The 57,671-nt window shown below is 69.4% G+C and carries 47 protein-coding genes and 6 pseudogenes (1 of these 53 only partly in view); 24 read left to right on the top strand and 29 right to left on the bottom strand.

Annotation, left to right across the window (positions count from 1 at the left end):
- The first annotated feature begins 296 nt into the window (after positions 1–296).
- The gene (locus tag OH735_RS35100) at positions 297–473 is read left to right on the top strand and encodes a DUF6126 family protein (RefSeq protein WP_406385663.1); all 177 of its coding nucleotides are present in this window, start codon (positions 297–299) and stop codon (positions 471–473) included.
- A 293-nt stretch (positions 474–766) separates the two neighbouring features.
- Here the strand turns inward: OH735_RS35100 and OH735_RS35095 are convergent, their stop codons facing one another.
- The 7 genes from OH735_RS35095 to OH735_RS35065 form a co-directional block, all read right to left on the bottom strand.
- Positions 767–988 carry an alkylphosphonate utilization protein gene (locus OH735_RS35095; protein WP_406385662.1) on the bottom strand — a complete coding sequence of 74 codons (222 nt, stop codon included), beginning with the start codon at positions 986–988 and terminating at the stop codon, positions 767–769.
- Between the two features lie 40 nt (positions 989–1,028).
- Complete coding sequence (locus tag OH735_RS35090; protein ID WP_406385661.1) at positions 1,029–1,436, bottom strand: anti-sigma factor antagonist; 408 nt, start codon at positions 1,434–1,436, stop codon at positions 1,029–1,031.
- Between the two features lie 18 nt (positions 1,437–1,454).
- Entirely contained in the window at positions 1,455–1,886 is a 432-nt protein-coding gene (locus OH735_RS35085) for an ATP-binding protein (RefSeq protein ID WP_406385660.1), read from the bottom strand.
- Complete coding sequence (locus OH735_RS35080) at positions 1,883–2,296, bottom strand: pyridoxamine 5'-phosphate oxidase family protein (protein ID WP_406385659.1); 414 nt, start codon at positions 2,294–2,296, stop codon at positions 1,883–1,885. The genes OH735_RS35085 and OH735_RS35080 overlap by 4 nt, the downstream gene beginning before the upstream one ends.
- On the bottom strand, positions 2,293–4,020 hold the full coding sequence (locus OH735_RS35075) for a SulP family inorganic anion transporter (protein WP_406385658.1): 1,728 nt from the start codon (positions 4,018–4,020) through the stop codon (positions 2,293–2,295). The genes OH735_RS35080 and OH735_RS35075 overlap by 4 nt, the downstream gene beginning before the upstream one ends.
- Positions 4,017–4,358, bottom strand: a complete 342-nt coding sequence (locus OH735_RS35070; RefSeq protein ID WP_406386869.1) for an ArsR/SmtB family transcription factor — start codon at positions 4,356–4,358, stop codon at positions 4,017–4,019. Before OH735_RS35070 ends, OH735_RS35075 begins: the two co-directional genes overlap by 4 nt.
- 431 nt (positions 4,359–4,789) lie before the next feature.
- Positions 4,790–5,524, bottom strand: coding sequence for a carbonic anhydrase (locus OH735_RS35065; RefSeq protein ID WP_406385657.1), 735 nt, complete (start codon positions 5,522–5,524; stop codon positions 4,790–4,792).
- 231 nt (positions 5,525–5,755) lie between these two features.
- Here OH735_RS35065 and OH735_RS35060 point away from each other — a divergent pair.
- A pseudogene (locus OH735_RS35060) lies at positions 5,756–6,518 on the top strand (IS5 family transposase); the annotation flags it as partial.
- Here OH735_RS35060 and OH735_RS35055 read toward each other — a convergent pair.
- The 3 genes from OH735_RS35055 to OH735_RS35045 all read right to left on the bottom strand — a co-directional run bounded on the left by OH735_RS35055 (position 6,407) and on the right by OH735_RS35045 (position 9,921).
- Positions 6,407–6,742, bottom strand: coding sequence for a hypothetical protein (locus OH735_RS35055; RefSeq protein ID WP_406386984.1), 336 nt, complete (start codon positions 6,740–6,742; stop codon positions 6,407–6,409). The pseudogene OH735_RS35060 and the gene OH735_RS35055 overlap by 112 nt on opposite strands.
- Positions 6,743–6,847: 105 nt before the next feature.
- Positions 6,848–7,708, bottom strand: coding sequence for an alkaline phosphatase family protein (locus tag OH735_RS35050; RefSeq protein WP_406385656.1), 861 nt, complete (start codon positions 7,706–7,708; stop codon positions 6,848–6,850).
- 44 nt (positions 7,709–7,752) lie between these two features.
- Positions 7,753–9,921 (bottom strand): alpha-galactosidase, encoded by a 2,169-nt coding sequence (locus OH735_RS35045; RefSeq protein WP_406386868.1) that lies wholly within the window; start codon positions 9,919–9,921, stop codon positions 7,753–7,755.
- Between the two features lie 105 nt (positions 9,922–10,026).
- On the opposite strand from OH735_RS35045, the gene OH735_RS35040 reads away from it, so the two are divergent.
- The 9 genes and pseudogenes from OH735_RS35040 to OH735_RS35000 all read left to right on the top strand — a co-directional run bounded on the left by OH735_RS35040 (position 10,027) and on the right by OH735_RS35000 (position 23,273).
- Positions 10,027–11,184 (top strand): ROK family protein, encoded by a 1,158-nt coding sequence (locus OH735_RS35040; protein ID WP_406385655.1) that lies wholly within the window; start codon positions 10,027–10,029, stop codon positions 11,182–11,184.
- 138 nt (positions 11,185–11,322) lie between these two features.
- Positions 11,323–12,600, top strand: a complete 1,278-nt coding sequence (locus OH735_RS35035) for an ABC transporter substrate-binding protein (RefSeq protein ID WP_406385654.1) — start codon at positions 11,323–11,325, stop codon at positions 12,598–12,600.
- The gene (locus OH735_RS35030) at positions 12,597–13,586 is read left to right on the top strand and encodes a carbohydrate ABC transporter permease (protein WP_406385653.1); all 990 of its coding nucleotides are present in this window, start codon (positions 12,597–12,599) and stop codon (positions 13,584–13,586) included. The genes OH735_RS35035 and OH735_RS35030 overlap by 4 nt, the downstream gene beginning before the upstream one ends.
- 5 nt (positions 13,587–13,591) lie before the next feature.
- Positions 13,592–14,437, top strand: a complete 846-nt coding sequence (locus OH735_RS35025) for a carbohydrate ABC transporter permease (RefSeq protein WP_406385652.1) — start codon at positions 13,592–13,594, stop codon at positions 14,435–14,437.
- Between the two features lie 83 nt (positions 14,438–14,520).
- Positions 14,521–16,491: a glycoside hydrolase family 5 protein gene (locus OH735_RS35020; RefSeq protein WP_406385651.1), complete on the top strand. Its 1,971-nt coding sequence runs from the start codon at positions 14,521–14,523 to the stop codon at positions 16,489–16,491.
- 84 nt (positions 16,492–16,575) lie between these two features.
- Positions 16,576–18,330, top strand: coding sequence for a glycoside hydrolase family 35 protein (locus OH735_RS35015; RefSeq protein WP_406385650.1), 1,755 nt, complete (start codon positions 16,576–16,578; stop codon positions 18,328–18,330).
- A 77-nt stretch (positions 18,331–18,407) separates the two neighbouring features.
- Positions 18,408–18,964 (top strand): annotated as a pseudogene (locus OH735_RS35010) (alpha-amylase family glycosyl hydrolase); the annotation flags it as partial.
- Positions 18,965–19,128: 164 nt separating this feature from the next.
- Positions 19,129–22,170, top strand: a complete 3,042-nt coding sequence (locus tag OH735_RS35005) for an alpha-mannosidase (RefSeq protein ID WP_406385649.1) — start codon at positions 19,129–19,131, stop codon at positions 22,168–22,170.
- Between the two features lie 431 nt (positions 22,171–22,601).
- Positions 22,602–23,273 (top strand): HAD family hydrolase, encoded by a 672-nt coding sequence (locus tag OH735_RS35000; protein WP_406385648.1) that lies wholly within the window; start codon positions 22,602–22,604, stop codon positions 23,271–23,273.
- Between the two features lie 349 nt (positions 23,274–23,622).
- Here the strand turns inward: OH735_RS35000 and OH735_RS34995 are convergent.
- Positions 23,623–24,087: pseudogene (locus OH735_RS34995) on the bottom strand (hypothetical protein); the annotation flags it as partial.
- Positions 24,088–24,225: 138 nt separating this feature from the next.
- Here OH735_RS34995 and OH735_RS34990 point away from each other — a divergent pair.
- Positions 24,226–25,068, top strand: coding sequence for an IS5 family transposase (locus OH735_RS34990; protein ID WP_406385647.1), 843 nt, complete (start codon positions 24,226–24,228; stop codon positions 25,066–25,068).
- A 604-nt stretch (positions 25,069–25,672) separates the two neighbouring features.
- Complete coding sequence (locus tag OH735_RS34985; RefSeq protein WP_406385646.1) at positions 25,673–27,808, top strand: SpoIIE family protein phosphatase; 2,136 nt, start codon at positions 25,673–25,675, stop codon at positions 27,806–27,808.
- A gap of 121 nt (positions 27,809–27,929) precedes the next feature.
- On the opposite strand, the pseudogene OH735_RS34980 reads toward OH735_RS34985, so the two are convergent.
- From OH735_RS34980 to uxaC, 5 genes and pseudogenes are all read right to left on the bottom strand, one after another.
- Positions 27,930–28,199, bottom strand: a pseudogene (locus OH735_RS34980) (transposase); the annotation flags it as partial.
- Between the two features lie 331 nt (positions 28,200–28,530).
- Positions 28,531–28,758, bottom strand: a pseudogene (locus tag OH735_RS34975) (NAD(P)-binding domain-containing protein); the annotation flags it as partial.
- A 43-nt stretch (positions 28,759–28,801) separates the two neighbouring features.
- Positions 28,802–30,358, bottom strand: coding sequence for a gluconokinase (locus tag OH735_RS34970; protein ID WP_406385645.1), 1,557 nt, complete (start codon positions 30,356–30,358; stop codon positions 28,802–28,804).
- A complete protein-coding gene (locus OH735_RS34965) occupies positions 30,355–31,758 on the bottom strand; it encodes a mannitol dehydrogenase family protein (protein WP_406385644.1) in 1,404 nt (467 codons plus the stop codon). Before OH735_RS34965 ends, OH735_RS34970 begins: the two co-directional genes overlap by 4 nt.
- Positions 31,755–33,176: a glucuronate isomerase gene (gene uxaC / locus OH735_RS34960; RefSeq protein ID WP_406385643.1), complete on the bottom strand. Its 1,422-nt coding sequence runs from the start codon at positions 33,174–33,176 to the stop codon at positions 31,755–31,757. The genes OH735_RS34965 and uxaC overlap by 4 nt, the downstream gene beginning before the upstream one ends.
- A gap of 99 nt (positions 33,177–33,275) precedes the next feature.
- Between uxaC and OH735_RS34955 the strand changes: the two genes are divergently transcribed.
- Positions 33,276–34,580 (top strand): lactate racemase domain-containing protein, encoded by a 1,305-nt coding sequence (locus tag OH735_RS34955; protein WP_406385642.1) that lies wholly within the window; start codon positions 33,276–33,278, stop codon positions 34,578–34,580.
- A gap of 87 nt (positions 34,581–34,667) precedes the next feature.
- On the opposite strand, the gene OH735_RS34950 is transcribed toward OH735_RS34955, so the two are convergent.
- Positions 34,668–35,732: a LacI family DNA-binding transcriptional regulator gene (locus OH735_RS34950; RefSeq protein ID WP_406385641.1), complete on the bottom strand. Its 1,065-nt coding sequence runs from the start codon at positions 35,730–35,732 to the stop codon at positions 34,668–34,670.
- A gap of 436 nt (positions 35,733–36,168) precedes the next feature.
- Here OH735_RS34950 and larE point away from each other — a divergent pair, with 436 nt between their 5' ends.
- Both larE and larB read left to right on the top strand, forming a co-directional pair.
- Positions 36,169–37,320 carry an ATP-dependent sacrificial sulfur transferase LarE gene (gene larE, locus OH735_RS34945; protein ID WP_406386867.1) on the top strand — a complete coding sequence of 384 codons (1,152 nt, stop codon included), beginning with the start codon at positions 36,169–36,171 and terminating at the stop codon, positions 37,318–37,320.
- The gene (larB, locus tag OH735_RS34940; protein WP_406385640.1) at positions 37,313–37,993 is read left to right on the top strand and encodes a nickel pincer cofactor biosynthesis protein LarB; all 681 of its coding nucleotides are present in this window, start codon (positions 37,313–37,315) and stop codon (positions 37,991–37,993) included. Before larE ends, larB begins: the two co-directional genes overlap by 8 nt.
- A 21-nt stretch (positions 37,994–38,014) precedes the next feature.
- Here the strand turns inward: larB and larC are convergent, their stop codons facing one another.
- Complete coding sequence (gene larC, locus OH735_RS34935; RefSeq protein WP_406385639.1) at positions 38,015–39,250, bottom strand: nickel pincer cofactor biosynthesis protein LarC; 1,236 nt, start codon at positions 39,248–39,250, stop codon at positions 38,015–38,017.
- 448 nt (positions 39,251–39,698) lie between these two features.
- Here larC and OH735_RS34930 point away from each other — a divergent pair, with 448 nt between their 5' ends.
- Positions 39,699–40,820 carry an IS630 family transposase gene (locus OH735_RS34930; RefSeq protein WP_406385638.1) on the top strand — a complete coding sequence of 374 codons (1,122 nt, stop codon included), beginning with the start codon at positions 39,699–39,701 and terminating at the stop codon, positions 40,818–40,820.
- Between the two features lie 285 nt (positions 40,821–41,105).
- Here the strand turns inward: OH735_RS34930 and OH735_RS34925 are convergent, their stop codons facing one another.
- Both OH735_RS34925 and OH735_RS34920 read right to left on the bottom strand, forming a co-directional pair.
- Complete coding sequence (locus tag OH735_RS34925) at positions 41,106–42,170, bottom strand: hypothetical protein (protein ID WP_406385637.1); 1,065 nt, start codon at positions 42,168–42,170, stop codon at positions 41,106–41,108.
- Between the two features lie 145 nt (positions 42,171–42,315).
- Positions 42,316–42,662: pseudogene (locus OH735_RS34920) on the bottom strand (transposase); the annotation flags it as partial.
- Positions 42,663–42,774: 112 nt separating this feature from the next.
- On the opposite strand from OH735_RS34920, the gene OH735_RS34915 reads away from it, so the two are divergent.
- Together OH735_RS34915 and OH735_RS34910 are read left to right on the top strand one after the other, a co-directional pair.
- Complete coding sequence (locus tag OH735_RS34915; protein ID WP_406381513.1) at positions 42,775–43,629, top strand: IS5 family transposase; 855 nt, start codon at positions 42,775–42,777, stop codon at positions 43,627–43,629.
- A complete protein-coding gene (locus OH735_RS34910; RefSeq protein WP_266910966.1) occupies positions 43,626–44,030 on the top strand; it encodes a hypothetical protein in 405 nt (134 codons plus the stop codon). The genes OH735_RS34915 and OH735_RS34910 overlap by 4 nt, the downstream gene beginning before the upstream one ends.
- On the opposite strand, the gene OH735_RS34905 is transcribed toward OH735_RS34910, so the two are convergent.
- Together OH735_RS34905 and OH735_RS34900 are read right to left on the bottom strand one after the other, a co-directional pair.
- The gene (locus OH735_RS34905) at positions 43,948–44,619 is read right to left on the bottom strand and encodes an IS5 family transposase (protein ID WP_406386866.1); all 672 of its coding nucleotides are present in this window, start codon (positions 44,617–44,619) and stop codon (positions 43,948–43,950) included. The genes OH735_RS34910 and OH735_RS34905 overlap by 83 nt on opposite strands.
- 16 nt (positions 44,620–44,635) lie before the next feature.
- Entirely contained in the window at positions 44,636–45,490 is an 855-nt protein-coding gene (locus tag OH735_RS34900; protein WP_406385636.1) for a class I SAM-dependent methyltransferase, read from the bottom strand.
- Between the two features lie 63 nt (positions 45,491–45,553).
- Between OH735_RS34900 and OH735_RS34895 the strand changes: the two genes are divergently transcribed.
- Positions 45,554–46,198 (top strand): TetR/AcrR family transcriptional regulator, encoded by a 645-nt coding sequence (locus OH735_RS34895; RefSeq protein WP_406385635.1) that lies wholly within the window; start codon positions 45,554–45,556, stop codon positions 46,196–46,198.
- A gap of 748 nt (positions 46,199–46,946) precedes the next feature.
- Here OH735_RS34895 and OH735_RS34890 read toward each other — a convergent pair.
- Genes OH735_RS34890 through OH735_RS34865 form a run of 6 tightly spaced genes read right to left on the bottom strand, consistent with a single transcriptional unit; the run spans position 46,947 to position 53,764 of the window.
- Positions 46,947–48,710, bottom strand: a complete 1,764-nt coding sequence (locus OH735_RS34890) for a CocE/NonD family hydrolase (RefSeq protein ID WP_406385634.1) — start codon at positions 48,708–48,710, stop codon at positions 46,947–46,949.
- Positions 48,707–49,702, bottom strand: coding sequence for an MBL fold metallo-hydrolase (locus OH735_RS34885; protein WP_406385633.1), 996 nt, complete (start codon positions 49,700–49,702; stop codon positions 48,707–48,709). Before OH735_RS34885 ends, OH735_RS34890 begins: the two co-directional genes overlap by 4 nt.
- Positions 49,703–49,739: 37 nt before the next feature.
- Positions 49,740–50,663 carry an alpha/beta hydrolase gene (locus OH735_RS34880; RefSeq protein WP_406385632.1) on the bottom strand — a complete coding sequence of 308 codons (924 nt, stop codon included), beginning with the start codon at positions 50,661–50,663 and terminating at the stop codon, positions 49,740–49,742.
- A gap of 4 nt (positions 50,664–50,667) precedes the next feature.
- A complete protein-coding gene (locus OH735_RS34875; protein ID WP_406385631.1) occupies positions 50,668–51,774 on the bottom strand; it encodes an FAD-dependent oxidoreductase in 1,107 nt (368 codons plus the stop codon).
- Positions 51,775–51,785: 11 nt separating this feature from the next.
- A complete protein-coding gene (locus OH735_RS34870; protein ID WP_406385630.1) occupies positions 51,786–52,739 on the bottom strand; it encodes a phosphotriesterase in 954 nt (317 codons plus the stop codon).
- 50 nt (positions 52,740–52,789) lie between these two features.
- Entirely contained in the window at positions 52,790–53,764 is a 975-nt protein-coding gene (locus OH735_RS34865) for a phosphotriesterase (protein WP_406385629.1), read from the bottom strand.
- 243 nt (positions 53,765–54,007) lie between these two features.
- Here OH735_RS34865 and OH735_RS34860 point away from each other — a divergent pair, with 243 nt between their 5' ends.
- The 4 genes from OH735_RS34860 to OH735_RS34845 are packed head-to-tail and all read left to right on the top strand — an operon-like array spanning position 54,008 to position 57,438.
- Entirely contained in the window at positions 54,008–55,180 is a 1,173-nt protein-coding gene (locus tag OH735_RS34860) for a cytochrome P450 (RefSeq protein WP_406385628.1), read from the top strand.
- The gene (locus tag OH735_RS34855; RefSeq protein ID WP_406385627.1) at positions 55,177–55,365 is read left to right on the top strand and encodes a ferredoxin; all 189 of its coding nucleotides are present in this window, start codon (positions 55,177–55,179) and stop codon (positions 55,363–55,365) included. Before OH735_RS34860 ends, OH735_RS34855 begins: the two co-directional genes overlap by 4 nt.
- Entirely contained in the window at positions 55,362–56,507 is a 1,146-nt protein-coding gene (locus OH735_RS34850; RefSeq protein ID WP_406385626.1) for an NAD(P)/FAD-dependent oxidoreductase, read from the top strand. Before OH735_RS34855 ends, OH735_RS34850 begins: the two co-directional genes overlap by 4 nt.
- A 10-nt stretch (positions 56,508–56,517) precedes the next feature.
- Positions 56,518–57,438, top strand: coding sequence for a LysR family transcriptional regulator (locus OH735_RS34845; protein ID WP_406385625.1), 921 nt, complete (start codon positions 56,518–56,520; stop codon positions 57,436–57,438).
- A 12-nt stretch (positions 57,439–57,450) separates the two neighbouring features.
- Here the strand turns inward: OH735_RS34845 and OH735_RS34840 are convergent, their stop codons facing one another.
- Positions 57,451–57,671, bottom strand: the final stretch of a protein-coding gene (locus OH735_RS34840) for a TetR/AcrR family transcriptional regulator (RefSeq protein WP_406385624.1). The gene runs 388 nt beyond the window's last position; only the last 221 of its 609 coding nucleotides appear in the window; the start codon falls outside the window, past its right edge; it ends in the stop codon at positions 57,451–57,453.

Genomic DNA, 57,671 nt, shown 5'->3' with positions numbered 1-57,671 from the left:
TACGACGGTAACGTCAGCGTCGAGCCCGCTCCACGGGGACAGGGGAAGACGGTCCTGGACCGCTTCCAGCTCCACCACCCCGGTGCCGGGCATCGAGGCGGCGGCCGGAGTGCGTTTCGGGATGACCTGCCCGTATATGAGTGACGGACCAGTCACGCGCGCTGCGGATGCGGCTGAGGTCAGCACGCTCGCCGCCCGGAACGGGGTCGCTGCGCGCGTGCGTCCGCACCTGCACGCCGCTGCCCGGACGGCACGAGCACGCTACCGCGTATCGGACACAGAACGGGAGACGGGCCATGAGTGACGGCGCCCGAGACCAGAACCAGCCTGCCCCTGAGGGCGGCGGAGCCGGCAACGAGTCCTGGAAGGAGAAAGGCGTGGCCCTGCGTGCCTTCTTCTACATCTTCGGCACTCACCTGTTCGCGGGATTCGTCTGGCTGCTGTTCTACGTGGGCGAGCACGCCCACAAGTGACCACGGCCGGACTGGCCTGAAACGGCAAAACGCCACCACGGATGGACCCAGGAGTCCGCTGGGGCCGAACTGTCCGCTGAACGCCCACGCGGTCAAAGTCGCAGCGGCCGGCCGGGGTGGTGGGGGCCGCAGCCGCACCGTGCGGGCGGTGGACAATGCGCGCCGGGCGGACGAGCCTGGCCGCTGGACGCGGCTTTCGCGTTGCCACGCGCATCGAGGCGGCGGGAAACGCCGCACGCGCCGTCCCCGTTCTGAAGCGCGGGGCGCAGCGCGTGCGACGTGTGAGTCCTGGGTCAGGCCTTCTTCAGGAACTCGGTCTTCAGGACGAGGCCCTTGACCTTCTTGGTGTTGCACTCGATCTCGCCGGCCCGGCTGGTGAGGCGGATGTTCTTGACCAGGGTGCCGCGCTTGAGGGTCTCGGAGGTGCCCTTCACCTTCAGGTCCTTGATCAGGGTGACGGAGTCGCCGTCCTCCAGAACGGTTCCGTTGCTGTCCTTCACGATCACGTCGCTCATGGTTCTTCCTTGCTCGGGTCGTTGCTGTGCATTGCTCGTATCAGGCTTGGTCGGCGCCGGTGTGCGGGCCGGGCCACTCGTCGGTGCACCATTCCCGCTTGTCCCCGGCCGGGGCTTGGTGGGCGGCGAGGGCGGTGGGCAGGTCGCAGTGGACGGGGACCTGCGGGTGGGTGCCGTCGGGGACGAGGGAGCCGTCGGCGGGGATCGCGGCGAGTTCCAGGCGCCGCCCGTCGCCGTGGAGTTGGCGGGCGGCCTGGGCCACGGCGAGCCGGCCGCCGGTGGACCAGCCACGCAGCTCGGTCAGGTCGAGGATGACAGGTCCGGTGCCGCGTGCCCGGACCCAGCCGATGGCGCCGGTGAACCGGTGGACGGCGTCCGGACCGAGGTATCCAGCAAGGGAGAGGACGCCGAGGTTGGGGTGGGTGGCGTAGCGCCACTGGATGGTCATGGTCGCTGCCTCATTCTTCTACAGGGGGAGGGTGACCCAGATGCTCTTGCCCTGGCCGTCCGCGTCCCCGCGTACGACCGCGGTGCCCCCTAGCTGGAGGGTGAGCTCGGTAACGGTGGCCAGACCGGTATTTCCGGTGCCCGTGCTGGTGCCTGTGGTGTGAAGGGCGGGCTGGTAGGGGTGGCGGTCGTGGACGGCGAACACGAACGTGTCCGGCCCCCCTGCGAAGATGACCGTCACGTTCGGGGAGAGCGCGGCGGCGTGACGCACGCTGTTGGTCACCAGCTCTGCCAGGATCAGCAGCGCGGGATCCACGTTCGGATGGCGGCGGCTGATCCCCCACTCCGTCAGTATCTGCTCCGCCGTCTCACGTACGATCCGCACGGCCGAGCCCATTGTGGGCAGGGTCAGCACATGCCGGTACGGCAAGGTTTCGAGCTGCGTACTCACATGGTCTCCGGGGAGAGGAAGCGGAAGCCGTTGACTGCCTGCGGACGGATCCGTACGAGGGTGTCGTGGGGGCCGTGGGTCCAGCCCGGCAGCGTACGGCGGTAGTGGGCTGCCTCGTCCGTGTCGGTGACGACTTCGGCCGGTCCGGTCACGGTGACGGTCCAGCCGGTGCCGCCGGGCCCCTTGATCTCGTCCGCCTGGTAGGTCAGTGCGACCCGGTCGGCCAGGGCGGCCTCCTGGGTCGGGGTGCGGACGATCAGGTGTCCGTACTGCAGGACGTGCACGGCCGGGCGGACCACGGCGCTCCCGCGCTGGAAGTGGACCAGGCGTCCTTGGCCGGTGCTTTCCAGCAGCCACAGGGCCTCCGCGGCGGACACCTCGGCCATGCGACGGGTGGTGGGGGCAGTCATCGGGAAGCCTGTTCGGTGGCAGGGGTGATCCGGCTGGGGGCGGGCAGCAGTCCGGTCTTCTGCAGGTGGGCACGGGCCCCGGCGATGGCCTGCGGAGTGGAGGCGTACTCGCGCCCCTCCCGCTGCAACAGGCCCAAAGCGCCGACGGAATCGAGGGCCCGGCGCTGGCCGGGGCGGATGCCGGAGGTCATCACGGCGATGCCGCGCCGGTTCAGCTTCTCCACGGCGTCCTTCAGCACGAGGGCGCCGGTGGCGTCCATGGTCGTGATCCGCGACATCCGCAGAATCACCACGCGCACGTCGGCGACCTCGGAGAGTTCGAGGAGGAAGCGGTGGGCGCCGGCGAAGAACAGCGGACCGTCGATCCGGTACGCGACGATGTGCTCGGCCAGCAGCGCATGTTCCTCCTCGCTGTGCTCGCCGGGCAGATCGGGCCGGAAGTCCACCGGGTCGATCCGGGCCTGGCGGGCCACCGCCCGAAGCGCCAGCGCCCCGGCCACCACCAGGCCGATGACGACTGCGTAGATGAGGTCGAGTGCCAGGGTGGCAGCTGCGGTCAGGACGAGAACGAGCGCGTCGGAGCGGGTCGCGCGGGCCATTGCCCGCAGCGAGCCGACCTCGACCATGCGGATCGCGGTCGCGATCAGCACACCCGCCAGCGCGGCCAGCGGGATCCTGGAGACCAGCGGGGCTGCGGCGAAGACGATGACGGCGAGGACGGCGGCGTGGGTGAGCGCGGCCAGCCGGGAGCCCGCGCCGGTACGGACGTTTACCGCGGTACGGGCTATGGCGGCCGTCGCCGGGACACCGCCGAACAGAGGGGCGGCCAGATTCGCGATGCCCTGCCCGAACAGTTCCTTGTCCGGGTCGTGCTTCTGCCCGACCGTCATGCCGTCCGCGACGGTGGCCGACAGCAGCGACTCCAGCGCCGCGAGCGCGGCGACCGCGACCGCAGGGGTGATCAGCGAACCGAGCGACGACAGATCCAGGAAGCCGAGCGAAGGGGCAGGCAGCCCGGAGGGCAGATCCCCGATCGGGGTGGCCCCGTCGAGGCGGAAGAGCTGAGCGGCCACCGTGGCGGCGATCACCGCGACGATGGAGAACGGGATGGTCGGGCGCCAGCGTGCGCCCAGCAGCATCACGGCCGTGACACCGGCCGCAAGAGCGACGGCGGTCCAGTTCGGCGTCTTCGCGAACTCCTCGAACGCGCGCCAGGTCACCACCAGGACCTTGTCGCCCTCCGGCTTGGCCACGCCGAGCGCGCCCGGGACCTGCTGCAACCCGATGACGCAGGCGATGCCCAGAGTGAATCCCTCCACCACCGGGGCCGGGATATACCGCATGTACCGGCCGGCCTTGAACAGGGCGAGCACGACCAGCAGGACACCGGCCATCAGGCCGACCGTCAGCACTCCGCCGGGCCCGTACTGGGCGACGATCGGTACCAGCACCACCGTCATCGCCCCCGTGGGGCCGGAGACCTGGAGATTCGAGCCACCGAACAGCGCCGCCAAAGCGCCCGCCACCACAGCGGTCGCCAATCCGGCTTCTGCACCGAGCCCCGAGGAGACACCGAACCCGAGAGCGAGCGGCAGTGCCACGATGGCGACGGTTAGGCCGGCGAGCAGGTCGCGGCGCGGATTTCGGGCCATGACCGCGTAGTCGGCGCGGGCAGGCAACAGGGAGCGCACCCGCTCCCAGGACCGGGCCAGCAACGCACTCACTCTGCCGCTACCTCTGATTCCCGCAACTCGGCCAGGAGTTCGTTCTGTCCGCTCAGCATCTCCGTGAGGATCCTCCGCGCCGCCCGCATCAGGTCCGCGACGTCGCCGCCGGCCAGTTCGTACACCACCGTCGAGCCCTCCCGGGCAGCGGTCACGATTCCCGAGCGGCGCAACACCGCCAGCTGCTGCGACAGCGCAGACGGCTCCACATCGATCGCAGTCAGCAGGTCGCGTACCGGCATCGGTCCGCCCTGCAGCAGTTCCAGTACCCGTATGCGCACCGGGTGCCCAAGCATCCGGAAAAACTCGGCCTTGGCCTGATACAGCGGAACCGGCACGGTCTCGAACACTCCCATCACCCAGATACCTGGGACATCGCCGGCACTGTGCCTGCGGCTGCCTACCGGCATAGCCTCTACAGCATGTATTGAATTGCAAAATTATGCAATTCATTGATCCGGTGCTCGACCTTCGTCCCCGTCCGTGGACCATGGGCACGTTCTCCGGCTGTGTCGCGTCGGGCGCCGAACGGACCCGGACGTCGTTACGGTTTCCGCCGGTCAGCGACACGACGAGCGGGATGCCCCGGCCGTCGACGAGGACGTGGTGATTGCTGCCCGGCCGTGCGCGGTCGACCGGGCAGCGGCCCGCTTCTGGGCCCCGACGAGCGGCCCTGACATGCCGGCTTCAGTTGTTGCGCGGCCCTTCGGCGAGGTGGTGCCGCTCGTCCTCGCTGGGGCGGTAACGCGCGTGCGTATCTTTCGGCGGGTCAGGAAGGCGCGCCGGCCAGGACTTCCACCTTGCCTGTGTCGAGGTAGTAGTAGGCGCCGACCACGGCAAGGGCGCCCTTTCCCACGAGTGGGGCCAGGTCCTGGTTGGAGCGCAGGTCGGCGGCGGTCAGCTCGACCTGTGCGCGGGCCATGGTCTCGACCGGGTCGGCACCGCCTTCGCGGACTGCCTGCTCATACGCAGGCCGCAGGGCCTTGGCGATCGCCTCCAGGTTGCCGGGCAACGGCTTGCCGTCACGGATGGACTTGTACGCTGCCTCGACGGCGCCGCAGCGCTGATGCCCGAGGACCACGATGAGCGGAGTGCCACTCGTCATGGGCCCGTACTCCACGGACCCCGTGACCACCGGACCGACCGCCTCCCCGCCTGTACGCATCACGTAGAGGTCACCCAGTCCGGTGTCGAAGAGGAGTTCCGGCGGCACCCGGGAGTCGATGCACGAGAGGACCGCTCCAAAAGGTTGCTGCTTCTGAGCCACGAACTCGCGCCGGCTCGGATCGCGGTCGGGATGTCGAAGGTCTCCGCTCACCCAGCGCTTGTTGCCATCCATCAGTCTCGCGAGCGCCTCGGCGGGTGTGGCCGCCCGTGCTTCCGGCGAAGTGCTGGTCGCCATCGGGGTGGCGCTCGTCGATGAGCACCCCGCCAGTGCGGCCGAGGCGACCACGAGTCCGCCGACGAGCAGAGTTCTGCGATCCGGACGTCCCGCTCTGTCCATTTCGGTGGTTCCCCTCAGTCCGCTGAGATGCGTCCGTACGTCTTGGCCAAGGCGATTGTTCAGCGCGGTGCGGGATCGCGACCACAGGCGCAAGCGGGCGCGGGCCGCTTTGCCACCGACGGCCCACAGAACCGGCTCGGGCGGCGGCACGAGCAGCACCACAGCACTGACCGGGCGATCGCGTGGTCTTAAGAAGTCATCTCATTTGGTGGGGTCGGTGGGCTGTCGGTCATGGAGGGGATCGTTGAGCGGCTGGTGCCGGATGAGTTGTGGGAGTTGTTTCAGCGGGTGGTGCCAAAGGCTCCTTCGCGGCCTCAGGGTGGTGGACGACGCCGACGTGGTGACCGTGAGGTGCTGGCCGCGATCGTGTTCGTGGCCACGTCAGGCTGCACGTGGCAGCAGGTGCCCACTGCTTCGTTCGGTCCGTCGGGGGCAACGGCTCATCGATGCTTCGCCGAGTGGTCGAAGGCCAGGGTGTGGGCCAAACTCCACCGCCTGGTCCTCGACGAACTCGGCGCCCGCGGCGAGTTGGACTGGTCCCGCTGCGCGATCGACTCGGTGAACATGCGGGCCCTGAAAAAGGGGACCTGACAGGTCCGAATCCTGTCGACCGGGGCAAGTACAGGTCGGAGATCCACTTGATCACCGAGCGGACCGGTCTGCCACTCTCCGTCGCAATCTCGGGGCGAACCTGCACGACAGCCAGGCCCTGATCCCCCTCGCGCAGGGGATACCGCCGATCCGCTCCCGCCGCGGACGCCGACGACGCAAGCCGGACAAGCTCCACGCCGACAACGGCTACGGCTACTCCCACCTGCGCCGATTGTTACGCCAACTCGGCATCCAGCACCGCATAAAAAGCGGGCGGTTCCACCACGGCCGCTATCGCGCGTGTCTCGTTCTCTCTGTGCTGAGGATGCCGAGTTGGGCGGCGAAGGCGCGGATGATGTCTTTCACTTCGTCCGCAGTGAGTTGGCCGGTGAGCCGGCGACTCGAGAGGCTCTCGACAAGTGCGTTGAGTACCAGTGCTGTCGGTTTGGGGTTCTGTGCGCTCGTCAACCGTTCAAGGTCGCTCGCGGTGTCCCGCTCCCACAAGCGTGTCACGGTGGTCAGCGCCTGTCGCAGGTCTTCCTCGAATACAGCGATGGCGCGGACCTCATTCCAGACGACAGAGTTGTCGCGAACCTCCTGGTCTTCGCTGACGTCGACAAACAGCACGTCGAGGATGTCGTCGACGGTTTCCGAGTCGGGGCGTTGGGTGGGGGCGTCCCTGTGGCCGGCTGCCGTGCCTGGGGTCGCCGGCTGGCGGTTTCCCTGCCGGCGTCAGGCGGTCTGCGGTGTGAGGGAGGGGAAGGGCTGTCCGTCGAGCGTCCAGTGTGGGTCGGGCGTGATACCCAGGGCGGCGTAGACGTGGGCGGCGACATCGGCGTGGCGGAGGCTCTCCGGTGTGGTGGAGGGGGTGATGCCGGGGCTGTTCGCGGCGATCCAGGCGGTGCGCTCCAGTGTGCTGCGCCCGCCGTGGCCGCCTTCGTCACGGTGGCCGTGGTCGGTCACCGCGATGATGGTCCACTCCTCGGACCGGGCGTCGGGACGTTCGCGTACCGCGGTGAGGAGCTGTCCGAGTCGTCGGTCGGCGGTCTCGATCGCGCGCTGGTACTCGGGGCCGCAGCCGAGGTAGTGGGCGGTCTCGTCGACGGCGCCGAGGTAGACGAAGGAGGCGTCCAGGTCTTCGCCGGAGCTGAGAACCCTTACGGCTTCGTCGGTCACGCTCTGGTCGCATTCCTCCCAGGCCTGCGGGGTGTCCTCGCGCGGGGCGATGTAGGCGAGCCTGCTCGGGGCCGCGAAGACCGGGCCGCCCTGCCGGGCCAGGAAAAGGGGTTCCCAACCGCCGACCGCGAAGGTCCGCATCCCGTGCTCGGCGGCCAGACGGGTGGTGAAGTCGGGGAAAACCCCGAGCCGGTTTCCGATGAAGTTGTTGCCCCAGACTCCGTGCTTGGCCACGCCGACACCGGTGACGATCGTGGTCCAGCAGGGGCCCGACATGGTCGGTGTGTCGTCGTCGATGTGGACGGGCGCGAGGAAGCCTGCGTTCGCGAGTTCGTCGAGGTTGGGGGTGTCCAGCAGGGGCAACTGGTCGAGGCGGACGCCGTCGATGCCGACGACCAGGACGCGGGGTGTGCGCATGCTCTCGGTTCCTTTGTGAGTCGGGTGCAGAGGGGTGACGGGGGTCAGACGGTCCGGCGTAGCCGGATCAGGCGGCTGGCGTAGTCGCCGGTGGGCAGCCGCAGGTCGATGCCCCGCCGGGTCAGAACGGCGCCGCTGTGGGTGCTGCCCTCGTCGATGTCGAGGTAGTGCGCCGCGGGGTCCAGGGCCGGCAGTGCGAGCCCGCGGGGCTGGTGGCCGAAGCGGGTTGCGGGGCGCCAGGCAAGGACGGCGTGCTCGGTGTCGTCCTGGGACGCGTAGTGCACGGCTGTCACTCCGTCGAGGCCGTGGAGGCGGTGCTGGCGGCCGTGCTGGACCAGGGGGCGGATCTGCTTGTACTGGGCAACGAGTGCGGTGGCCTCGTCGAGCTCCTCCTCGGACCAGGCGGTGAGGTCCCCGCCGAGGCCGAGTGCTCCGGCCATGGCGACGTGGAAGCGGAACCGGAGAGAGGTGGTGCGGCCGGTGGCGACGTTGGGGCTGTCGGTCACCCAGGCGGCCATGGCCTGGGCGGGGAAGAGCTGGCTGAAGCCGTGCTGGATGCCGATCCGGTCGACGGGATCGGTGTTGTCGGAGGTCCAGGCCTGGTCGGTGCGGGCGAGGATGCCGAGGTCGATCCGACCACCGCCGCCCGCGCAGGCCTCGATGCGAAGGCCGGGGTGGTCGGCGCGGAGGCGGTCCATGATCCGGTAGACGGCGCGGGTGTGGTCGATCCACAGCCGGTCGGGATCCGGGTGGCCGGCCCATCCGGCTTCGGTGACGACCCGGTTGGCATCCCATTTGAACCAGTCGACGTCGTAGTCGCGCACCAACTGGTCCAGGGTCCGGTGGGCCCAGTCCTCGACGTCGGGGCGGGCGAAGTTCAGCATGAGCTGGTTGCGCAGTTCGGTGGCGTCCCGAGTCGGCGCGTGGACGACCCATTCGGGATGGGCGCGGTAGAGGTCACTGTCGGGATTGACCATCTCCGGCTCGACCCACAGTCCGAACTCCATGCCCAGGCGGTGCACTTCGTCGGCCAGGGGGCGCAGTCCGTCGGGGAACGCCCCGGGCCGGGGGGTCCAGTCGCCAAGGCCCGCATGGTCGCTGGTACGGGCGCCGAACCAGCCGTCGTCGAGGACGAAGAGTTCGGCGCCCAGACGTGCGGCCAGCCCGGCCAGGCGCAGTTGGCCGGGCCCGTCCACGTCGAAGCCGGTGGCTTCCCACGAGTTGTAGAGGACGGGCCTGTCGCGTTCGGTGGCGGGCAGGACGGTGGTGCGGATGTGGTGGTGCCAGGCCCGGCTGGCGGCACCGAAGCCGCCGGGGGTGTAGAGGCCGGCGAAGACGGGTGTGTGCAGGCTCTGGCCGGGCCGGACGGTCCAGCTGAGTCCTTCGTGGCCGAAGCCGCCGGTCCAGGTGGTCCGGCCGACCGGGTCGCGGTGCACGGTGATGCGCCAGCTTCCGCTCCAGGCCAGGGCAGTGCTCCAGACCTCGCCGTGTTCCTCGCCGGCGGTGCCGTCGTCGAGGGCGAGCCAGGGGCTGGCGTGGTGGCTGGTGACGCCGCGTCGGCTGGTGAGCACGGTCTCGGCGACCGGGAGGCGGTCGCGGTTCAGCTGGAACTCGCTGTTCCAGCCGCCCACGAGGTGGCTGAGCCGGTAATCGGGAAGCGCCGGCAGCGCCCAGGAAGCCGAGTCCAGCCGGTCGACGGTGATGGGGTCCGAGTCGTCGGCTCCGGTGTGGGTGAGTTCCACCCAGCGCTCGACGACGTCGCTGCCGGGGCGGACGCGGTAGCACAGCTCTGCGGCCAACGGGTAGCGCCGGTCGGCCAGTTGCAGGCGGAGTTCTCCGTCCCGGACCGTGTGGCCGGTGAAGGTCCACTGGGCGCCGCGGGTGCCGTCGGCGAACCGTACCTGGAGGCCGGCCGGTCCGAACCGGGCACCGGTCTGCGGGGCCAGTTCGTCCGGGGCGGCATCCGCCTCGAAGCTGCTCGCGGCAGGCGAGTTGGCCACGAGCAGCTCACCGAGGGCTTCGGTGTCGAGCTTCTCCCCCCAGTACAGATGCCGGGGGCTGCCGTCTGCGCCGATGCGCACGGCGTAGACGCTGTTCCGGGTCCGCAGGACCGCCAGCCCGCAGGCGGGGTCGAAGGAAGCGGATGAGGGTGTGGGAGGCACAGGAGGTCCCGAGGGGTGTCGAGCGTCGGTGAGGACCGGGCCGGCGGCCATGGTGAACGACAGCGAATGCGCCCGGAGTTGGGCCAGAGCGTAGGACTGACCGAACAAGAAAATCAATACTGGACGAAGTTATTTATTTACCGGTAGGTTGCCGCCGTGTTTCCAAACCACTCTCGGCCACTGGTCACCGCACCGGCCGAAACCGCCATCCTCGCCCTGCTGTTGGCCGAGAGTCCGCTCAGCCGGGTGGAGCTGGCCCGCCGCACGGGTCTGTCCTCGACCGCTGTGACCAAGGCCGCGCGACCGCTCATCGACGACGGATATCTGCACGAACTCCCCCCGGAGCGCACCGCTCCGGGGGCCGGACGCCCCGTGAACCCGCTGGCTGTCACCCCCGACCGGGAATTCGTCGTCGGTGTGAAGATCAGCGCCGACACCCTCTTCGGCGCGGTCTGCGACCTGCGGGCCCACATGCGGACCACTGCCAGCCGGCCGTTGGGCGACCGCGACCCGGCCGCCGTGTGCGAGCTACTGGCCGACCTCGTCGCCGAACTCCTCGACGTGAAACCCGAGTACCGGGCCCGCACCCGGCACCTGGGCATCGCGGTCTCGGGCGACGTGGACCGCCCCTGCGGGCGGGTCCGCTACTCTGTGCTCCCCAGTTGGCGCGATGTGCCGCTGGCCGATAACCTCGCCGCGGCGACCGGCCTGACCGTCACCGTGGAGAACGACGTCAAGGCCATCACCGCCGCCGAGCACTGGTTCGGCGAGGGCATCGGAACCGAGTACTTCGCACTGGTCACCATCGGCGCGGGGATCGGTTCCGGGATCGTCATCAACGGTGAACTGGTCGCCGGCGCATACGGGGTCGCCGGCGAGATGGGGCACATCAGCATCGACCCGGCCGGGCCACCATGCCACTGCGGCCAGGTCGGTTGCGTCGAGGCCATCGCCTCCAGCGATGCCCTCCTCGCCGCCGTCCGCCGCGCCACCGAGCGTCCGGACCTGGACTTCGACGGCGCGGTACAGCTCGCCCGTGGTGGAGACCCCGCCGCGCAGGGCGCTTTCGCGAGGGCGGGCCACGCCATCGGCGTCGGCATCGCCACACTGGTGAACCTCGTAGGTCCCGAGCGCGTCGTCGTCACGGGCGAGGGGCTCGACACCTTCGACCTGTACGGAACGCACATCAGGGACGCCTACGCAGCGCACTGTTTCAAAGCAGCGGCGAAATGCCCGCTGACCCTGCGTCCGCTCCCCTGGGAGGAGTGGGCCCGCGGCGCCGCCGTCATCGGCATCCAGGCCCTCTTCCCCTGAGCGAACGTCACCATCCTGTTCGCCGGCCAAGTTTCCGGCACAGCCGAATGTCCATCACCGTCTGCCAACTGTGAATGCCGGACACCGGCTGCACCGGACAACAGCACGTACGCCCAACCCTCAACTGAAGGATGCCAAGTGAGCGCACAGAGAGCCAAGCTTAGCCGCAGGGGATTCCTCGGCGGATCCCTTCTGTTCGTCGCAGGAGCAGCGGTCGCCTGCAGCAGCGACCCGACCGGCAGCGGCTCGTCCGGGGCGAAGACCACCCTGAACGTCTGGTCCCACGCCTACGGCGAGGCCGGCACCCAGCAGGCCCTCACCCGTTATGCCAAGGCGTTCACCAAGGCCAACCCGGACATCGCGGTCAAGGTCACCTGGACCCCTGGCGACTACTCCGCCAAGCTCAACGCGACCCTGCTCACCGACTCCGCCCCGGACGTCTTCGAGATAGGCGACTTCAGCGAGAGCTTCGCCCGGCAGGGCCAGATAGCCCAGCTGGACGACATCTACGGCAGCGCCAAGTCCGACTTCAACCCGGGCGCCCGCGAGATGGTGACCGTCGACGGCAAGCTCTACGGCGTCAAGACGCTCGACGACGTCATGATGCTCTACTTCCGCAAGAGCGTGCTGTCCAAGGCCGGCATCACCCCGCCCGCCACCTTCGACGCGCTCGTCGACGCGGCCAAGGCCCTGAGCTCCAAGAAGACCAAGGGGCTGTTCGTCGGCCAGAACGGTCTGGGCGACAGCGCCATCCTGTCCGTGTTCTCCAACGGCGGCGACCTCGTTACCCACGACGGCAAGGCGGCCTTCGGCTCCGCCCAGGCCGCCGAGGCCGTGGCCGGGCTCAAGCGCCTCCACGACGACAAGTCCCTGCTGCTCGGTTTCACCACCGACTGGTGGGACCCCTCGGCGCTCACCCAGAACGTCGTCCCGATGCAGTGGGGCGGCCTCTGGTCGATGCCCGCCATCAAGACCGCGCTCGGCGACGACTTCGGCGTCCTGCCCTGGCCCGCCTTCAAGTCCGGCGGCAAGCCCGCGGTCCGCGTCGGCGGCTGGAGCACCTGCGTCAACGCCAAGGGCAAGCACGTGGAAGCGGCCAAGAAGTTCGTCCAGTGGCTCTGGGTCCAGCAGACCGACCTCCAGACGGACTGGTCGCAGAGCTACGGCCTCCACATCCCGCCGCGCAAGTCCGTCGCCGCCACCGCCAGCAAGCTCACCCAGGGCCCCGCCAAGGAGGCCGTCGAGCTGGCCGCCAAGTACGGCAGGAACAACCCCAGCACCTGGAACAAGACCGTGAGCGACCTCTTCGCCGCGGCTGCGGCGAAGATCGTCAACGGGCAGGGCGATGCGGAAAAGCTCCTGGCCGACGCGGCCAAGCGGGCCCAGAGTGACATCGACAAGCAGCGCGCATCATGACGTCCGCGCCTCCATCCACGCTTGACCACGAGCGTGTCGGGTGCCCCGCGGCTGAGCCGCGGGGCACCGCCCCCCTCCGCCGTTCCCGCACAAACTGGCGTGCCTGGGGAGCGTTCGCGCTGCTCGCCGGACCCCTGCTGATCGGCCTGGGCCTCTTCAAGTACGTCGCCATCGGCTGGAGCTTCCTGCTCAGCCTCAGTGAGGCTCGCGGCACCATCTCCCTGGGGCACTGGGTCGGCCTGGACAACTACCAGACGCTGCTCTCCGATGCGGTGTTCCGCAAGTCGCTCGGCCAGATCCTGCTGTTCACGGTGTTCATCGTGCCGCTGACGTTCGCCGCCTCACTGGGACTGGCGCTGCTGGTGCACCGGATCCGGCGCGGCCGGGCCGTGCTGCGCACCGCCTTCCTGATCCCGGCCGCCGTCTCCTACGTCGCAGCCTCCCTGCTGTGGAAGATGAGCCTGTTCAACGGGTTGCCGAGCGGTATCGCCAACACCCTCGGCGGCTGGTTCGGCATGGACGCCCAACCATGGCTGCAGACCACCTCGCCGCCGCTGTACTGGGTCGTCCTCGTCACCCTCCGCCTCTGGCTCCAGGTCGGCTTCTACATGGTGCTCTTCCTGGCCGGGCTCCAGGGCATCCCCAAGGAGATGTACGAGGCCGCCGCCCTCGACGGCGCCACCGGCCTGCGCCTGCTGCGCAGAATCACCCTGCCGATGCTTCGCAACACCTCGGTGGCCGTCCTGATGCTGCAGTTCATCGCCGCCTTCCAGGCCTTCGACGAGTTCTACAACCTGTTCAACAGCGGGCAGTCCGGCGGCTCGGGGGCCCCGGTCCGAACCCCGCTGGGCTATCTCTACGACACCGCGATGGGTTCCCAGAACTACGGCCTCGGGTCGGCCGGAGCCTTCGTGCTCACCGCCCTCATCGTCTGCGTGACCCTGATCCAGGGCCGGATCACCGGCTTCGGAAAGGGTGAGGAGTGAGCAACATGACAACCGCCCGACACCTGCCGCAGGTGCTGCGCCGGTCCGCGCGCGGCGTGCTGGCCGGCCTGCTGACGGCAGTGTTCCTGGCGCCCTTCTATCTGATGCTGCGTAATGCTCTGATGGACACACAGGGCCTGACGTCACCGCACTGGACCTGGTGGCCGTCGACGATGCACTGGGACAACTTCACCTCGCTCTTCAGCGACCCCACGCTGCACATGGGCCAGGCCCTCGGCAACTCGTTGCTGATCGCCGTGATCACCGCCCCGGTGTCGACGCTCCTCGCCTCGGCCGCCGGGTACGCCCTCGCGCGGATCCCGGTACCCGGACGGGGCGTCCTGCTCGCCCTGGTGGTGGCCACGCTGATGATCCCCGGCTCGGTGACGTTCGTCCCCACCTTCGTCGTCGTGGGCTCCATGGGCGGGGTCAACACCCTGTGGGGAATCATCGCGCCCGGGCTCTTCAACCCCTTCGCCGTTCTGCTCTTTCGTAACTTCTACCTCCAGTTCCCCAGCGAGATCGAGGAGGCCGGACGCCTGGACGGGCTGGGCTGGCTCGGCCTCTACCGCCGGATCGCGTTGCCGTCGTCCGGAGCAATGCTCGCCTCGCTCGGCGCGCTCGCCTTCATCGACAGCTGGAACGCCTTCCTGTGGCCACTGGTCATCGGGCAGGACCCGTCCTCGTGGACGGCCCAGATCGCCCTGTCGACCTTCCTCACCTCACAGACCGTCAACCTGCCCGGACTGTTCGCCGGAGCCGTCGTGACCATCGCACCACTGGTGGCCATGTTCCTGGTCGCCCAGCGCTACATCGTCGAAGGCATCGCCACCAGCGGACTCAAGGGCTGAGCCGCACCTGACTCCGGACCACCGGTCCGGGCCGCACCACCTGAAGATCCCCCCCACCACCCCCACCCTTGAAGGGGACCATCATGAGATCCGACAGGTCGGCTCCCGCCGTCAGAAAATTCTTCTCCCGAATCCTGCCTGCCACGGCAGCCGCGGTTACCCTCGTCCTCGCGGGAACCTCCGGTTCCGTCGCAGCGTCCCCCAGCGCCGCCACCGCTACCGCCACCGCCGCCACTGCGATGACCGGACCGCAGTTGGCAGCCTCCTGGACGGGACCGCTGAGTACCCGCGGGCGATACATCGTCGACGCCAACGGCAACCGCTTCAAGCTGAAGGCCGGCAACTGGGCGGGCGCCCAGGGCACCTGGGAGGGCAGCGGAGATGTCAACGATCCCGCGAACCACCAGGCGGACCAGATGTCGCACAACATCCCGCTGGGCCTGGACCGCGCGCCGATGACGCAGATCATGGCCGACTTCCACGAGCTCGGGCTGAACAGCATCCGCCTGCCGTTCGCCAACGCGATGATGCGCGACACCACGGTCGTACCGGACTCCGCGGTCGCGGCCAACCCGCAGCTGAAGGGCAAGACCCCGCTGCAGGTGTTCGACGCGGTGGTGGCGGCCCTGACCGCCGACGGGTTCGCGGTCATCCTCAACAACCACACCACCACCTACCGCTTCTGCTGCGGCCTGGACGGCAACGAGCGCTGGAACAGCGGCCAGTCCGCCGAGCAGTGGCAGGAGGACTGGCTCTTCCTGGTGAACCGCTACAAGGCGAACAAGCGTGTCGTCGGCGCCGACCTGCGCAACGAGATTCGCCGCGACATCTGGGACGACCCCAACTGGGGCTGGGGTGACGACCACGACACCTACGCGGCCTTCGAACTGGCGGGCACCCGCATCCTGGGAGCCGACCCCGACATGCTGGTCATCATGGAGGGCATCAACTGGTACGGCATCCCGCTGGACGGGCTCAACTACGGCAGGCCGATGCTGACGCCGGTCCGTGAACTCTCCAACACCCTGATCGCCTCGGGGAAGCTGGTCTACGCCGCGCACTTCTACGGCTACACCGGCCCGAACTACACGGGTGCCGGCAGCGGACCGGGGCACACCAACGACTGGCCGTACGAGGACTTCCCGCTCGACAAGCTGAAGCAACTGGTGCACGACGAGGCCCTGTTCGTCACCCAGTCCGGCCAGCATTTCACTGCCCCCGTCTGGATCAGCGAGTTCGGTGCCGGCGGCCGAGGATCGGACGACACCAAGGAGAAGACCTGGTTCGGCAACTTCACCGACATCCTGGTCGAGAACGACACCGACTTCGCCATCTGGCCGCTGATCGGATGGACCGGCGCCAACGGCGCGCCGCAGGACAGCTGGGCCCTGATCTCCTACGACGCGGCCGGTAAACGGCAGAGCCTCAGCGACCCCGGTGACTGGCGGTCCGCCGACTGGAACAAGCTGGTCAACGCCTCTGGCGTCTCCGGTCCGGTCGCACAGGTCAACCACTGGAACATGCTCAACCTCGACTTCCGGGACCACAACGTCTCCTCCCGCATGCTCGCCCAGGGCGACTGGAGCCCCGGCTACCGCAAGGGCAACTGCCCCGACAGCCAGCGCCTGATCGGCCTCGGCCGCAGCGACAAGCGCGGCCTGTGCACCGACGCGAACCAGCCCGCCAAGGGAGCCGGTGCCTGGGTGGCCGTCCATGACGAGCGCTACGTCACCCACGGTGACTGGGCCTCGGGCTACAACAAACTCCAGTGCCCCGACAACACCTTCGCCGTCGGTTACAGCGTCAACGGCAAATCGATGGCCGGCCTGCTCTGCGCGCCGTCCGCCGCGCCGCTGCCGCTGAACGGCCGTAACGTCTGGTTCGACCACGGCGACAACCGCCCCGCCACGGGCGGCTCGGTCGAAAGCGACTGGGCCCCCGGCTACTACAAGGGTCAGTGCACCGACAACGAGTACATCGCCGGCGTCGCGTTCACCTGGAAGTGGAACAACGGCGGTGTCCCCGACGCGCTGCTCTGCCTTCCGCTGAGCTGACCCACCCTTATCAGTTCCATCAGTTCCATCAGTTCCATCAGTTCCATCAGTTCCATCAGTTCCATCATCGAGGAGACCACGGCCATGCCACGACTCGAGGTTGCCGCAGACGGCTTCCGTCTCGACGACCGACCGCTGCGGATCATCTCCGGCGGGCTGCACTACTTCCGGATCCATCCGGAACAGTGGGCCGACCGGCTTCGCAAGGCGCGCCTGATGGGACTGAACACGATCGAGACCTACGTCCCATGGAACCTTCATTCGCCCCATCCGGGTGAGTTCCGGCTGGACGCAGGTCTCGATCTTCCCCGGTTCCTCGACCTGGCCGCCGCCGAAGACCTGCATGTGCTGCTCCGCCCCGGACCGTACATCTGCGCCGAGTGGGAGGGCGGCGGCCTGCCCTCCTGGCTGCTCGCCGACGAGGACATCGAACTGCGCAGCCGCGACCCGCGCTATCTGAAGGCGGTGGACGGCTACCTCGGCGCCCTGCTGCCGCCCGTCCTTCCCTACCTCTCCACGCGCGGCGGCCCGATCATCGCCGTCCAGCTGGAGAACGAATACGGCGCGTACGGCGACGACTCCGGCTACCTGGAGGATCTGGCGGAGCTGCTGCACCGGCACGGAATCGGCGTGCCGCTGTTCACGTGCGACCAGCCCTCCGATCTGAGAGGCGGCGGCCTCGACAGCGTCCTGCGCACCGTCAATCTCGGCAGCCGGGTGGACGCCGGGCTCGCCGAACTGCGCGCGCATCAGCCGTCCGGGCCGCTGATGTGCAGCGAGTTCTGGATCGGCTGGTTCGACCGCTGGGGCGGCACCCATGTCACCCGCAGCACGGCCGACGCCGCGGCGGACCTCGACCGGCTGCTCGCGGCCGGTGCCTCGGTCAACATCTACATGTTCCACGGCGGCACCAACTTCGGTTTCACCAACGGCGCCAACGACAAGGGCACGTACCGCGCCACCGTCACGTCGTACGACTACGACGCGCCTCTGGACGAGGCCGGCGACCCCGCCCCCAAATACGCCGCCTTCCGCGAGGTCATCGCCCGGTACGCGCCCGTCCCCGAGGAACCGGTACCCGCCCCCGCACCCAAGCTCGCCCCGGCCGTCGCCGAACTCACCGCATGCGCAAGCCTCCTGGACCAGCGCGAACGCCTCGGCAGCGCGGTGCACGCCGACCGCCCGCAGGTCATGGAACAGCTCGGCCAGTCCTTCGGATTCATCCTGTACGAGACGGAGCTCTCGACGGCCGGGCCGACCGTCCTGCGCATCGCCGAGGTGCACGATCGCGCCCAGGTCTTCGTCGACGGCCAGCCGGTCGGCGTCCTGGAACGCGAGAACCATGAGCACACCCTCACCTTCCACACCCCCCGGTGCGGAGCGCAGTTGGCCGTGCTGGTGGAGAACCAGGGCAGGGTCAACTACGGGCAGGGCATGCACGACCGCAAGGGACTGCTCGGCGAGGTCACCCTCAACGCACCGGCCCCGGACGGCTGGTACAGCCGGCCGCTGCCTCTCGACGATCTGTGCAGACTGTCCTTCACCGCGTTCGAGCCCTCCTCGCCCCCGGTCGGCCCCACGTTCCACCGTGGACACCTGGACATCGAGCAGCCGGCCGACGGCTTCATCGCCCTGGACGGCTGGACCAAGGGCCACGTCTGGATCAACGGCTTCGCACTCGGCCGCTACTGGTCCCGAGGACCGCAGACCACTCTCTACGTCCCCGCACCGATCCTGAACGCCGGCCGGAACGAGATCACGGTCCTCGAACTGCACGGCTCCACCACCCGCACGGTGGAACTGCGGGGCACTCCCGATCTGGGCCCCATCGAGGACTGATGTCCGCGACACCGGACAGCACGCGTCAGCCGGTGGACCGACCGGCCCGCCGACACGAACCTCCAGAGGGACCGCGAATGCCCCAGCACCCTGCCGATGCCCATGACACCGCCGACCCGGCCGGATCCCCGGCAAACTGGTGGAGAGAGGCCGTCATCTACCGCGTGTACCCGCGCAGTTTCGCCGACGGGAACCGCGACGGCATGGGCGACCTCCCGGGCGTGCGCAGCCGGCTGACTTATCTTGCAGTAGCTCGGCGTCGACGCCCTGTGGCTGAACCCCTTCTACGCCTCTCCACAGGCCGACGCCGGCTACGACATCCGGCCACCGTGCGGTCGAGCCCACGCTCGGCACGCTGTTCGACGCCGACGCGCTGATCCGGGACGCCCACGCGCTCGGGCTGCTCATTATCGTGGACCTCGTGCCCAACCACTCCTCCGACCAGCACGAGTGGTTCCTCCGCGCACTGGAGGAGGGCCCGGGATCGGCGTTCCGGGAGCGGTACCACTTCCACCCTGGCAAGGGCGAGAACGGTGAGCTGCCACCCAACGACTGGACGTCCGTCTTCGGCGGCCCCGCCTGGAACACCACCGATGAGGCGGTACGCATCCCCGCACCCGGGCATCTGCTGCTCGCCGGCTCCCCGGTCGGCCCCACCGACGGCTCCACGGCGCGAGCTTCGAGCCGACCGCGAACACCACGGTGTGGTGGACGTCTGACGCCCCCGTCCCCGCACCACTCCTGACGGCCGGTCGGCCGCAACGAGATCACCGTCCTCCATCGACGACAGAGGAATCCATGCACAGCAAGCGACGCCTCACCGAGCAGCGGCTCGACCGGGTGCTGAACCAGCGCATCCGGCCCGCGGTCCACGCCCGTCCTGTCCCGGTCGAGATCGCGATCTGGAACGTGCCGGGCGAGCCGGTCCCCGTGGCCGACGGCCTGGCCGCACCGTACGAACCCGTGACGCTCGGGCACCGGTGGGGGCCGCCCTGGTCCACGAGCTGGTTCAGGATCAGCGGCAGGGTTCCGCAGGAGTGGGCCGGCCTGCGGGTCGAGGCGGTCATCGACCTCGGCTTCAACGTCACCGGCGCGGGCTTCTCCACCGAGGGCCTGGTCTACCGGGCGGACGGCAGCGTGGTGAAAGCCCTCAACCCCCGCAACGCCTATATCCCGGTCGCCGACCCGGCGGTCGGCGGCGAGGATTTCACCTACTACGTCGAGGCCGCCGCCAACCCCAACCTGGTCGATGACCACATCCCGTCCCGGACCGGGGACCAACCCTCCTGGATTACGGGAGTCGGCCCCGAGAGCGCACCCTTGTACCAGCTGCTCCGACTGGAGTTGGCGGTCTTCGACGCGCAGGTGTGGGAACTCGCCCACGACCTGGACGTCCTCGGGGGGCTCATGCGCGAACTGCCCGAGGCCGACCCCCGCCGCTGGCAGCTCCTGCACACCATCGAGCGGGCCCTGGACGCAGTCGACCTGCAGGACATCGCCGGCAGCGCCACCGCCGCCCGCGAGGTGCTGCGCCCGGCGTTCGCCGCCCCCGCGGCCGCCAGCGCCCACCGCATGTCCGCCGTCGGACACGCCCACATCGACACCGCCTGGCTGTGGCCGCTGCGCGAGACCGTCCGCAAGGTCGCCAGGACGCTCTCCAACGTCACCCATCTCATGGACGACCACCCGGGCTTCCTCTTCGCCATGTCCCAGGCCCAGCAGCTGGCCTGGCTCAAGGAGCACCGCCCCGAGGTTTACGGCCGGGTCCAGGAGAAGGCGAAGAAGGGGCAGTTCCTCCCCGTCGGCAGCCTGTGGGTGGAACCCGACACCAACATCACCGGCGGCGAGGCCCTCGCCCGGCAGCTGATCCATGGAAAGCGCTTCTACCTCGACGAGTTCGGCGTCGAGACCAAGGAGATGTGGCTGCCCGACACCTTCGGCTACAACGCGGCCATGCCGCAGCTGATGAAACTGGCCGGGGTCCGGTGGTTCCTCACCCAGAAGATCTCCTGGAACACCACCAACAAGTTCCCGCACCACACCTTCTGGTGGGAGGGCATCGACGGCACCAGGATCTTCAGCCACTTCCCGCCCGTCGACACCTACAACGCCGAGATCACCGGCACCGAACTCGCCCACGCCGTCAGCAACTTCCAGGACAAGGAGGCAGCCAACAGCTCGCTGCTCCCGTTCGGCTACGGAGACGGCGGCGGCGGCCCCACCCGGGAGATGCTGGCCCGGGCCGAGCGCCTTGTCGACCTGGAGGGCTCGGCCAGGGTCGTCATCGAGAGCCCCGCGGACTTCTTCGAGCGGGCACACGCCGAATACCCCGACGCGCCGGTGTGGCAGGGGGAGCTGTACCTGGAGTTCCACCGCGGCACGCTGACCAGCCAGCTGAGGACCAAGCAGGGCAACCGGCGCAGCGAGCACCTGCTGCGAGAGGCCGAACTGTGGTCGGCGACAGCCGCTGTGCGCACCGGATTCCCGTACCCTTACCAGGCCCTGGACCGACTGTGGAAGACGGTGCTGCTGCACCAGTTCCACGACATCCTGCCCGGCTCCTCCATCGCCTGGGTGCACCGGGAGGCGGAGCAGACCTATGCCGCCGTCACCGCCGAGCTGCGCGCGATCACGGACGCCGCCCAGCGCGCCCTGGCCGGCGAAGGCAACCTGCTCGTGGTCTTCAACGCCGCTCCGTTCGCCCGCGATGGCGTCCCCGCCCTCGGCGCCACGCTCCGGACCCGGTCGCCGGGCCGACCCGTCGCCCCGGCCCCCTGCGGGGACGGCTTCGTGCTGGACAACGGCCTGGTACGCGTCCGGATCGATGCCCAGGGCCTGGTGACCTCGGCGTACGACATCGCGGCCGACCGCGAAGCGCTGGCCCCCGGCGCCGCCGGGGGCCTCCTCCAGCTGCACCAGGACTTCCCCAACGAGTACGACGCCTGGGACATCGACGCCTTCTACCGCAACACCGTTCACAACCTCCTCAACGCCGACTCGGTCAGGGCAGAGGAAGGCGGTGTCCGGATCGTGCGGACCTTCGGTGACTCCCGCATCGAACAGTTGATCTCCCTGTCCAAAGGCTCCCGACGCCTGGACATCGACACCGAGATCGACTGGCACGAGAAGGAGAAGCTCCTCAAGGCCGCCTTCCCAATCGACGTGCGGGCCGACCACTCGAGTGCGGAGATCCCCTTCGGACACGTCCGGCGCCCCACCCACACCAACACCAGTTGGGACGCCGCCAAGTTCGAGATCTGCGCCCACCGCTTCCTGCACCTCGGCGAACGGGGGTGGGGCGCGGCTGTGGTCAACGACTCGACCTACGGGCACGAGGTCACCCGAGACGTCCGCGCCGACGGCGGCACCACCACCACCGTCCGGCTCTCCCTGCTCCGCGCTCCCCGCTTCCCCGACCCGGATGCCGACCAGGGCCACCACCGCCTGCGCTACGGGTTCGTCATCGGCGCCGACATCGCCGACACCGTCCGCGAGGGCTACGCGTTCAACCAGCCGGAGCGCAGCCTCCCCGGCTCGACCGAGGTCCAACCGCTCGTCACCGCGGACAACGAGGCCGTCGTCATCGACACGGTCAAACTTGCCGACGATCGTTCCGGCGACATCGTCGTACGCCTCTACGAGGCCCACGGCGGACGCGCCCGAACCGTCCTGACCGCCGGCTTCCCGCTTGCGTCGGCGGCCGAGACCGATCTGCTGGAGCGCGAACTCGACCCGCGCGAGAACGTGGACGCCGTACAAGCGGACGGTCGAAGGGTGCTCCTGGCACTCCGCCCGTTCCAGATCCTCACTCTTCGGCTGAGGCCCCGGACGGGTGACTGACCGAGACCCTCCGGGACGGGCCGTCTCCACCGCCCGCAGCATGCTGGTGGGATCTCACCCCGCAAGGGTGCGTGGTATCCGGAGACCGGGCAATCCTGTCGGAAAGCCGTCAGAGCCGTCAGAGCCGGTTTCCTGGCAGACCATCCGTCCGTCCGTACCCGCCCCCGGTCCGGACAGCACCGGGGACGCTACAACACGCCACCCCGGCGAGGACGCCGCCTTGAGGGACGCCTTGACCGGGACCGACCTCACCGACGTAGTCCTACGAAGCAATCAGGTCGCAATCCCAATGGCGGTCGAGACGTCGCGGGGCTCCGAGCAGCCGTGATCCTTGAGCCACTCCATCTGCTCCACCATGGCAGCCATGGAGCCCCGGGGCCACCGACCTTACGAGTGATCAGTCAACCCACGACCAAAAAGGTAGGACTGCCGTGCCTGCACTCCCCGCCGCCGTCCTGTTCGACATGGACGGCACGCTGGTCGACACCGAGCACCTCTGGCTCCAGACCACCGCCGAACTCGCCGTCGGCCTCGGCCACACCCTCACCGAGGAGGACCTGCCCGAGGTGCTCGGCCGCGCCGTCGACCACACTGCCGCCCACCTGTACCGCATGACCCGGACCAGTCTCACTGTGGATGCCTTGGCCGAACTCCTCAACGACGCGTTCAGCAGCAAGGTCGCCGTCGAGGTCGTCCCCCGGCCCGGCGCACTGGCGCTGCTCGCCGAACTGAGCGACGCCGGCGTGCCTACCGCGCTGGTCTCGTCCTCTCCCCGCCGCGTAGTAGACCTGGTCCTCGGCAGCCTCGGCGATCACTGGTTCACCGTCACCCTCGCCGCCGAGGACACCGAGCGCACCAAGCCCGACCCCGCCCCCTACCTGGCCGCCGCCGATCGACTCGGGCTGGACCCTGCCGCCTGCGTGGCCGTCGAGGACACTCCGACCGGGGTCGCCTCCGCGCGCGCCGCCGGCTGCTCGGTGCTGGCTGTTCCCTCCATCGTGCCGATCGCCAGGGCCGACCGGATCACCCTGCGGGACAGCCTCGAGCAGGCCGACCTGGCGCTGCTCTCCGCGCTGACCGTGCCGACAACGCCGACCGCCTGATGCCGTCACCCGCTGCCCGGCACAGCCCGCGTTGGTGCCCTGGACGGTGAGTTCGCGGATGAACTCCCCCAGGGCCGCGAAGACATGGAAGACCAGGCCCCCGCCGGGCGTGTTGGCGTCGAGCGCGAGCGTTCGGTGGAACGCTGGCGTCGAGCTTGGCGGGAAGGTGGTCCCCAGGCCCTGCGTTCCGCTGGGCCGGCGAAGGTGCCGGAGTGGGGGCAGGGCCTTGCCTTGCTCCAGGTTGTACGAGGTAGGTAAAACAACCGCAAGCGACCCTCGGTGCTCTCGGCGAAGGCTTTGAGCTTTCTGGACTTGTGGAGGGAGTCCAATACCACCGGACACCGCGGGTTCAACCTGAGTAGTCGCGGCTCTGGACTACATCGAGGCGGCGGCTATCAGGGTCGACCATGACCGCGGTGTCTGAGCCGGAGCAGAGCCTCTTCCATGCTTCCGTTCCTGCGGCGACGGCTGCGTTCCATTCCGACTCGTTCACGTCGAACGGCAGGCCGGCGGTGATACGGGTGATTGCGGTGATCAGATCGGGATCGTTCATGCCGCCCGATTCGGCGGGGATGCTCCGGGCGTAGGTGAGTGCAAGAACGGCTATGGCGTTCTCCGCGCCCTCGTCGCGGTTTCTGGCGGCGGGATAGCGCGGGGAGAAGTCTTCGGGAAGAATCCGCTCGACGTACGGTGCCCCGAGCACGGCGGCGTTTGCGAGGAAGAAGGCGCCGACGTAGCTGTAGCCCGATGTCGTATCTCCCGTTTCCACGAACGGCGTGCCGATGGGCCTCCCCCGTCGATGGAGGCGTGTGACGCGGTTTCCGGCCGGGTTGACGGACTGGCGGAACTAAGAGCTCGCGCAGATAGGCGGCGTGGGCAGCCCCGGCAACAAGGTGGGAACAGGTCCCGGTGATCATGGAACTGCGACGCTCTGTGACCACTGGGGAGATCTGTGCCCGTCCTTCCATCATGGCTGACCGACCCGCTCTGGGATCAATTCGCGGCACTGCTGCCCAAGCGCCCTGCGGTCGATCCGGCCCACCCGCTGGGTTGCCACCGCAGCTGTATCAGCGACCGGATCGTGTTCGACAAGCTGCTCCAGCTCCTGCGGTTCGGCTGCTCCTACCAGGCGATTTCCGACACGACCTGCTCGGCGACCACGATCCGCAACCGCCGCAACGAGTGGATCCGGCTCGGCATCTTCGCCCGACTCAAACAGATCGCGCTTGAGTCCTACGACCGGATCGTCGGGCTCGTGCTCGACCAGATCGCCGTCGACGGCTCCATCACCAAGGCCCCCGGCGGCGGAGAAGCGGCCGGGCGCTCGCCGGTCGACCGCGGCAAACAGGGCCTGAAACGCTCCGGCATGACGGATGGCTATGGGATCCCGCTCGGCAGGGTCCTCGCCGGAGCGAACCGCCACGACTCTCCGCTGCTGGCTCCGACCCTGGACCTGCTGGTGGACCTGGGACCGCTGCCCGAGGCCATCACCGTGCACCTGGACGCCGGCTACGACTCGGACAAGACCCGCGCCGAACTCGCCGCGCGCGGTCTGCACGGCCGCATCGCGCACAAGGGCGAGAAGGTACCGATCCAGGCGAGCCAGCGGTGGCACGTCGAGCGCACCCACGCCTGGCAGAACGCCTTCTACCGGCTCGCCCGATGCTACGAACGCCGTGTCGCGGTCATCGACGCGTTCTTCGACCTCGCCGATACGATCATCACCGTCCGTAGCCTGCTCCGCAGGGCGTGGACGACCCACCGCTGGGACAACCGTCCGAACCGCCGCCCATGAGCGAGTGCCGATCTACGCAGCGTCCGAGTGCAGCAGTTTGGGCATCTTGATGCCGACATGATCGGTACGTATGCCTGCCGACGTATAGGTACGGCCGCCACCGCCCCGGTGGACGTGTGCAGCACGTCGTCACGGCAGTAGAGCATGTTTCCCCTATATGGGCGACGATCGGTATATGGGTGACGATCGGTGTGGCTGGTGCGGAGCTCCACTGCCGGAGTCGGCAGGCCCGGGTCGGCGGTATTGCCGTCAGGCGCATCGGCAGGCGGCCTGGCGAGCCAGGCGTCGCTGGCAGGCGGCGGCGGAGGCGCGGCAGGCGCTGGTGTTCGCGGAAGCGGATCTCCTGACGCAGGTGCAGGCCGCAACCCAGCAGGCGAGCGACTCGCGCCCGGGGCGAGGAGCGGAGGGCTGCCATGTTGCCGCGGTGGCGGAGGTGCCCGGGTTGGCCGGGCAGCTGGTGCGCTGTGCGGTGTTGGCGGACCGACGAACCGGGGCGAGCTGGGCGCAGATCGGTGCTGGCCTGGGCATCAGCGCGGAGGCGGCCAGATGCCGTTTCAGGCGCCTGGAGGGATCCCTGCCTGGTGCCGCTCGTCAGGGTGAGAGCATGAGGGACCTTGCCGGCTTCGGCACTGGCACAGGCTCGGGCACGCATCTACTCTGCGCCACTTTGGACCAGTTCATGCGGGAGACAGACGCTTCCGGGGGCCTGGTATACCTGCTGCCGCCGGGCGAGCGGGTGCTGCGGCTGGCGGTGCTGAGGGGGGTTCCCCGGCAGATCGCCGCGCACTGGACGCAGGTGCCGCTGGCGGCCCGCACCCCGGCGACCGACGCTGTGCGCGAGCGGCGTCTGGTGTGGATAGGCGGCCAGGAAGAGATGGCGCGACACTACCCGCACATGGCGTTCGCGCTGCCCTACCCCTTCTCGGCGGCCGCTGCCCCGATCACCACCGGCACCACCGTCTGGGGCGCCCTGGTGGTGCGGTGGCCCAGCTCGCATCCTTCGCCGCTGACCCGACACGAACGCAACGCGGTCCGTACCTCCTGCCGCCGCCTGGGCCTTCTCCTGCGGCAGGCCGCCGACAGCGGCCACCCGATGCTGCCCGGGTCCGAGCCGCAGGTCCTGGCCCCCCTGCGTGCCCGCGCTCGCGGGCCGACCCAGGAGGCGGCAGCGGCGGACTTCGCCGAGCGCCTGCCCGGAGGATGCTGCACCTTGGACCTTGACGGCCGGATCACCTTCATCACAACCACCGCCGCCGACCTCCTCGGCGCCAGCGCCGTCGACCTGCTGGGCGTCCTGCCCCGGCAGGTCCTGCCGTGGCTGGACGACCCAGTCGTGGAAGACCGCTACCGGGCCGCGGTGCTCAGCCAGGAGGCCACCTGCTTCACTGCCCTGCGCCCACCGGACCGGTGGCTGGCCTTCCACCTGTACCCGGACGTCTCCGGCATCAGCGTCCGCATCGCCCCGGCCTCCCCGTCCCCTGCCTCGGAGACGTCAGAGGTTCTGCACCCCGCACCATCGGCCGCACCGGGTCGGTCGACCGCCCACCACCTCCTGATGCACCTCGCCGCCACGCTGACCGAGGCCGTCGGGGTCATGGACGTGATCGCCCGGATCGATGACCTGGTCCCGACCGCCTTCGAGGCCCAAGCCCTTGCCCTGACGATCGCCGAGGAGGGCCGGCTGCGGATCATCGGTTACCGCGGCTACCCCGCCGAACTCATGGACCGCTTCGACGGCACCCCCCTGGCCTCGGACACTCCTGCCGTGCGTGTCCTGACCAGCGGCGTCCCCAGCTTCTACGCCACCTTCGCGGACCTCAAGCGCGCTTATCCCCCCGCCGTCCTGCAGGACGGCAAGGCCGCCTGGGCCTTCCTGCCCCTGATCACCTCCGGCCGCCCCGTCGGCTCGCTGGTCCTCGCGTACGACCGGCCGCATCCCTTCACGCCCGAGGAACGAGCTGTCCTCACCTCGACCGCCGGGCTGATCGCCCAGGCCCTGGACCGCGCCCGCCTCTACGACGCCAATCAGGCTCTCGCCCACAGCTTGCAAGCCAGCCTGCTGCCCCAAGCACTGCCCCGCGTCCCCGGCCTGGACGTGGCCACCCGCTACCTCCCCACCGCTCACGGCATCGACGTCGGCGGCGACTTCTACGACCTCATTCATCTCGACACCGACCTCGCCGCCGCAGCAATCGGCGACGTCCAAGGCCACAACGTGAACGCCGCCGCCCTCATGGGGCAGGTCCGCACCGCCGTCCACGCCACCGCCGGCGCATCGCCCGGCCAAGTCCTCGCCCGCACCAACCGCCTGCTCACCGACCTTGACCCCGGCCTGTTCACCAGTTGCCTCTACGTCCAGCTCGACCTGGCACGCCACCGCGCCTGCCTGGCCACCGCCGGCCACCCGCCCCCACTCCTGCGCCACCCCGACCTACACACTGAGATCCTTCCGCTGACGCCCGGGCTCCTGCTCGGCATTGACCCCGCGGCCGACTACCCGGAGACCGACATCCCCCTACCGCCCGGGGCCGTGCTTGCCCTGTACACCGATGGACTCGTCGAAACCCCCGGCATCGACATCGAGGACGCCACCGCCGACCTCGCCGCCCAGCTCGCACAGGCCCAGGGCCAGACCCTGGACGCCCTCGCCGACACCCTCATCCACCACGCCCAACGGTCCGCCCCCCGCAACGACGACATCGCCCTGCTCCTCATCCGGCCTCAACAACACGGCCGCTGACACCAAAGGCCCGCCCGGCTCGGCGGGGCTCCAGTTTCCGCCCCGCCGACGCCGCCGGGCTCGGTGAAGCATGCCTCACCGCCGATCGGAGCCGGTGGAAGGCGTTCTGCCAGACGTGCGCGATCTGTTTGAGTCGGGCGAAGACGCCGAGCCGGATCCACTCGTTGCGGCGGTTGCGGATCGTGGTCGCCGAGCAGGTCGTGTCGGAAATCGCCTGGTAGGAGCAGCCGAACCGCAGGAGCTGGAGCAGCTTGTCGAACACGATCCGGTCGCTGATACAGCTGCGGTGGCAACCCAGCGGGTGGGCCGGATAGACCGCAGGGCGCTCGGGCAGCAGTGCTGCGAATTGATCCCAGAGCGGGTCGGTCAGCCATGATGGAAGGACGGGCACAGATCTCCCCAGTGGTCACAGAGCGTCGCAGCTCCATGATCACCGAGACCTGTTCCCACCTTGTTGCCGGGGCTGCCCACGCCGCCTATCTGCGCGAGCTCTAAATACAGAAGATGTCTGTGCTCCTCATCTCCTGGCGCCGGGACGGAGTGTCCAAGCGTTCCTATGGTTCAACAAGTGACTGCGACGTCGGCTACGTTCGGCTCTGCATCCGATTCCGGGGAGGTGGTGGCGGTGTCGAGAAGCTCGGCGCCAGGAAGCCCCGACCTTCTCGGCGTCCTCATGTTCCAGCGCTTGGACGACGACGCCGGCCGCGGCGATGGCGTCCAAGCACCATGATGATCAGCCGCCGCGGCCGCTCCAGCGCGGCGACGAACTCCTCGGCGGAGGAGGCCGGCACGAACGCGCCCTCGTGCCCGAACTTCTCGACCAGCGCCCGGGTCTTTTCGGCGGATCGGTTGTGTATCGCGACGGTGTACCCGTGGCGGGCGAAGTTCCGGGCCAGGTTGCGGCCCATGACTGCCAGGCCGGTGACACCCACGTGTGCCTTGGTCGCCATGGCTGTATCGATCTCCTTGTCCGAAGGGGGGAGCAGGGCTGGGTCAGGAAGGGCCTGACCCCGCGCCGAACAGCGTCGCCACGGGCCGGTAGCAGTCGAGCAGGACCGACACCCCGGCTCGCAGCTGGGCGTACGCCGCGGCGTCGTTGGGGTCGACGGAGACAGGGTCACCCTCGCCCACCGGGAGGACGCCCAGTCGCGCCGGCCCGTCAGCAAGCTCGGTCACCCGGCCGAGGGCGAGCAGCCCCAGTGCGGCCGCGCCGAGCGCGGAGCCTTCGACGTCCCCCGCCGCGTGCACTGGGCGGTTCAGCACGGCGGCGACCACCGAGCGCCACAGAGGGGAGCGGAACGCACCGCCGGTGACCTGCACCGCCTTGACGGGCTCCAGCCGCTCCAGCTCGGTCACGATGGTGGAGAGCTGCAACGCCACGCCCTCCACCGCCGCCCGGACGAAGTGGTCGCGGGTATGCGAGTGACGCACCCCGATGAAGGCTCCGCGCAGGTCCGGATCCCACAGCGGGGCCCGCTCGGCCAACAGGTAGGGCAGCATGACCAGACCGTCACTGCCGGCCGGCGCGCGGGCGGCGAGTTCGAGCAGCTCGGTGTCGGTGGCGGCGCCGCCCGAGGCGGCGAGCAGGTCGCGTCCGAAGACGTCACCGACCCACCGGACGACCACACCGCCGTTGCTGACCGCGCCGCCGACCACCCATGCGGTGTCGGTGAGCGCGTAGCAGAAGAGCCGCCCGTCGGGGTCGGCGAAGGGCTCGCGGACGACCGTGCGCACCGCGCCACTGGTGCCTAGCGACAGTCCGACGATGCCGGGGGCGACGGCGCCGGAGCCGAGGTTGCCCAGCGGGCCGTCGGCTCCGCCTGCCACCACCGGGGTGCCCGGCGGCAGGCCGATGGAGGCGGCGGAGGAGGCGGAGAGGTCCAGCACGGCGGTGGTCGGCAGGATCTCGGGCAGCTGATACGGCGTCACACCGGCGAGATCGAGAGCCGGTGCGCTCCACGAACGGGTGGCCATGTCGAGCATCCCGGTGCCCGAGGCGGAGGAGAGCTCGGTCACCAGTGACTCGGTAAGCAGCTGCAGGACGTAGTCCTTCAACCCGATCCACCAGCGCACCCGGGCGTGCAGTTCCGCCGCCTCGCGGCGGAACCACATCAGCTTGGTGAGCGGCGTCATCGGGTGCACCGGCGCACCGGAGACCCGGTGCAGTTCTGCCGCCCGGCCGGAGTCGCGCAACAGCCGCGCCTCGCCGCGGGCGCGTTCGTCGGCCCAGGTGACCAATGGGGTGAGCGGGTGCCGGTCCGCGTCGAGACCGATCAGCCCGTGCATGGCCGAGCTGAGGGAGACGGCCAGCACGCGGGCCCCGGCGCAGCCGGCGACGCATTCGGCGAGGGCTGCGATCACCGCGGCGCCGATCGCTGCGGGGTCCTGGACCTGCCAGCCGGGCGCGGGCTGCTCCAGGGAGTACTCCCGCTCGGCCGTACACCGCCAGTAGACGTCCACACCGAAGGCGACGGCCTTGACCGCGGTGGTGCCGACATCGAGCCCGATGACGACCTCGGTAGGCGCGGCGGTGTGCGGTGCGGCCGTCATACGGCGGCCAGTGTTTCGGAGTGGGCGAGCACGGCGGTGACAAGCTCCCGGTCGGAGGCGAGGTCAGGGTCAAGGAAGTCCAACACCCTGCGCAGCGCCTCGGGCGGCGGTCCGTCGGCGAGCGGGACGACCTGCGCAGCGGCAGCGTCCAGAACCGGGGCGCCCAGGCCGCGCAGGTGGCAGAGCCAGGCCGCCAGGACCCGCGCGGCGCCCTGCGGGACGACACCCCGGGCACGTTCCTTCCGCAGTATTGGGAGGATGCGCACCGGCACCTTCTGCGAGCCGTCGGCGGCGATCTGGGCCAGGGCGTGCCGGATACGGGGGTTGGCGAAGCGCTCCAGCAAGGCGGCCCGGTACGCCGCGAGGTCGTCGGCGGGCAGGCTCATATGCCTGGACGCCTCGACCCACCACTCCTCCAGCCAAGCGCGGCAGCCCGGGTCGGCGACGGCCTCGGCCACGGTGCGGTGGCCGCGGATGGTGCCGGCGTAGGCGAGCAGCGAGTGCGCGCCGTTGAGTAGCCACAGTTTGCGCTGCTCGTACGGAGTCACATCGGCCACGAAACGCACTCCTGCCGTCTCCCAGCGGGGCCGACCGGCCGGGAAGTCGCCGCTGAGCACCCACTCACTGAACGGCTCGGTCACGACGGGGGCCGAGTCGCGGAGCCCGGTGGTGGCGGCGACGGTGGCACGGTCCTCGTCGGTGGTCGCGGGGGTGATGCGGTCGACCATGCTGGTGACGAACGAGGCGCCCTGGTCGACGACTTCGACCAGCTCCGGACGGCCGGTCTGCTCGGCCAGTTCGCGGACAACCCGTTCGACGGCCTCACCGTTACCGGAGAGGTTGTCGCAGGGGACGATCGCGACCGGCCCGCCACTGGCCTGCCACCGTGCGGAGAGGCCCGCCAGCAGTCGGCCCGCGGCCGTGTGGACGGGTGCCGCGGGATCGGAGCGCAGCGCCGCCAAGTCGGCGGCGACATCGGCCCGGCCGAGGTCGAGGCCGCCGTCGGCGCGGCGGGTGTAGCCGGCCTCGGTGACGGTCAGGGTGACCACGGCGAGGTCGGGGAGCCGCCAGTGGTCGAGCCAGGCGTCGTGGTCACCGCCCGGGTGGGCGGTGGAGAGGCTGGAGACCACGGCGACGTGGTCGCCGTCGCTGCTTCGGGTGGTGAGCGTGTAGAGGCCGTCCTGGGCGACGAGGGCGTCCGCGAGCTCCGGGCGGCGGCCGGTGAACGCCGCGATGCCCCACTGGTCGGCGTCGGGTGCGCGGTCGGTGTACCAGGCCTGATGGGCCCGGAAGAAATTGCCGAGGCCGAGGTGGAGGATCCGCACCGGTGCGGCCGCCCGGCCGTCTCCCGCGGGGCGGGAGAGGAGACGGAGATCGGGCGGTGCCACGGGGGTGTTCACAGCTTGAAGGCCTTTCGCGGGTTGCCGGTCACCAGCTCGACCGCCGTCTCCAGGGCTTCGTCCTCGTCGAGGCGGTGTTCGGCGACGAGTTCGGCGAGCACTCCGCTGTCCAGGCGGCGGGACATGTCGTGCCGCGCCGGGATGGAGCAGAAGGCGCGGGTGTCGTCGATGAACCCGGAGGTGCGGGAGAAGCCGGCGGTCTCGGTGACCGCGCGGCGGTAGCGCCGGATGGCGTCCGGTGCGTCCAGGAACCACCAGGGGGCGCCGGCGTAGATCGACGGGTAGAAGCCGGCGAGCGGGGCGATCTCGCGTGAGAACACCGTCTCGTCCAGTGTGAAGAGGACCAGGTGGAGGCCCGGGTGGGTGCCGTAGCGGGCGAGCAGCGGCTGCAGCGCGTCGGTGAACTCGGCCCGTACGGGGATGTCGTGGCCGGTGTCCGGGCCGAACCCGGCGGCGGTGGGCGTGTGGTGGTCCCGCTGCACCCCGGGGTGCAGCGTCATGACGAGCCCGTCCTCGCAGGACATGCGGGCCATCTCCAGCAGCATGTGTCGGCGGAACGCCGTGCCCTCCGCCCCGTTGGTCTCGCCGGCCAGCGCCGCACGGTAGATGCGGTCTGCCTCGCGGGGGTCGAGGGGGTCGGTGCGGATGTCGCGGTGGCTGTGATCGGCCGAGGTGGCGCCGCGTTCGATGAAGAAGCGCCGGCGCTCCTCCAGAGCGCGCAGGTAGCCGTGGTAGCTGCCGGTGTCCACACCGGCCGCCTCGCCGAGCCGCGCGACGGCCTCCCGCCAGCCCTGCCGGGCGGGTTCGAGGTATCGGTCGGGGCGGAAGGTGGGAATGACGCGCCCGGTCCATGAGGGGTCGGCGGCGAGTGCCTTGTGCGCCAAGAGGTCGTCGCAGGGGTCGTCGGTGGTGGCCAGCACCTCGATGCCGAAGCGCCGGAAGAGTGCCCGGGGGTGGAAGTCGTCGCTGCGTAGCCGGTCGGCGATCAGGTCGTAGAGCCGGTCGGCGTTGTCCGCGTCGGGTCGTTCGGTGAGGCCGAAGATCTCGGACAACTCGGAGTCGAACCAGTAGCGCACGGGGGTGCCCCGGAAGGCCGGCCAGTGGCTGCACAGGTGGCGCCAGACCGTGCGGGACTCGGCCTCGGGCAGCGGGCCGCGTCCCACGCCGAGCTCCTCCAGTGGGACGCCTTGGGCGTGCAGCAGCCGGGTCACGTAGTGATCCGGGGTGACCAGCAGGCTCGCCGGGTCGGCGAATGGTGTGTCCTCGACCAGCAGCTGCGGGTCGACGTGGCCGTGCGGCGAGACGATCGGCAAGTCGCGCACGGCCTCGTACAGGCTGCGGGCGACGGCACGGACACCCGGGTCGGGCGGGAATAGACGATCGGGGTGCGGTTGGAGTGCGGCAGATGAGCGCGGCATGGGGGGATTCTCTGGGCCTGGCGAGGTATCCAGCAATCGGTTGCCATCAATTGCCGCACAGCCTTGCGGGCCGAGCCGCGGCACGGTCATGGTGCAGGTATGAGCGATACAGCACACCTGGTGGCCGGCCACAGCACCGGCGAAGCAGTGACGCGGGCCGCGCGTATCGGAGGCCCCGACGTGGTCCTCACCGACGAGCAGGTGACGGACTTCGTCGCGGAGCAGCTCGCCGCCGTCGACCTGGACGGCAAGAGTGTCTGCGTGGTGGTGCCCGATGGCACCCGCAGCTGCCCGCTGCCGCTGCTGCTCTCCGCCGTGCACGGAGCGCTGTCCGGGCGGGTGAGCCGACTGACCGGGCTGATCGCCCTGGGCACCCACGCGGCCATGGGCGAGCGGGAGCTGGGTGCCCATCTGGGCTGTCCCGAGGGTGGACTGGAGGAGCGCTACCCGGGCCTGACGGTGCTCAACCACGCGTGGTGGGAGCCGTCCACGTTCGCCTCGCTCGGCACCATCTCCGCCGACCGGGTCGGCGAGCTCTCCGGCGGGCTGCTGCACCACGGCGCCGAGGTGCGGCTGAACCGGGCCGTGGTGGAGCATGATGTGGTGCTGGTGGTAGGACCAGTCTTCCCGCACGAGGTGGTCGGGTTCTCCGGCGGTAACAAGTACTTCTTCCCAGGCGTGGCCGGCGCCGACATCATCGACTTGTCGCACTGGCTGGGCGCCCTGATCAGCAGCGCCGAGATCATCGGGACGCGCGGCATCACCCCGGTGCGGGCGCTGATCGACGAGGCTGCCGCGCTGATCCCGAGCCGGCGCCTCGCGCTGTGTGTGGTCGCCCAGTCGGGCTCCGGGGCGCTGCACGCCGCGTCGTTCGGCACTCCGGAGGAGGCCTGGGCGGCGGCTGCCGACGTCTCGGCCGAGACCCATGTCCGCTACCTGGACGCACCCGTCAAGCGGGTGCTGTCGATCATGCCCGAGAAGTATGAGGACATCTGGACCGCGGCCAAGGGCTTCTACAAGCTGGAGCCGGTGGTCGCCGACGGCGGCGAGGTCATCCTCTACGCGCCGCACGTGCGGGAGATCTCTGCGATGCACCCGGAGATCGCGGAGATCGGCTACCACTGCCGCGACTACTTCACGAAGCAGTGGGACCGGTTCAAGGGCCTGCACTGGGGCGTCCTGGCCCACTCCACCCACCTGCGCGGCGCCGGCACCTGGGACGAGCAGCACGGCGAACGACTCCGAGTCACCGTCACCCTGGCCACCGGCATCCCCGAGGAGGTCGTCCGCGGCGCCAACCTGAACCACCTCGCCCCGTCCGAGGTGGACATCGAGGCATTCACCGCCGACCCGGACACCCTGGTGGTTCCCCGGGCCGGCGAGGTCCTGTTCCGGCTCCGCTGAACAGTAGGCCTGACCAGCGGGCCTTCGTCCCGCAGGCAGCAACCCCGCCGGTTGACCGCGAGCGCATGGTCCGCCGGGGAGGGCCTGTCACCGCGGGCCAGGGGCGGGACAGCCCGGGGCTGCGGGACGGGCCTGCCCCCGACCGCGCGGGGCGGTGGACCCGCGTACCACCAGCCGGGTCGGCAGTACCATCGGTCGGCCGGTGCTCGCACGGGCACCGCCCAGGACCGAGAGCAGATCGCGGACCGCCGTGTGCCCCTGGACCCGCAGCGGTGCCGCTACCGTGGTCAGGCCCGGGGTAACCAGCTCCGCGCCGAAGATGTTGTCGAAGCCGACGACGCTGACGTCCTGAGGCACTCGCCGCCCCGCCGCCTGCAGGCCGCGCATCAGGCCGATCGCCAGCTGGTCGTTGTAGGCGATGACGGCCGACGTCCCGTGGCGGCCGAGCTCCTCGGCGGCCATGGTCCCTCCGACGACCGTCGGCGGGTACGGCCCGGTCCGGTGCACCCGGAGCTGCAGCTCTGCTGACACTTCGCGCAGTGAGCGCCACCGCATGCCGTCCGCCCACGACGCCTCCGGTCCGGAGACGTAGGTGACGGTACGGTGCCCCAGGTTCGCCAGGTGCTGGACAGCCAGCCGCATTCCGTGGACGTTGTCGGTGACGACGCTCGGCACGTCGGCGACGTGCCGGTTGAGCACGATCATCGGCCGCTGCTTGGCGGTCATGCGGATCGCCGAGTCCGACATCCGCGAGCTGGCGAGGACGACTCCCTCCACGGTCGGCAGTGCCCGCTCCAGCGCCTCCCGCTCCAGCCGGTCCGACTCCTGGGCGTCGACCAGCAGGATGACGTACCCCGCCTCGGCTGCGGCGGACTGTGCACCGCGGATGATCTCCCCGTAGAACGGGTTGGTGATGTCCAAGATCACCAGGGCGAGCATTGAGGTGCGCCCGGTGGGCAACGCGCGGGCCAGCGGGTTGGTGCGGTAGCCGAGGTCGGCGGCGACCTGCCGGATCCGCTCGGCGGTCTCGGCGTTCACCCGGCCTGGCCGGGAGAAAGCCCGGGAGACCGTCGAGGCGGCCACCCCCGCGGCCCGTGCGACATCGTAGATCGTCGGCGGGCGCCGCCCCGCGGATGGGGTTGGTTCGGCCACGGGTTCACCTGCTCCGTCCTTGGACGTGCGCGACAACAGATGGCAACCGCTTGTCGTTCGCGTGTCGCATCAGCTTAATGGGAACTCAAATCCGCGTGACAGCGGCAAGGACGCCGCTTGGGAGAGGCAGGAGAGACGGGATTGCACATGCTGTGCCTGAGCACCCTCGTCTACCTGGTCGGCATGTTCTCCCTGTCGGGCGTCGGCGTCTTCTCCGCCCGGGACGTGCTCGGCAACGCCGATCTCTACATCCTGCTGGCCGTGATCACCACCGCGAAATTCTTCCTCGTGGCCCCGCTCGCACCGCGGGTGGTGGAACGGATCGGTAAGCCGCCTACCCGGCCGGCGGGGCCATGTCGATCGTCGGCGGCCTCGGCGTGCTGCTGGCCCCGGCCCATCCTGTCGGGCTGCCGATCACCGTCTGGCCGTGGCAGGGATGGGCACCGCCTCGGTCAACACCATCATGTGGGCGCTGGAGGCCGACACCGTCGAGTGGCGCTCCGGCAGCCGCACCGAGGGCACCACCTACGCGGTCTTCTCCGCACCGGGTCCGCACCACTCGCGCAGGCCCACGCCGACCCCCTGGCCAGGGCGTCGCCGACCCGGTGACTTTCCCGCGGCTGAGGCGCCCGCCCCTGCGCCGGGCACCGCAGCCGCACCCCGGACACGACTGCGGACGGGGCGAGTGACCATGTGCAGCCGGTACAAGGAGGAGAACATGACCACCAGAACGCCGCCCGGCCTCACGGGCGCCGACTCCGAGGCCGCGGACCGGGTCGCCGCGCTGCTGCACGGAGCCGCCCCTATCGGCGTCGCCTTCTCCGGCGGTGTGGACTCCTCGCTGCTGCTCGCCCTGGCCGTGCGTGCCCTCGGACCGGAGCAGGTCGTGGCGGTGCTGGGGGTCTCTCCCAGCCTGGCCGCGGACGAGCGCTCTGCGGCCCACCGGGTGGCGGCGTTCATCGGCGCCCGCGTGGTGGAGGTCGCCACCCACGAGGGCGCGCTGGCGGCTTACCGGGCCAACGGCCCGGACCGCTGCTTCCACTGCAAGAACGAGCTCTTCACGCGGATCTCCGACGAGGTCGTGGCGGCGTACGGACTTGCCGCGGTCGCCTACGGGGAGAACGCCGACGACGCCCTGCGCCCGGACCGCGCGGGCAGTCGGGCGGCCACCGAGCACCGGGTGCTCCGCCCGCTCGCCGACGCCGGCCTGGACAAGGCGGCGGTGCGCCGGATCGCGCGGGCACTGGAGCTGCCGTGCGCCGACAAACCAGCCGCCCCGTGCCTCGCCTCCCGCATCCCGCACTTCGAAGAGGTCTCACCGGAGAAGCTCGCCCAGATCGAGCAGGCCGAGAAGGCTTTGCGAGAGCTGGGCTTCTCTGACTCCCGGGTCCGCCACCACGGCGACGTCGCGAGGATCGAGCTGCCGACGGCCGAGATCCCGCGCGCCGTCTCCGACAGAATGCGCGAGGCTCTGCTGCTGGCCGTCAGGGAGGCGGGGTTCCGCACGGTCACCGTGGACCTCGCCGGTATCCAGTCCGGCGCCTTCACCCTGCCGCTGGTGGGGGGCAAGGAAACCCGTCGTGGCTGACGCCTGGGAGCCGCCGGAGTCCCTCGCAGCCTTCGCCGAACTGGACCACGACCGGGCCGGGCGGCGCGGCTACCCCGAGGCCGTGTACTGCGAGGGCAAGACGCCCGAGCAGGTCGCCGTGATCGCCGCCGCGGTCCGCCGCCGGAGCGCGGGCACGCTGTTCACCCGGGCGAATCCGGAGCACGCCAAGGCGGTCTTGGGCGAGGTCCCGGACGCCCGCTACGACGAGGAGGCTCGGCTGTTGGCCTGGCCACCGGAGCCACCCGCCGCCTCGGGCGGACTGGTCGTCGTGGTCGCCGCTGGAACCTCCGACCTGGCGGTGGCCCGCGAGGCCCTACTGACTGCGCGGCACCTGGGGCGTGCGTGCGAGTTGGTCGTCGATGTCGGGGTGGCGGGGTTGCACCGCATCCTGGGCCGACTGGAGCTGCTGCGCAGTGCTCGCGCAGTGGTGGTGGTCGCGGGCATGGACGGCGCGCTGCCGAGCGTCGTGGCCGGGCTGGTCTCGGCTCCGGTGGTGGCAGTGCCCACGTCGGTGGGGTACGGCGCGGCGTTCGGTGGACTCGCGCCGCTACTGGCGATGCTCAACGCCTGCTCCCCGGGCGTTGCTGTCGTCAATATCGACAACGGCTACGGTGCCGGCCACCTGGCCGCCCAGATCACCGCCCCCGCCTGACGGCGCCGCGCGCCGGACCACTCAGCGGTGGTCGGCGCGGCCGGGCGGCACGGCCGCGCCCGGCACCAGGCCATTGGCGAGGGCCGCGGCAACGGCGGCTTCGAGCACGGTGCGGACCGGGAGCGCCCGGTCGGCGGCCAGTGCAGCGACATCGTCGAACTCGGGCGTCGCCTGGACGACCCTGCCGCAGCGGTGGGCGACCTTGACCGGGACGGTGGCGCCGAGCAGCGGAACCTCCACCCAGGTACGCTCCAGGGCCGTCTTGCGCACGGCCGTCTCGCGCACCCCGATGGTGCTCGTCTCGTGGAAGATCAGGTCGCGCAGGGCATCGACGCGCTCGTCCGGGGCCAGCACGCGCAGGGTGTGCGCCGGGCGGCCCTTCTTCATCAGGATCGGCACCAGCCAGGCGTCCGACGCACCGGCCCGCAGCAGGGAGGTGAGCACGCCGGGCCAGACCCGCGGGTCCAGGTCGTCGACGTTGGCCTCTAGGACGACGGCCGACCCGGGGTCGGCCGGCCCGGCGGCGCCGTCGTCGGTCCCGATCACGACGCGCACCACGTTGGGGCGGCCGGGGGTGTCCTTGCTGCCCGCCCCCACCCCCGACCTGCCGACCCGCATCCGGGGCAGGTCGGAGCATTCCTCGGCCAGCGCGGTGACCAGGGCCATCCCGGTCGGTGTGGCCAGCTCGCCGTCCCCGCCGCCGAACACCTGCCAGCCGGCGGCGAGTTCGAGCACTGCGGGTACGGGCACCGGGATGCTGCCGTGCGTCGCACGGACCTGACCGGAGCCGACGGCCACGGCGCTCGCCGCCAGCCGAGTGACCCCCAGCTCATGCAGTGCGGCGCAGACGCCGACGACGTCCGCGATGGAGTCCCAGGCGCCGACCTCGTGGAAGTGCACCTCGTCGGCCGGCACGCCGTGCACCCGTCCCTCCGCCTCCGCCAGCCGCGCGAACACAGCCAGCGCACCCGCACATACGGATTCCGGAAGCTCCGCGCACTCCAGCAGCCCGCGGATCGACCGCCAGGTACGATGCGGCGGGTTCCCCACCAGCGCCTCGACCTCCATCTTGGTCGCCCGCATGCCACAGCGGGTCACTTGCGCCCGCGACAGGCGCACCGAGGACGCCACCACCGCGTCGACCGCGGCCTGCACTGTCTCCAGCGAGGCTCCCGCATCGACCAGTGCACCCAACAGCATGTCTCCAGCAACGCCCGCGGTCGCATCGATCCAGGCGACTCGGGCAGAGGGATTCATAGGGCAGTCTCCGGTCGGCGGCGCGGCCGTAGATCTACTTCCCGACCGGTTACCTAGCTTACTTCTCCTGGCCGTGCCCTACGACGCTGATGGGGACATGCATCCGCGGCCGCGCCTTCGCCACCCGGGCCGAGGCGAACCTGGCGCTGTTCGAGTACATCAATGAATGATGTAACTCCCGGCGCATCCAGAAGCGGCTCGGCTACCTCAGTCCGATCAAAGAAGCACTACGCCGACCAGGCAACGGCCGAACGAACGAACCTGAAACCCCGTCACCCCCTCCTGGCCAGCTGATCAGTATCTCCCGCGGGCCGGGGGACCCGCCGCGAGTATCGCCGGCAAACGTGCGCCCGCCCGGCCCGTAGTGCCGTGACCGCATTGGTTCGCCGGGTTGGGAGTCGTGGCGGTTGGATGTGCAGTGACGTCCGATCCGATGGCTGGGGGTGTGGTGGCTGAGCCTGTCCGTGTGCGCAGGTTGACCGACCAGGAGGGGCAGAAGCTGCAGCAGATCGTGCGCCGGGGCAGCACCAGTTCGGTGCGCTACCGGCGCGCGATGATGCTGCTGGTCTCGGCCGGCGGGAACCGGGTCCCGGTGATCGCGAAGCTGGTCCAGGCCGACGAGGACACCGTCCTCGACGTGATCCACCGGTTCAACGAGATCGGCCTGGCCTGCCTGGACCCTCAGTGGGCGGGAGGCCGTCCCCGCCTGCTCAGCCCTGACGATGAGGACTTCGTCATCCAGACGGCCACTACCCGCCCGGCCAAGCTCGGCCAGCCCTTCACTCGCTGGTCCATCCGCAAACTCGCCGCCTACCTGCGGAAAGTGCATGGCCGCGTAATCCGGATCGGCCGCGAGGCGTTACGGTGCCTGCTGGCCCGCCGCAGTGTCACCTTCCAGCGGACCAAGACGTGGAAGGAGTCCCCGGACTCCGAGCGCGATGCGAAGCTGGACCGGATTGAGGAGGTCGTGGGCCGCTTCCCGGACCGGGTCTTCGCGTTCGACGAGTTCGGCCCGCTCGGGATCCGGCCCACCGGCGGCAACTGCTGGGCTCAGCGGAAACACCCCGACCGGCTGCCGGCCAACTACCACCGAACCCACGGTGTGCGGTACTTCCACGGTTGCTACTCCATCGGCGATGACACCCTGTGGGGCATCAACCGGTGCAAGAAAGGAGCCGCCAACACGCTGGCCGCACTGAAGTCGATCCGCGCCGCCCGACCTGAAGGCGCCCCAATCTACGTGGTTCTGGACAATCTGTCCGCCCACAAAGGCGAAGACATCCGACGCTGGGCGAAGAAGCACAAGGTCGAGCTGTGCTTCACTCCGACCTACGCGTCTTGGGCGAACCCGATCGAGGCGCACTTCGGACCGCTGAGGCAGTTCACCATCGCCAACTCCAACCACCCCAACCACACCGTGCAGACCCGGGCCCTGCACGCCTACCTGCGGTGGCGCAACGCCAACGCCCACCACCGCGATGTTCTGGCCGCCGAACGTAAGGAACGGGCGCGCATCCGCAGCGAGAAAGGCATCCGTTGGGGCGGACGCCCTCTTGAAGCTGCAGCCTGACCAGACGGGTGAATCTATGGTCAGAGCGTCAAGGACGCGTGCAAGACATCAAACATGCCGCGAAGTTCGGTGGCGTCGATCGGATCGATTTCCATTTCTGCGGTCTCTCCATCATCACGCCCTCCGACACCCAAGCCCTCCGACCGTGATCTTATACGCGCCTCTCCGCGCCGCGAGAGGTCTTCACACTCCAACCGCCTCGCAGGCCAAACCGGCGAACCTATGCGGTCACAGCACGGTGCTATGACCGCATAGGTTCGCCGGCTCGGGCGGTGCCGTGCCGGGTCAGCGACGCCGCCCGAGCCGTCCGAACCGCCTGAGCAGTGCGGACGGCGGAATGTCCACCGGCCGGGTGGTCAGGTGCCAGGAGCCGCCGCCGCGGTCTTCCTGGATGACCAGGAAGCCGGGGCGGGGTAGACGCAGCGTATAGCGCCCCTCGCCCACGCCGAGCTCAAGATCGCCCCGGCTCCAGTCGTAACCGGGAATATTCCTGGGCCATGCGAGTGGGCGGCAATCGCAGTCGGGCCAGGACCGCAGGCACTGGCCGCACACGTAGCGGACCTGCCACTGGAAGCCGGTCCGGAACTGGACGGTGAGCACTGCCGGGCCGCCGTTGTAGCGGAGCACCTCGTCACCGCGGCCGTGGTGTTCGTGGGCGAGCGTGGTCGCAGCCGACAGCGGGACGACCCGGATCGACCAACGGTGGTCATTCCAGCTGTAATCGGTGGTGACGGTCAGGTGGGTGGCGTCCGCGGGCAGGTAACAACGGCCGTGGTACTCGCCGCTGATCCAGATCAGCTTCCCGCCGGTGGGGGTCCCACCCTCGGTGCGCGTTACGGTCGCAACGTCGAAGCCGCCGTTGCCGGTGACATCGACCTCCACCAAGGCAGGACGGCCGGGCTCGGGGCGGTCGATGAGCACCTCGGTCGTGCCGTCGCCGTAACCGGTGTACACATGGCGCTCACCGGTGCCGGTGAGCGGCCGCGGGCGGCCGGGGCCGGCGGTCGGCGGGAGAGCGTCAATCGGGACGGGTTGGCCATGGCGCCGGGCGTCAAGACGGATCATGGCCGCGCGACCGTCGCGCAGGGCGGTCAGCGCGTCGTGTACCGTCCGCGCCGCACTGGCCCGATCGTACGCCGCCAACGCCGCCCGGTACTCCTTCAGAACGGCGGGGATGGCATCGGGGCCGTTGACATCGAACTCCAAGGCGGCCATCTCCTCCCCGAAGACGGTCACCGACTCCTCTACCACTGCGGGCAGTTCCACCGCGGTGCGCCAGCGCCGGCGCAACATCAGGTAGAGCCCGCCCATCCCCAGGCCAAGCAGGAGACTCACCGCATAGCCGATCACGCCCGTCATCCTCGCACAGGCGTCCACCACTCAACAGGACTCAGCACCCGGCGTAATTGATCTGCTGCAGCTTCCACCTTCCAACCGCTCCAACCGCCGACCCGGCGGACCAATCCGGTCACAGCACTAGGTTCTGTCTCTCCGATCATGATCGGAGCCAGATGATTAGTGCAGCGGCGGTCACGGTGCCGAGGTAGACGTATCCGCGCTTGTCGTAGCGGGTAGCTACGGCCCGGAACTGTTTCAGCTTGTTGATCGCCGCTCGACGACGTTGCGCTTCTTGTACCGCTCCTTGTCGAAACCCGGTGGCCGCCCGCCGTGTGAACCCCGCCGCAGGCGGGCCGTCTTGTGGTCCTTCTTCTCAGGGATCACGTGCCGGATGCCGCGCCGACGCAGGTAGGCGCGCGTCTTTCGGTTGCTGTATGCCTTGTCGGCTGCGACGCTGTCCGGGGTGCAGCGTGGGCGCCCCCGACCGGTGCGTGGGACGCGGATCTTCTCTAAGAGGGTGTTAAGTCCCGTTCCTGATGATGTGGTGTCGCTCTTTCGTGGGTGATGGGTCGGTTCCGCCCTCGCTTCATGTCGTGTGCATGATGGGGTCGCGGGCATGGAACGGATGCCGTACGCAACCGACTTGTCCGACGAGCAGTGGGCGTTGATCGAGCCGCTGGTCACCGCGTGGAAGCAGGATCGGGTGTCGCGGTCGGCGACCGGGGACCCGGGCTCCTGCGACCTGCGCGAGGTCGTGAACGCGCTGCTCTACCAGAACCGGACGGGCTGTCAGTGGCGTCTCCTGCCGCACGACCTCCCGGCCTGGTCGGCGGTGTTCTACTACTTCAGCCTGTGGCGCGAGGACGGCCTTGACCAGCGGATCCAGGAGATCCTGCGCTGCCAGGTGCGGGAGCGGTCCAGGCGATTAGAGGACCCGTCCCTGGTGATCATCGACACCCAGTCCGTCCGCGTGGCGGCCGGAGTGCCGAAGAAGACGACGGGACTGGACGCGAACAAGAAGACGCCCGGCAGGAAGCGGGGACTCGCCGTCGATGTACTGGGCCTGATCATCGGTGTGGTGATCCTCGCCGCGAGCGCGCACGACAACGAGGCCGGCATCGCCCTGCTGGACCAGGCGGCCGAACGATGCGGGATGCGCCTGGAAAAAGTCCTCGTCGACCAGGGCTTCAAAGACGCCGTGATCATCCACGGGGCGGTGAAGGACATCACCGTCGAGGTGGTCCGCCGCAACCCCGACGACAAGGGCAAAGGCTTCGTCCCGCAACCGAAACGATGGGTGGTCGAGCAGGTCAACGGCACCCTCATGCTGCACCGGCGCCTCGCCCGCGACTACGACCACCGGCCCGACAACGCGGCCTCCCGCGTCTACTGGGCCTCCACCGCCGGCATGCTCCGCCGCCTCACCACCCCTACCCCCACATGGCGTGACAACGTGGAGCTGGCCGCGTGAACGTCTGCGAACTCCTGCGGCTGCTGCAGACCGAACACGATGAGACCGCCGCACGAGCCGACAACCTGCGCGAGCAGATCGAGCGGCTCACCACCGCCCTCGCCGAGACCGAAGCCCGCCTGGCCGAGCTCACCGCCACCCGCAAGGTCATCGACGGCCTCACCCCACCCGACCACGAACCGGCCCCCGCGCAGACCACCACCGCCACCGTCTACCAGCGCATCGTGACCGCGTTCAACGAGCACCCCGGCAAGGTGTTCCGCGTCCACGATCTGCACGAGCACCTCGGCCTGCCCACCGACGAGCCCTCGATCAACGTCACCCGCTCCCGCCTGGGACGACTCGCCCGTCAGGGATTCCTCGAGCAACCCGGACGCGGCCGCTACCAGAAACGGACTTAACGCCCTCTAAGACGGGTTCGAACTGCGTGCAGTCCGCCCGCTGTCCGGGTGTGATCAGCACCGACAGCGGGCGGCATCGGCTCTCCGCGCTCAGGTGGACCTTGGTGGTGAATCCGCCACGCGAGCGCCCCAGCTGCTCCCCCGCCGCACCCCCTCCTCCAGTAGGGGCTCCGGGTTCTGCACCGTCGGGATCCGAAGCGATCTCCGCGGAGCCCTCTTTTGAGGGCCTGGTCGGGGCGGGCGGAGCCGCCTTCGGCGCTCCCGCGGCGTGCTGGTGGGCGCGCATCGCGCTGGAGTCGACCGAGACGTCCCAGTCGATGCCGCCCTCGGCGTCGACCCGGGCTTGGACATGCTGCAGCAGCCTGCCCCAGGTGCCGTCGGCCCACCACAGCGCGTGCCGTTTGTGGACGGTCTGCCACCGTCCGAAGCGTTCTGGCAGCTCACGCCATTGCACCCCGGTGCCCAGCCTGTGGATGATGCCGTTGATCACCTGACGGTGATCCCGCCACCGGCCGCACCGGTTGTTGCTCACCGGCAGCAGTGGCTGCAGCAGAGCCCACTCATCGTCTGTCAGGTCCCCTCTGCTGATCACGTCTGGAGTGAAGTCACTTGATCGAGAGGGTGTGCTTCGGCGATGCGGTGACGATCCAGACGTGCCCGGGGATGCGGACACCGTCGGTGGTCTCGAACTCCGCGAGTTTGTCGCGCACTTCGGAGTGGATACGGGCGGCGGTCTCCGGGTCGACATCGCGCAGGTTGTGGCGCACCGGGCCCATGGCGAGGATGAAGTCGGTGGCGTCGCCCGCGTCGGCGCCAAAGGTCATGGGAGCCTCGGCGGGGGCTACGTCGATGTCGGTGAACCCGGCGGCGGTGAGCACCTGGCGGATGCGCGCGGGGTCGAGGAGGGATCCCATGCCCCTTGCGGCGGGGGATGCCTCGCGCAGGAACGGGGAGAGCGCGGCGGTTGCACGGGCGTAGGCGCTGTCCGGGCCCGCAGGCTGCGGGCCGAGGAACGCGAGTCGGCCGGCGGGCACGAGCGAGTGCCTGAGATGGGTGAAGGCCGCGATGTGGTCGGCGAAGAACATGACACCGCCGCGGCTGAGGAGGACGTCGAAGCCTCGGCCAGGCAACGGATGCACTTGGGCGTCGCCCTGTTCGAAGGTGACGTTGCCGATGCCTTCCGCGGCGGCGTCACGGCGGGCGCGTTCCAGCATGGGCGCGGACAGGTCAATTCCGACGACATCTCCGTCGTACGCCTGCCGCGCGGCGGTGCGCGTCGTCTGGCCGGTGCCGCAGCCGACGTCGAGGACCCGGTCGCCGGCCGCGATGCCCGCGGCGGCGAACAGAGGCGCGTTGAACGCGCCCATCATCGCGTCGTAGCGCTCGGAGTGTTCAGCCCAGTGGATGCCCTCCCAGTCGTTCCATGCCTCTGCCTGCTGACGGTTGGCGATGGCGTGCATGACTTACCCCTCCAGTGACTAGAGTTGACCTCTAGAGTTCGCCTCTAGATATAGACTCCAGCCATGACTGAGGTCAAGGGAAAACGGGGCGACAAGGCCCGGGAGACACGGCGGCGGATCATCGACGCGGCCGCCGGCCTCTTCGTTGAGCAGGGCTACGGGGCGACCAAGCTGCAGGAGGTCGCCGACCGGGCGGGCGTGGCGGTGCAGACGATCTACTTCGTCTTCCGGAACAAGCCCTCACTGCTCAAGGAACTGGTCGATGTCGCGATCGCGGGAGACGACGACCCCGTGCCCACGATGGACCGGCCATGGTTCACGAAGGTCACGACCGCGCCTACCGCCGAGTCCGCCCTGGCCGCGCTGGTCGCTGGCACCCGCAGGACACTCGAACGTGTCGCGGCCATCGGCGAGATGGTCCGCGCCGCGACAGCGACCAACCCGGAGATCCGGGAGCTGTGGCCGGACGAGACCGACCCGCGATACACGGTCATCTCGACAGCCGCGAAGGCTCTGACAGAGAAACCCGGCGCCCGCCCCGCCCTCTCCGCAGGAGAGGCGGCGGACATCATCTACGCATTGCTCAGTCCGGAGCTCTTCCTGGTCCTGACCCGCGACCGCGCGTGGCCGGCCGACAAGTGGGAGCGATGGGCGTGCGACATCCTCTGCTCTCAGCTGTTGGTCAGGAGGCAGAACCTAGCCCCCTGATCGTGATCGGGGAGACAGAACCTAGCTCCTTGACCACGGCCCTGACCTGCCCGGTCAGACGGGCGGTTCGTCGCTGGTACCGCTCCAGGACTCCGGGCACCTGTTCGCGGAAACACCGTCTGCGCAAGCTCGTTGACATCTTCCACTCAGATGTCAACGACCCCTCACGACTCTCCGTCACCACCGAATGCGAGACAGGGCCATTCGTTTGACAGACCCCGTCACGCAAGCACCGTTGCAGTAATAGCATGGTATTTGCCGCAGAACCACACGAAACTGTGTCCACTTTTCGGGTGGAAGCGCCGCCCGCCCCGTCCTGACCGTTGAGAGACCAGTGCCGGACGGGGCGGGCGGGGCGGGTGGCGTCGGTGCGGTGGTCGGCTCAGCGGACCGTGCGGTACGACGCGCCGCAGCCGAGGCCGTAGGACGTGCCGTTGTGGTCGCGGTAGACGTATCCGGGGCCCTCGTCGTAGCCGGCATCCCGGGCGCCCCCCAGAAGAACACGGGCCGCACGGTGGCGAGCCCCAGCAGCAGCTCGGGAGTCCGGGCGGGAGTGACCGTGACGGCAGCCTGCACGCTGGAGTTTCCTTCGGGACGCGGGAGTTCGAGCCCGCTCGGCATGGGAGGCCCCACGGGCCTCCGCAGCCGAATATCGCGTGCGTGTCCATCAATCCCGCCGTCCAGCCTCGAGACGCAGGACCGGCCGCCGGGGGCACGAGGGTCCCCCGGCCAGCACGGTGACGGTGCGTCAGGAACCGCTGAGCTGGTCTCCTCCCGACCGTGTCGCGTCCGGCGTCGTGGCCGTCGTGAACGGCAGCACGAGCCGGGAGGGGTGTGCGGCGTCGCGGTAGATCTTGTGGGTGACGGGGCGGCCCACCGGCAGGTGGAAGGCGTCCGGCGGCAGCAGCGCGTTGTGGGCGTCGGCCAGCGGCTCGTTGTTCGACACCTCCACCACCAGGCGGTGACCCGGCTCGAAGGTGGCGGCGAACGGGTAGAGCCGCAGCACGTACTCCTCGATCTTCCCAGGCTCCACCGGCACCGTGCGGGTGTGCGGGTGGTAGGGGTTGCCCTCGGTGGTGCGCTCCTCGTCGAGCTCGCGGTGGGATGCCTTGAGGTAGCCGCTGGTGATCAGCTGCCGGCCGCCGCCCGGGGATTCGTCCCACATGCGCAGGATGAAGTTGGTGTCGACCTGGTCGATCTCCGCGAACAGGTGCGCAGCGCCGGTGCCGATCAGCTCGGTCGGCTCCTCGAACGGGGCGGTGCTCCAGTTCAGCACCTCGACCTTGTCAGTGACGGTGAGCGGTGCCTGGTAGAAGCCGTCGGGGGCGGCGTGTTCGACGCCCATGAGCTCGGGCTCGAAGGAGAGCTTGCGCCGCGGGCGCAGATAGAGCGACTTGTACTCGATCTCCTTCGGCGGCCACTGCGCCGAGGTGACCACCTCGCGCGAGCCCTCCACGAAGGTGTGCACGGCCGGTTCGTCCATGATGCCGTTGTCGATGCCCTTGAGCCAGTACTCGTACCAGCGGAACATCTTGTCGTGCTCTTCGACCCAGGGGCGCGACTGCATCGGCGGGTAGGAGCCGATGTCCAGCTTCTTGGGGCCCTTCAGAACGTCGAACAGCTCGAGGTGGCCGTCCAGGGTCCAGCCGCGTCCCTGGTCGATCTGCAGGTAGACGGGGATGTCGATGTTCTCGGCCAGCGTGATCGGGTTGCGCTCCTTGTACCAGTCGCCGTCGAGGTGGTTCATCACGATGTCGAACCAGAACTCGCGGTTCTTGGGGTACTTGAGCACGTGCACGAGGTTGGGCCAGGCCGCCACGTCCGGGTCCCGCAGCCTCTCGTCGACGAGCTTCTTCAGCTCCTCGGGCGAGTGAACCTCCTGCATGCGGGACTTGACGTTGGTGTGCGCGATGCCGGAGTCGCCGCCGCGTCCCTCGCGGGCGGCGCGCGGCATGAACCACATGACACCGCCGTGGTAGGTGGTCTCGTAGAAGTCGTAGTGGCCGCCGCTGACGAAGATCGCCTTGAGGTGCGGTGGCCGCTCGGCGGCGGCGAGCACCTGCATGGAGCCGAAGTAGGAGATGCCGATCATGCCGACGTTGCCGTCACACCACGGCTGCGCGGCGACCCACTCGATGAGGTCGTACAGGTCCTGCCCCTGGGGAACTCCGCCGAAGTTGTAGTTGCCGATCATGACGCCTTCGGAGTCACCGGTTCCGCGCATGTCGCCGATGACGTGTACGTAGTCCTCCTTGACCACGCGCGCGATGTCACCGGCCTCGATGCAGCCGTCCCACATCGGGCTGGGCCGGCGCTGCGGCGGGGTGGTGAGGGCGAGGGCCTGCAGTTCCTTGCCGTAGGCGCTCATCGCGATCAGGGCCGGCCGCGGCGTGTCGTCCTGGCCGTGGTAGGCGTCCACGGCGAGTTCGACGCCGTCCCGCATCGGCACTCGGAGGTCCTTGCGGACGGCGATGGTCTGCTCGCCCGCCCGGATCGTCTGGAAGTCAGTCATGAGTCCGAAACTCCTGTGGGGGTCTGGGGGGCGTCCCCCGGAAAAGTGCGGTATGCGTTCTGGTCGAGGTGCGTGCGGTAGCCGTGCATCGATGCGAAGAACGGCGAGGGTTCGAGCGCGGGGTCGCCGGAGTAACCGATCTCCTCGGCGGCGCGGGCGAACGGGGAGTACGGCGAATCCGTCTCCTGCAGACCGGCCCGCAGGCAGCCGCAGGCCGCCGCGCCGACACGGCCCTCGATGGCGAGGCTCTGGGCGATGGCCTCCTGGGCCTGTGCGGCGTCGAGCTCGACGCCGTACGGCGTGCCGTCGCCGCGGCGGTACGGGTGGCCGAGGTACAGGTGCTCCGGACGGATCTCGTCCCGCAGGTGCTCCAGGCTGGTGCGGTAGGCGGCCGGGTCCACGTAGCCGGGGAAGCCGTTCGCGGCCCCGTGGACCTGCACGGCGTCGCCGACGAACACCGAGCGCTGACCGTCCACGGCGTAGGCGACCGATCCGGGCGTGTGGCCCGGGATCGAGTGCACCGAGACGGTGACGTCGCCACCGAGGGAGAGGGTCTCGCCGCCCCTGACGAGCAGGGAGGGCTCCATCTCGCCGGAGATGACGGCATTCGTCGCCGCCGTCACCTTCGCCTCGCCCTCGGGGTCGCCCAGGTACCGGCCCCGTCCCGCGAGGTACTCCTCCACGTGGGCCCGCCGTGAGCGGAGCATCGGTGCGTCGGCCTCGTGGATCACCACCTGGGCGCGTCGGCCGGTGAGCTCCCACAGGGCGTGCGCCCCACCGATGTGGTCGATGTGACCGTGAGTCAGCAGGATCCAGCGCACGTCCTCGATGCGCCGCCCGATCGCCTCCAGCGCGGGAGCCATCCCCTCGGCGGGCGAGGAGGCGATCCCCGTGTCGACGATCGCCGGCTCGGGTGCGTCGATGAAGAAGCTGTAGAGACCGAACCGACCCCATGGCGAGACCAGGGGATAGACGTTGACTGCGTGCGTCATGGCTCTCTTTCCGAACTCGTACGTGGGGCCGGCAGGGTCAGCGTCGGCCGAGGAAGTCGCGCGTCTCGGCGAAGGCCCTGTGGTACTCCGGGATCCAGGAGAAGTGCTGGACAAATCCATGGCCGGCCCCCTCGTACCGGCGCACCGTCGCCGCCACGCCGGCCTCCCGCAGCCGCCGGCCGTAGAGCTCGCCCTCGTCGCGCAGCGGGTCGTGCTCACCGGTGAGGATGAGGGCCGGCGGCAGCCCGGTGAGGTCCGCCCGCTTGATCGGTGAGACGAGCGGGTCCGCGGGATCGGCGCCGCTGTCGATGTAGAAGGCGTTGAAGGGCTTCAGCCCCGCGGTCTCCAGGCCGTAGCCCACGGCGTTCTCGCGCAGCGAGGCGTAGCGGTCGACGTCGAAGTCCAGGTCGAGCGAGGGGTAGTAGAGGACCTGGTGCGTGATCCGGTGGAAGCCGTCGTCGTGAGCCTTGGCCGCGACCGCGGCGACGAAGGTGCCGCCGGAGCTGTCGCCGGCGATGGCTAGAGTCGTGCCATCCCAGGCCAGGCTCTCGCTCTCTTCGGCGGCCCAGCGCACGACCGTGTAGCAGTCGTCGAGACCGGCCGGGAAGGCGGTCTCGGGGGCCCGGCGGTAGCCGACGGAGACGACCTTGAGCCCGGTCTCCTTGGCCAGCGAGCGCGCGACGTGGTCGTGCGTCTCCAGGCTGTCGAGGAAGAACGCGCCGCCGTGGAAGTAGACCAGCACGCCGTAGCTGTCGGCCTCGACCGGCGTGTAGATCCGCACCGGTACCTCGCCCGCCGCCGTCCGGGCGGTCTTGTCCTCGACCGCGTGGAGCGGCAGGCGCTCTTCGAGCGGAGGTACGTGCGCCTCGGCCCCGGCGCGCATGGCGACCGGGTCGAGCGGACCCTCGGGCGGGACCGGGAGGCCGGCGACGAACTTTGCGATCTCGGGATGCAGTGTCATGGCGTCACTTCTCCGATCCGAGAGCGGCGGACTTCTGGCCGGGGAAGACGTCGTCGATCTCGCCCTCGCTCCACCCCTGGCGCGAGATGCGCTGCAGCTCGTCGGTGACCGGTTTGCGGGTGGCCTGGAACAGGGCGAGCGCCTCCTTCACGGAGTCCGCCTGCTTCAGGGCGTCGGCGAGTGCTCCGGCGTCCTCGATGGCCGAGTTCGCGCCCTGGCCCTGGTGGTGCAGCATCGAGTGCGCCGCGTCGCCCATGAGGACGACGGAGTCCGTGTGCCACGTGTCGATCGAGTCGATGTCGTAGACGGCGCGGATGTTCACGGTGCCCATGTCGAGGTTGCGCGTGATGTTCACGAGACGCTCGTCGAAGCCCTCCACCGTCGCCAGGAGGTCGTCCTTGGTGACCTCCGGCACCCAGGTGCCGTCCGAGCACAGGGCGGTGATGTCGAACGACGCCTGGCCCCGGTGGCGCAGCGGAAGCAGATATATCTTCGTACCCCTGCCGATGTACATCCGCAGGTTGTCGTCGACGACCAGCCCGTAAGCATCGTCCATGGAGATGACCGCCCGGTAGGCGTGCTCACCCGAGAACACCGGGCCCTTGTCGCTGAACAGCTCCTTGCGCACCACCGACTTGATGCCGTCGGCACCGATGACCAGGTCGGCCTCGACGGTCTTGCCGTTGGCGAAGGTGAGGACAGCGCTGTCGCCCTTGTCCTGGACGGTCTCCAGCTTGTGACCGAGGTGCACCATACCCTCGGGGAGCACGGCCAGGAGGGCGTCGATGAAGTCACCGCGGTGGATCAGGTGGGTCTTGGTCTGTGTTCCGGCGACCGGCCACTCCTCCTGCATGATCGGGCCACCGGTGGGCGTGAGGATCTCGAAGCGGTCGCTCGGCGAGCTGACCTTCGCGATCGCGTCGAAGATCCCCCACTCGCGGAACCGGTTTATGGTGGAGGGACGCAGGCCGATGCCGGCACCGGCCTCCCGGATCTGGTTCGCCTGTTCGTAGACGTCGACGTCGGCACCGAGCAGGCTCAGGGCCTTGGCCGCCGCAGCCCCGCCGTACCCTGCTCCGACGATGGCGATCTTCAGGTTCTTGAGCTGCATAGTCGCTCTCTTTACTTCTGGATGGTCAGGAAGTCGGCAGGGTTGTCGACGAAGATCGTCTTGATCGTGGTCTCGTCGAGACCGGCAGCGCGGAGGTCCGGGATCAGGTCGTCGAAGATGTAGTTGACGGTGTGGCCCTTGACACCCGGCCAGCCCAGCGGGCTGCAGTTGGCGTCGGCGGAGGCGAGGACCAGCTTCAGTCGGCCTTCGCCGATGAACCGGAGGAAGTGGTCGAGGCGTTCCTTGCGGGGACGGGCCCAGAACGGCGGGTCCGGCAGCTCGGTCTCGTAACCGAAGGTGTCGAAGCCGATGCGGCCGCCCTGCTCCGCGATCCAGATGTCGCGCGTCTTGTCGGCGTTCACACCGTCGTCGACGTGCCCGAACAGGACGCGGTCCAGAGGAAGGCCCTCTTCGTTGAAGATCGCGATCGCGTTCTCGGCGTCAATCGCGAGGTGGGTCAGGATCGGCACGCCCGTGGCGAGCGAGGCGCGGGCCGCGGCGCGGTAGATGCGCTTGTCCAGGTCCGTCATACGGCCGCCGCGGCTCACCCCGACCTTGATGACACCGGCGAGGCTGCCGGTGTTGCCGATGCCGACGGTGATCTCGTGGACGAACTGCTGGGTCAGGTACTCCACGCCGGCCTGGGCGAAGTGCGGCAGGGCGGTGTCGCCGCCGACGAAGCCGGTGCAGGCGACGATGTGGACGCCGGTCTTCGCCGACAGCGACTTGTAGTAGTCGACGTCACGGCCGTTGCAGATCCCGGTCGCGTCGACGAAGGTGCCGCCGCCGTGCTCGTGGAACGCGCGCAGCTTCGGGACGGTCTCCTCGTACCGCTGCTCAGGGGTCTTCCACCACTTCGTGTCCAGCTCGGAGCCGGGCATGCCGTAGCCAATGTGTTCGTGGATGGCCACGAGGCCCAGCTCTTCGGCCGGGATCGTCCCCAGGACGGTGTTCACTCTCGACACAGCACTCACCTTTGAATGAAGAGACTTGATGGTCGTGGGCGCTGGCGCGCTCAGCGCACCGACAGCAGGTCGCGCGGGTTCTCCACGAGAATCCGCTGCGCGTCCTCGTCGCTGAGGCCCTGTGTCTTCAGGAGCGGGACGAAAGTGGTCAGGATGTAGCTGTACGGCAGGTCGTTGCCGGGGTGGCCCTTCGCCACGCCGGTCGCGTTACTCGACAGCAGGATCCGGTTGCCGAAGCCTGCCTGCACGAGGTCGGCGACCAGGGCGGCGCGCTCGGCGTCGGTGATGTGGGCCTCGTCCTCCACGCCGACGTGGTCGAGCGCGACGAAAGCGCCGCGGCGGGCGATCTCGAGAGGGGCACCGGTGGCGACGGCATCCTTGCGGTCGAGTCCGCCGACGACGACGCGGTCGGCCGGCAGCTTCTCGTCCAGGACGACATCAAGTTCGTGGACGGCGTCGCTCCCGTAGCGGATCGAGATCGCGACGCCGGTGCTCAGGGCGGTCCGGGTCGCGCCGCGGACCAGGCTCTCGTCGGTCGCGGTCATGCCCTCGAGGGTCGCGGTGGTGGCCACCAGGCCAGCGGCGCCGCGTCGCTCCACCCGGGGGACCACCATGCCCTCGGTGATCTCCTTGGTGAAGAGGTCGGCGAACTTCTCGGCCGGCCACGGCGTCGGCGGGTTGGTCTGCGGCGTGAGGAAGTAGCCGCCGAGCAGCTCCTCCGGGCCCTGGCCCGTCGAGGCGACGATGTGCACGCCGGTCGTCCGGGAGAGGCTCTCGTACAGCCGGACATCCCGGCCGTGGAACATGCCGGTGCTGTCGACGATCGTGCCGCCGCCGTGGGCGCGGAAGTCCTTCAGCTTCGCGGCGAGGGCCTCGAAGATCTCCGCGCGGTCGATGGTGATATCGAAGGCGTACTCCGCGCCCGGAACCACGGACAGCAGTGCCTCGTGGACCGAGACCACGCCCAGTTCATCGGTCGGCACCGGTCCCAAGACGGTGTTCACGGTGTTGCTCTTGACGCTCATGCCTGCCCTCACGTGTCCGGCTAGGGTGCACTGCACCCGGTGGCTTGCAGTCAGATTAGCCATTCGCTTTACACAGCGTCAATGAAATGAACATAAGGAAAAAACAATGGACTGAGAGTGTTGCGGGCACTCCGGACCGGCCTCTTGGCGGCTGCCGCGAATCTGAAAGCATGCACCGTATGCATGTTGGGCCATGCAAATCATTCACTTGTTGGATGTGACGCCAGCCACTTCACTGGGCGCATGACCACTCCACCCAGCTCCGGCATCGACCTTTTCGCCGACGAGGTCGTACTCGATCCCTACCCCGTCTTCGCCGAACTCCGGGAACAGGGCTCTGTCGTCCACCTCCCGAAGAACGATGTCTACGTACTGACGCGGTACGACGCCATCCGTGGCGCACTCGCGGACTGGGAGTCGTTCTCCTCGACCTCGATCGGGTTCAACCCGGTGGTCAACGAGGCACTCACCGGTACCTCACTCGCGTCCGATCCGCCGATCCACACCCAACTGCGCGCCACACTCACCGAGAACCTCTCGCCGCGTGCGCTGCGTGGTCTGAAGGGGCGGATCGAGAAGAAGGCGGACGCTCTCGTCGCAGAGCTTGTCGAGAAGGGCACCTTCGAGGCGATCGACGCCCTCGCCCGGGCCTTCCCCCTGGAGGTCGTCGCGGACCTGATCGGCTTCACGGGCCACGTACGCGACAACATGCTGCGCTGGGGACAGGCCGCCATGCAGGTCATCGGTCCGGCGAACCAGCGCACGGCCGAGAGCTTCCCGATCGCCGGCGAGCTCTACAGCTGGTGCTCCCAGGTCGGGGCAGACGACCTGGCCGAAGGGTCCGTGGGTCGCGGCATCTTCGAGGCCGAAGCACGCGGCACCATTCCGCCGGACACGGCCGGCCACATCATCCACCAGTACCTCGGCGCCGGCGTCGACACCACCGTGGCGGCGATCGGCAACATCGTCGCCCTCTTCGGCTCGCACCCCGAGCAGCTCGACCTGATCCGCAAGGACCCGTCGCTGGTGCCGGCGGCATTCAACGAGGCGCTGCGCTTCTGGGCTCCCGTCCACGCGTGGGGCCGACGCGCCACCAAGGACGTCGACATCGACGGGGCCGTCGTCCCCGCAGGTGCGCAGGTCGCAATCCTGTTCGGCGCCGGCAACCGCGACCCCCGGCACTACGAGAACCCGGACGCCTTCCTCGTCGAGCGCAATCCGGTCGACCATCTCTCATTCGGCTACGGCCCGCACGGCTGCGCGGGCCAAGGACTCGCCCGCCTGGAGGCTCACGCCGTGATCGAAGCGCTTTCCCGGCGCGTGAAGCGCCTCGTCGTCGGACCCGAGGTCCGTGTTCCCAGCAACATCACCCGGAGCATCGAGGAGCTCCCCGTCCTGGAAGTGATTCCCGCATGAAAATCGTTCTTGACCGCCCTCGCTGTGAGGGCCACGGCCTGTGTGAGGAGGCTGCCCCGCAGCTCATGCACCTCGACGACGACGGCGAGCTCGTCCTCGACCGCGAGCAGGTCGACGAAGCCGACGCCGCCCTGGCGAACGCCGCTGTCCGCGTGTGTCCGGTCGCCGCGCTGAGGATCGCATGAGCGGCGCCGCGTTGGACCGCGTCGTGGTTGTCGGCAACGGGATTGCCGGGCTCACCGCGGCCGATACGCTCCGTGAGGCCGGCTTCGACGGCGAGCTGACCATCGTCGGCGACGAACCGCACCCGGCTTACAGCCGCCCGGCCCTGTCGAAGGCGCTCCTGCTCGACGGCGACGACATGGCATCGCACGAGCTGCCGCCGACAGGCCACGGGGCGACGGAACTTCTGGGCGTACGTGCGACCGGACTCCATCTCGACCGGCGGCTCGTCACTCTCGACGACGGCACGGCTCTGCCGTACGACCGCGTCGTCCTGGCCACCGGCTCCCGGGCGCGACGGTTGTCCGACCTTCCCGAGGAGCTCACCTTGCGTGGGCTCGATGACGCGCTGTCCCTGCGAAGCAGGCTGGCGGGCCGGCCGTCGGTCATCGTGGTCGGTGGAGGCCCGCTGGGAATGGAGATCGCCTCGGGGTGCTTGGCCGCCGGCTCTCGGGTCACCCTCGTCTCCCAAGGGGCGCCACTGACGGTCCAGCTCGGTTCGTACCTCGCCAGCGTCTTCGTCAAGGCCGCGCTGGACCTGGGGCTCACCATCGTCGAGACCGGGTCGGCACGGATCGAACGGCGTGAGGGAAGCGCTCGGGTCGTACTTGACGACGGCACGGTCCTCGATGCGGAGATCCTCCTGACCGCCGTCGGTGACGTTCCCAACACGGATTGGCTCGCGGGCACGGAGCTCACGGCGAAGGGTGGTGCCGTCCCGGTCGACTCGCGTGGGCTTGTCCGCCCCGACGTCGCGGCTGTCGGAGACCTCGCAGCCTTCCCCACTCCGTACGGCCTGCGCCGCATCCCCTTCTGGAGCAGTGCGATCGAGCAGGCGAAGGTCGCCGCAAGGGCGCTTGTCCGCGGCGACGATGCGCCGCCGCTCCGGTTTCAGCCGTACTTCTGGACCGAGCAGTTCGGACTGAGCCTCAAGGCGGTGGGCTATCTACCGCTAAAAGGGGAACCAGCGTACGTCGACGGAGAGCCCGGTGGCGGGCCGGCGTTGATGCGCTGGTCGCACGACGACGGCACCGGTGTGGCCGCGGCGCTCAACTACCGGATCCCGATTCCCCGGCTGCGTCGTATGACGCAGGCAGCCTCGTAAGGTTTCCTCCATGGGCGACGAAGAGGGCACCACGGGTTCGGGGTTGGACCGACTGGCATCGGTCAACCTCAATCTGTTGGTGCCCCTCCTCGCGCTCCTCGAGGAGGGTTCGGTGACCAAGGCGGCGGAGCGGGTCGGTCTGTCACAGCCGGCGATGAGCCACGCCCTCACGAGAATGCGGCGTCTGCTGGGCGACGACCTCGTCGTCCGTCAGGGTTCGGGAGTCACGCTGACCCCCCGTGCGCTTGAGCTGATCGCGCCGCTGCGCAGCGCCCTGCAGCAGACGGCACGCATCGTGAACTTCCCCTGCTTCGACCCCGCCACGGATCGGCGTGTCATCACGATCGCCATGACGAACAGCACGGCGTTCGTCGTCGGCCCTCACCTCACGCGGCTCATCGCCGAGCGTGCTCCCCACGCCACGTTGCGTGTGCGTACGATCACGGTGCCGACCGAGGCGACCTTCACCGACCAGGGCGTCGACGTCGTGCTGCTCTCCGAGGGACACTTCTCGCCGCACCCGCGCGAGCGGCTCTACAACGACCGCTGTGTGGTGGTGGCCTCACCGGACATGCCGCCGGAAGCAACCGCCCTCGATCTCCTGACCACACAGCGGCACATCGTCGTCGACACCGATCGGCGAGTCTTCCCCTATGCGTTGCTCGAAGAGAAGGGTGTCACCTACCGCGTCGGCCAGCTGATCTCCGACTTCCTGCTGGTGCCTTTCCTGGTCGCACGCGCGGGCGGCGTCGCACTCCTTCGCTACCAGGTCGCCGCCGCCATGCGGACGCTCACCGACCTGCGGATCGAGGAGTTCCCGTTCCCACTTCCCGGGCTCGGGATCGACATCGTCTGGAACCCCCGCCTGGCCGATCAGTACTTCATCGAATGGCTTCGGGCGCTGCTGTTCGACGCCGCGGCGCAACTCTGACGCCGACCACGCTCAGGTCAGCAGCCGTACCCAGCTGGTGCTGAGCTCATCGAGCATCTGGTCACGCGTGAGCTTCCAGTCGGAGCCGTCCCAGTTCTGTGCGACGAAGTCGAGCTGGGCCATCGCAAGAACGCCCCGGAAGTGGCGTTGATGGGGCTCAAGGCGCCCAGCCAGCGTCAGTCCGTCCTCGATGTCGCTGATGGCCTCCCCCATCCACCGCTCGACCAGGTCGG

The sequence above is a fragment of the Streptomyces sp. NBC_01618 genome, assembly GCF_045209435.1.
Taxonomy (GTDB): domain Bacteria; phylum Actinomycetota; class Actinomycetes; order Streptomycetales; family Streptomycetaceae; genus Streptomyces.
Note: the sequence above shows the minus strand (reverse complement) of the source record. Positions and strands in the feature narration are given on the sequence as shown.

Bases quoted from the DNA above. Each gene is read 5' to 3' on its own strand.
- OH735_RS34885 (WP_406385633.1), bottom strand. From the start codon at position 49,702: ATGACGCACGCAGTCAACGTCTATCCCCTGGTCTCGCCATGGGGTCGG.
- OH735_RS34895 (WP_406385635.1), top strand. From the start codon at position 45,554: ATGACTGAGGTCAAGGGAAAACGGGGCGACAAGGCCCGGGAGACACGG.
- OH735_RS35045 (WP_406386868.1), bottom strand. From the start codon at position 9,921: ATGGCCGCCGGCCCGGTCCTCACCGACGCTCGACACCCCTCGGGACCT.
- OH735_RS34900 (WP_406385636.1), bottom strand. From the start codon at position 45,490: ATGCACGCCATCGCCAACCGTCAGCAGGCAGAGGCATGGAACGACTGG.
- OH735_RS35090 (WP_406385661.1), bottom strand. From the start codon at position 1,436: ATGACCATCCAGTGGCGCTACGCCACCCACCCCAACCTCGGCGTCCTC.
- OH735_RS34955 (WP_406385642.1), top strand. From the start codon at position 33,276: ATGAGCGATACAGCACACCTGGTGGCCGGCCACAGCACCGGCGAAGCA.
- OH735_RS34855 (WP_406385627.1), top strand. From the start codon at position 55,177: ATGAAAATCGTTCTTGACCGCCCTCGCTGTGAGGGCCACGGCCTGTGT.
- OH735_RS35095 (WP_406385662.1), bottom strand. From the start codon at position 988: ATGAGCGACGTGATCGTGAAGGACAGCAACGGAACCGTTCTGGAGGAC.
- OH735_RS35100 (WP_406385663.1), top strand. From the start codon at position 297: ATGAGTGACGGCGCCCGAGACCAGAACCAGCCTGCCCCTGAGGGCGGC.
- OH735_RS34865 (WP_406385629.1), bottom strand. From the start codon at position 53,764: ATGAGCGTCAAGAGCAACACCGTGAACACCGTCTTGGGACCGGTGCCG.
- larE (WP_406386867.1), top strand. From the start codon at position 36,169: ATGGGCACCGCCTCGGTCAACACCATCATGTGGGCGCTGGAGGCCGAC.
- OH735_RS35030 (WP_406385653.1), top strand. From the start codon at position 12,597: ATGACGTCCGCGCCTCCATCCACGCTTGACCACGAGCGTGTCGGGTGC.
- larC (WP_406385639.1), bottom strand. From the start codon at position 39,250: ATGAATCCCTCTGCCCGAGTCGCCTGGATCGATGCGACCGCGGGCGTT.
- OH735_RS34880 (WP_406385632.1), bottom strand. From the start codon at position 50,663: ATGACACTGCATCCCGAGATCGCAAAGTTCGTCGCCGGCCTCCCGGTC.
- OH735_RS35015 (WP_406385650.1), top strand. From the start codon at position 16,576: ATGCCACGACTCGAGGTTGCCGCAGACGGCTTCCGTCTCGACGACCGA.
- OH735_RS34845 (WP_406385625.1), top strand. From the start codon at position 56,518: ATGGGCGACGAAGAGGGCACCACGGGTTCGGGGTTGGACCGACTGGCA.
- OH735_RS34850 (WP_406385626.1), top strand. From the start codon at position 55,362: ATGAGCGGCGCCGCGTTGGACCGCGTCGTGGTTGTCGGCAACGGGATT.
- OH735_RS34890 (WP_406385634.1), bottom strand. From the start codon at position 48,710: ATGACTGACTTCCAGACGATCCGGGCGGGCGAGCAGACCATCGCCGTC.
- OH735_RS35065 (WP_406385657.1), bottom strand. From the start codon at position 5,524: ATGGACAGAGCGGGACGTCCGGATCGCAGAACTCTGCTCGTCGGCGGA.
- uxaC (WP_406385643.1), bottom strand. From the start codon at position 33,176: ATGCCGCGCTCATCTGCCGCACTCCAACCGCACCCCGATCGTCTATTC.
- OH735_RS35020 (WP_406385651.1), top strand. From the start codon at position 14,521: ATGAGATCCGACAGGTCGGCTCCCGCCGTCAGAAAATTCTTCTCCCGA.
- OH735_RS34970 (WP_406385645.1), bottom strand. From the start codon at position 30,358: ATGACGGCCGCACCGCACACCGCCGCGCCTACCGAGGTCGTCATCGGG.
- OH735_RS35005 (WP_406385649.1), top strand. From the start codon at position 19,129: ATGCACAGCAAGCGACGCCTCACCGAGCAGCGGCTCGACCGGGTGCTG.
- OH735_RS35080 (WP_406385659.1), bottom strand. From the start codon at position 2,296: ATGACTGCCCCCACCACCCGTCGCATGGCCGAGGTGTCCGCCGCGGAG.
- OH735_RS34860 (WP_406385628.1), top strand. From the start codon at position 54,008: ATGACCACTCCACCCAGCTCCGGCATCGACCTTTTCGCCGACGAGGTC.
- OH735_RS34915 (WP_406381513.1), top strand. From the start codon at position 42,775: ATGGAACGGATGCCGTACGCAACCGACTTGTCCGACGAGCAGTGGGCG.
- OH735_RS35050 (WP_406385656.1), bottom strand. From the start codon at position 7,708: ATGCGCACACCCCGCGTCCTGGTCGTCGGCATCGACGGCGTCCGCCTC.
- OH735_RS34985 (WP_406385646.1), top strand. From the start codon at position 25,673: ATGAGGGACCTTGCCGGCTTCGGCACTGGCACAGGCTCGGGCACGCAT.
- OH735_RS34875 (WP_406385631.1), bottom strand. From the start codon at position 51,774: ATGCAGCTCAAGAACCTGAAGATCGCCATCGTCGGAGCAGGGTACGGC.
- OH735_RS35025 (WP_406385652.1), top strand. From the start codon at position 13,592: ATGACAACCGCCCGACACCTGCCGCAGGTGCTGCGCCGGTCCGCGCGC.